We start from the raw sequence: 57,438 nt of genomic DNA, 5'->3' as shown, positions 1-57,438 counted from the left end.
TCACATGGCGTCCCACTAAGCTCAGGGAAATTTCGCCACATCATGACGCGATTGTTGCCGGCATCCGAGATCGCGAGCATCCTATCGTGGCAGGCAATGCCGTGCGGCCATCGCATGCCGATTGCGCAAACATCGCTGCCGGCATTGTCGTCACGGGTCACGAAGTCGCTCTGGCCGAGGACCAGGTCGGCCGGCGCTCCACTGGCCTTTGGAATATCGTTCCAAATCAGAACGCGGCGATTTCCGGTGTCGCAGACGATCAGCCTTCCATCGCAGATGGCGATCCCGTAACACCAGTTCAGCGTATCGCGCCCCGGCACGGCGCTTCCGCGATTGGCGAGACCGGAGGTGAAGTCGGCCTGGCCGAGAACCACGTTGGCGGGCTGGTTTGAGTGCGACGGATAGCCGTTCCAGATCAGGACGCGGTGATTCCATGCATCGGCTACAGCCAGGATACCGTCGGCTGCGGCGACGCCCGTCGGGAAATTGAGGGTGTCCGGGCCGATCTCGCGTTTCGCGTTCCGCCCTTCGCGCGAGAAGTCGGCTTGACCGATCAAAAGGTCGGCCGGCGCCTGATCGTCGGACGGACAGTGGCTCCAGATGAGGAGCCGATGATGGCCGCTGTCGCAGACGAACAGACGCCCGTTGTCGTCGAGGCACACCCCGCGCGGGCCAAACAGCGTATGCGCAGACGGAACGATCGATTGCGCAAGCCCTTCCGCCGTCGCTTCTCCACCGAGGATCACGCGAGCCCCGTTCGCCGACAGAAAACGACGTGGCACATGATTGTCGCGCATCTTCGCGCGCGGCCTATGCAAGCGGATCGTAGCGGCTGAGGTGATCATGGCTATGCCGTTATCCTCACCTCGACCTTTGCTCCGACGATCCTGACCGCGTGCGGCTGCAACTGAACCTCCGGCGCCGTCAAGCACTCCCCGCTCGCAAGGTCGTATCGGAATCCGTGATGAGGACAGATGATGATCCCGCTCTCCACCTCACCGTCATGGATCGGAAATCCCAGATGCGCGCAGGCGTTTTCAAAACAGGTGATTGACGCACCGTCGCGATAGAGGATGACCTTGCGGTTTTCCAATGACATCGAACGGACGATGCGGTCCGGAAACTCCGACAACATGCCTGCCGGTATCCAGTTTCCTTCGGCGTTCAGCGCAAACGGGCTGATGAACCGGACCGCGCTCTCGGCGTCTGCGCTCAACCCCTTGATCTGAACGACTTCGGTGATCTCTGGGCAGACGTCCTGGAGGGCCTTCTTCACGCCTGCATGGAACGTCAGTGTCGAGGCGGGACAGCCGTCGCATGCCCCCTTGAAGCGAACCTCTACTTTGGGCGGGCGTACGCCGACGAGCTCCACGTCACCTCCGTGCGACTTCAGCATCGGACGGACGCCGTCGAGCGCCTGTTCGACACGCTCGTTGAGGCTCGCCTTGAGCAGATTGTAGCGGCGGAGCACCGCATAGACCAACTCGTCTGACGCAGCGCTCTTCATGGCCGCAAGTGCGGCAGGATCGGCCTTCAGGGCCCGTATCAGACGCCGGAACGCTTCCGCGTTGAGCGCCTCAATTGCCAGCTTGTGGGCGGCAACCACGGACCGCGGCTCCTCCTCCCAGGTCGCAACGATTGACTCAAGCCGTTCGATATCGCCGATGAAGCCGGCGAGATCGTCCCTCAGCGTTGGTGTCAATTCATGCGCGTTCATGGAATCTCGCGAGCGAGCGCCTCGTTAGCGGTAGCGAAGGTTTCGGAACAGATAGGGCTGCAAGCCTCCGCCGACTGCAGCAGCCAGAGCCGCGGCAGCCCACACCGGTGCACCGGCGACGGCAAGAAGGACGAGCAGCACCGCCGTCACCACCACCCCGATCGCGATTTGCCCATAGGCCTTGCCCGGTTCAGCAAACAGCTTTCCCCGAAAGAACAGGGAAATGGAGTTCTGTGTCATTGCCCACATGGTTCGCTTCCTCAGCCGATCATGGAAAGAACAAGGAGCCCGGCGAATACGCCGGCGACTCCGGCCAGCGGGCCGTAGAAGCCGCCGAGCAGCGCTGCCAGCTCTTTGCCAAGCACTTTGCCACCGACGATCACGCCACCGACCATTCCTCCGGCGACGGAGGCGATTACGCCGAGGCAGAGACTTAAGGCGAAGATCGCCGGAGATAGAGACACGCTCATTTGCAAAGGATCCTTCGGTTGAATGGTTACGAAAGCAGGGTGGAAGGGCGATCGAGGACAGCTGACAGCTCCATCAGCTCGCGCTCGACTTGCATCAACGCCTCGCCGACGATCTGGGCTCGTCCCAGGTCTCCATGGACAGTAAATATCTCGCGCGCTTCCCGGTAATACATCAGCGCCATCGAGAGGTTCATGCCATTGCCGACTTGCGAGTCCTCCGCATCACCAGGCAGATTCCAAAGGCAGTTCGCCTTGTTGGAGATCGTGTTCGCGTATTCGATCGGCATGGTCTCGCGCGTACGGACCTTGAGTGCTTCGTCATAAGCCTCGATCGCCCGAAGATTGTTCTCGATCACGTGACTGGACGAGACGTATTGCAACGCGTTGCCGAGGTTGTTCTGCAGCATGGCGTACTCGACGGGATCGTCGACCAGCGTGACCACTTTGAGCGCTTCTTCGAACGCCTGCACGGCCAGCGCCTCCCGCATCTTCCCGCGCTCGTCCGTCATCGGCATCGAGAGAAAGGCGGTCGCCAGATTATTCTGAAGGATCGCGTACTCCTTCGGGTGAGTGCCGCGCGCGAAAGTGCGAAGCGCACGCTGATAGGCGGCGATCGCATCCGTGATCTTCGCCCGGCCGGCGCCTGCAAGGCTCTGCAGGCAAAGGCCGAGATTCATCTCGGCTTCCGCGACCTCCTCGGGCATGCCTATTTCGCCGAGTAAGGGAATGACGTCCTCGAAAATGAAGCGCGCGCTCTCGAGTGATTTCGTTCCCTGCTCCGGGATTGCCTGCAACGCAGTCGCCTTGCGGGCGAGAATGCGGCCGCGCAGCAGGCGTGCCTCCTGCGGCGGACAGATCGTCAAGGCTTTGTCGTAGAGCTCGATGGCCGAATTGATTTCATCCGCAGACTGGGGGCGCGCCTGCAGCCCCATTGCGATCTCCATGAGCATCTCGGCCCGCTCGGTTGGCGTAGCCGTTTCAGCTTCAGCCGCCTGCAAGGCTGCACGGAATTGATCGCTTGCGAGAGCTGCCCCCACCGTCTTCTCCCGGGTCCAGCGCGCTGGTTGAAGTCACGCGCGTCATTGATCCGGGTCAATCATGCGACCAAATTTGCAATCTGTCTACTCAATAAGCGAATTGTAAACTTAGTTTGCAAACCGAAGCGCGCCCGCGACGATCAGCGCTCCCTCCGCGCTCGACCATGCTGCAGAGAATTCGCTCTCGCGCGCAGGACAGTTGTTATCTCGAAAGAAGTCCGGCGCGTGCACGACACGATCACCCGCGATGTTGCGAACCTTGAGCAAGTATCCTCCGGCGGCCGCGTGGCGGACCGGAAGGATGCAGAGATCCTCGTCGCGCCGCAGCAGAACGATGGCATGAAGACCGTCGAAGAAACGGGCGCAGACGTCGCTGGAAAGATAGAGCGAGCCATCCTTGATGAGGATCGTGCAGTCAGACATCAGCGCCTCAACATATACGACAGGCGCATCTGAACGAGGTCCTCGATCCGGTCGGCAACTTTCGAGACTGCCCAGGACACGGGCTTAGAGAGCGACAGGCCAAGGTCGAGCTGTTGGGCTTCGATCAGGAAAACAACGACGTCGTCGGGAAATGCCTCGCGAAAGATCGCCTTTCCGGCAAATAGTGCATGATCCCAGCGGAAGTCGTGAAGATTGAGCCCGGGCTCATAACGCTCCGTCAACTCGCTGCCGGGCACTTGGAAGATTGCGCCGGGCGATGACCCGGACCGGCACGCATCGACGATGATCAGCGTTCGACAGCCGCGAGCCGCAAACATGGTCGCCATTCCATCCGTCCCCGCGTCCAGCAGGCGAACGCCGGGCTCTTGAACGAAGGATCGTGTCTTGAGCAATTTCAGAACGGCAAGCCCCGCCCCATCGTCCGAGCGATTGGGATTTCCACACGCGACGACCGCAATCATAATCCGGCCTTTTGAACAGATGCTGGCCCTACGCCGCCAAAGAATGATCCCCGGCGTATTAGCATGACAGCTTTTCCGGGCGCGCGCGATGCGGTCAGGGCCCTCAAATCCGCCAAAGGCTGCAGGACCAGTCCGGCTCGACCGGCACGTTCAGTTCTGGCAATTCGCAGAACCGCCGATGCACTTTGTAATACATGCAAGTCTCGCAAAGTTGGCTGATGCCTCCATGCTCGACCGGTCGGAGCGTAAATCCCGCGATCCTGAGCTTTGACTTCAGATCGTTCCCGGCTCCCCGCAGGTCCGACACAAGCTGCTGAACCTGTTCATGGCTATCCGCCCGGGGAAAGACGTTCGTCGCGAACCCGGAAGCCAGCACGCCGGCGATTTCGCTCCGTAACTCTTCGTCGTTGTCGGCGGTCGTCATCACGCGCGCCTCGCGTTCGCTCAGATGCGCCACAATCGGCACCACCAGTCCGGGTCGACCGGCACCGAGAGTTCGGGCAAGTCACACCATTTCCGATGGACGAGGTAATACATGCACTCCAGGCAACGTTGCCTGTCGGGCCCATAGGGGTGATCGAGGAAGCCGGAGATCACCAGTTTGGCCTCGAGATCCTTCGGGTCGAGCTGACGCAGTTGCAGCAAAATTGCCGCAAACTCCTTATCCGTCTCAGGGAACGGCTCGACTTGAGTCTCGAGCCCACCTGCGAGCATATCCGCGATAGTTTTCAGGATAGCCCCGTTTTCGGACGCCATTGCGTGCCCCGTCATTCGACGTAGTGATTCAATCTGCTTCGTTCGGTCCATGATAGTGACCGAACGAAGTCCATTGATGCAATCCGGTGACTTACGCGATTGGGATCAAGCCGTTCTGAAGCGCGCGAGCTCCTCTCCCGTCTTTGCATCATGGGCGTGAACGGTACAGACGAGGCAAGAATCGTAGGAGCGGCAGACATGGCCGACCTCGACAGGATCGGTCGGATCCTTGATGGGCGATCCGATCAGGGCCTGCTCCATCGGTCCTCGCGTGCCGTCAGCTGCCCGTGGCCCAACGTTCCAGGTCGTCGGAGCAATGATCTGGTAATTCTTGATCTTGCCGTCCTTGACCTCGATCCAGTGGCAGAGAGCCCCGCGGATCGCCTCGGTCGCGCCCCATCCTCGTCCATCCCGCTCGCTCGGCTTGATATACCAGGGATCGTTCAGGCGGAATTCACGAAGCGCGTGTTCGGCCTGCCGGTAGAGCTTCACGCCTTCATGCATGCGGGCAAAATGCCTCAACATCACGCTGGCGCCGCCGAGCTTCTTGTACATGTCGAGCACCAGCGGATCGTAATGTTGCCAGGACTCGCCATGTTTGCCCCCGGCGATCAGCTGCCGCGATAGCGGTCCTGCCTCGAGGCGTCCGTTTTCGTCATGCCGGACCGCGGTTGACCAGGAATATTTGCCCCCCATATCGACGGCATTTTTCTGGGTCGGCACGGTCTTGCGGTCGAATGGATGCAGGCCGCCGGGCTCGTCGTACCATGCGTGCGCAGTGTCTTCCCGCGTGAACTTCTGGTCCATCAGCTTGAAGGCATCGGTATGACCGTCATAGACGCCGCTCTTCATGATCAGGGCGGCATTGCGGCCATCGATCGTTGGCTTCTGGTACTTGTCTTCGTGCGGCAGATATCCCCATGACACGAAGCGCCCGTGACCATGGCCATATTTGTCCATGCCGCAGTCCAGGCTCATTCGCCAGAACATGCCAAGGTCTGAGTTGGCATGCTGCGGCTTCTCGTCGAGCCAGGCCATGAAGTCGTCGTAGCTTTTGATCTCCTCGTAACGCTCGAGCGAGCAGCCGAGCCAGACCTTCTCCATCCATTCGCGACGGAAGTACTCGAGGATCGACCAGGCTCGCGTCACGTCGGTGAGCGTCGGCGCACACATCACGCCGCCCGGGACCATGTAGCTCGAGTGCGGCCACTGGCCGCCCAGCAGAGCATAGATCTCGACCGGCTTGCCAGAGATGGTCACTCCAATTTCGTAATTCGTCCCGGTGAACGGCGCGTAGCGCTTGACCGCCTCCTCGTAATATTTCGAGCCCGAATAGTTCTTGTGGGTGTAGTCGATCATGAAGAGCCCGTAATGATGGCGCGGAAGGCTCTGCAGGCTCTCGACCAACTGGCCGAGATTCCGCGCCAGGATCGCATTGCGCGGCACTTCAGTCTGCCACGCCGTGTCGAGCGCCCAGGCGGCACACGTCAGGTGCGAGGCGCCGCAGATTCCGCAAGCTCGTGGCGTCACCACGAGACCGGCCTGAGGATCCTTGTCACGCAAGATGATTTCGAACCCGCGGAACAATTCGGCTTGTGTCCAGGCATCGACCACGATGCCGTCCTGGATATTGACACGGACGTCGAGGTCGCCTTCGACCCGACCAACCGGCGAGATGTCGAGTGTTTGTACTGCTGATGGCATGAGGTTTAGTCCCTAATAACTGGTAGCGAGAGCAATGGGTGCGCGAGTAAGCTGGAGGCATCCTCGTTAGACGACGAAGATGTCCTCTTCAGCCCACGCAGGAGAGGCCGCCTTCGCGGCGGCGGTCAGCTTGATGTAGCCGGACTTGTCGACGCCCGATGGAAGGTCCTTCGGCACGCCCATCAGGGTCTGGGTCTTGAACACCGTTCCCGGCGCCAGCTCAAAGAAGGGAAACTCCGGCTCGGTGCAGCCCATGCAGGGCATGCCGGCTCGGGTCTTTGACGACTGACGATTCCACAGGATGCGGTTACAGGGCGAATGCGTCATCGGCCCGCGGCAACCGAGATCGTAGAACAGGCACCCCTTGCGTTGCCCGTATTCCGTGGCCGACACCTTGTAGGCAAAGTGCATGTTACGGGTACAGCCGGTCTGGGTGAAGCTCGTGAAGAATGTCTTCGGGCGCTGAAACTCATCGAGCGAGAGGTCCGCGCCGCGGCCGGTTGCCACCGCAACGACAATTTGCGTGATCCAGTCCGGATGTGCCGGGCATCCCGGCACGTTGATCACGGGCAGCCCAGCCTTCGATTTGTAGTTTGCGCCAAGAAATCCGCCGTGCTGACGCTTGAGGAATTGCAATCCCTGGCTCTCGGACGGATTTGGCGCAGTCGCGGGAATGCCGCCCCACGTCGCGCAATCGCCGATCGCGACCGTATAGCCGGCGACTTTCGCAAGATCGGTCACCCAGTCCTTCATGGGCCGGCCTGCGAAACGATTCCACTCGCCCGTGCCATTCGGTGCATTGACCACCGTGCCCTCGAAGACGAAAATATCGAGCGGCATTTGCCCCGACGTCAGGGCCTTCAGAAGCTTCTGCAGATTTTCGCCGAGCTCAAGGCCCAGCGAAGGATGCCATAAGACGTTAATGCCGAAATCGGTTACGAGATCACAGGCGCTTGGCTCCTCGGCGTTGAGAAACGACATCGTATTGCCGGAGCATGCTCCCCCCTGGAGCCAAAGAAGATTAGCCATCATTTCCTCCAAAAAAGACGCACTGGCGCGGCATCTTGGTGAAGGAGGAGCAATTCCCGTGCCGAAGGCCTGTTGGGCTGAAATACGCTGGGATTCAGCGATTTTTGAATAAGACCACTTGCAGCGAGCAGTTTTCAGGTTGGCGGACCATGCATACTAGCTTTGCTATGCATAGATGCTTTTCAAATCTAACATCGACGGGTGGACGTCGGCGCCTCGATCAAGTCGCGCCGATACTGGGGCACGACAAATGCAACCGGCAGACTCTCGCATCGCAACATGCGCGAGAAATCGAACGGCGATCAGCCGTGGCGATTTCCGCAGACAGGACAGTCGACCTCCAAGAGATAGCCGTACCAGATGCCCTCGCAACGGCTGCACCAATGTCCGGTCATCTGGCGCTCCGGCAAGCCGAGACTGGTCGATAACTGACTCGCTCCGAGATCCCTAAAGGGCGTCCTGCTGCCGGGCGGTGAAACCCGCGATTGGGGGAATCGCACGAGGTTCACCGAGGAGCCCAAATCTGTCGAATCCCGGCTATCGGCCATCATCGCCTCTCAATCCGCCTCATCGAGACTGTATCTCTTGATCTTGTTCGCAAGTCCAACGCGCGACAGGCCCAGTTCGTTCGCAGCTTTGCTTTGGTTCCAGCGATGCCGCGAAAGGACCTCACCAACGACTTGCTTTTCCAAGCATTCAACCTTGTCCTTCAGGGTGCTTCCCTGCAAGACGTAACCACCCGCAGAATTGAAGCGAACGCGTGGCGAGGCAGCCAGGATCGCAGGCGACATATGCTTGGTCGTCAGGTACTCGCCCTCATCCGTGAGCGAGACCATACGGCGGATCTCGTTCTCTAGCTCCCGGACATTCCCTGGAAACTCGTAGGCGACCAGTTTCTCCAGCACGGCAGCGGAAATGCCGAGGATCTTTCGTCCCATCGCGTCGCTGTGTTTGGCAGCAAAAAACTCGGCGAGCACTGGAATATCGTCAGGTCGATCGCAGAGGGACGGTACCTCCAGTTCAAATCCGCGCAGGCGGAAATAGAGATCTTGCCGAAACTCGCCAGAGGCGACGAGTGCCCGGAGCGGGCGGTTGGAGGCGGCGATGACGCGAACGTTGCTGGTCACGACCTTGTCCGAACCAAGCGGCTTCACTTCTCCTTCCTGCAGGAAGCGAAGCAGACTCACCTGGAAGGACGGCGAGACTTCGGATATTTCGTCAAGAAAGACGGTCCCTCTGTCGGCGGCGCGGAACAGGCCGAGCCGATCAGAGACCGCTCCTGTAAAGGCGCCGCGCTTGTGGCCAAACAGTTCGGACTGCAAGAGCTCATCGGACATGCCGCCGCAGTTTTGAACCAACAAGGGACTGTCGCGGCGCATCGAGTTGTAATGAATGGCGCGTGCGAGCAGTTCCTTGCCTGTGCCCGTCGTCCCCTGGATCAGGATCGGCAGCTCCGTCTTTGCCGCTTTTCGCGCGACCTCGCATAGATCGTGCAGCTTCTCGCTGACATAAACCAGCTTCTCGAACCGACGGCTCTCAGGATGCAGTGGCAAGGTCTGGCGCGGTTGGACACCGGCAGCGTCGGCTGGAAACTTGAACTCGCGCGTCAACAGGCGGTGTCGCCGAGCGAGTTCGCGCGCTTCCAGACCGCGCTCGACCATGAGACCGATCTGCTTGGCATCGAGCGGCTTTCGGATGAGCTGGTAGATGCCGGCTGGCGCCATCTCGCGGTGACCGACATCCGTTCTCGCCTCAAGCGCGAGAATCCGAATGACGTCGGGATGCGAAATCCGTAGATCTACGAGGAATTTGAGGCCCTTCCCCTCGGCACCATACTCGACGAGAGCAATATCCACGTGAGCGTCGGCAAGAGCGGCCGAGGCGCTCTCGACTGAGTCGGCTGTCAGGACCCGGTAGTCGTATTCGTCAGACAACGTTTCTGCGATGGCGGCCCACTCGGAGCCGCTTCGCACGACGATCAATACGGTTCCCAGTTCGCCCATGCAACATACTTTTCAAATTGAAAAGTAGGTTAGCTATGACTGCAAAATAAATCAACGCGGTTTCCTGCTCCCGCATCCGACGAAATCCGACGGATCAACCGCTGATTAACCTCGGCAACAATTCGGGCTAGACCCGCAACCTGTTTAAAGGTTTGCGACCTTAGCCTTGCATCCTCACTGTTGGGGGCAGTGCTTATGGGTTCTCGGCTCAATCTCATCGCAACGGCCATCGCCCGCCGCCTCGACAGCGCGCAGACGTGGTGGGCCGGACCTCGAAATGGTCCCGGCGCGAATGTTTGCCCGAATGATCCGACCCATCTCGAACGACTCCAACATGATAACGATCGGCTGCGGCGCGAACTCAAGCGCTTGAGCGATTTTCTCGACACCTCTTCTGAAATCGTCTGGGAAACGGACGAGCAACTGATGATCACGAGCGGCAAGTCGGAGCTCGCTCTGCCGGCTGACCACATCGGTATCAAGCTCGCCGAAGCGCTACGCGTTAATCCACTCGCGAGCGAATCCTGGCTCGAATATCTGCAGAACCTTGCAAGCCGGCGTCCGTTCCGAGGTTTCGAGATTTGTGTACGAAAACCCGATGAAGGTGAGATTTGGCTCGAAATCAACGGCAATCCGACATTTGCGAGAGGACTATTTACGGGCTATCGCGGGACGTGCCGTAACGTGACCCAGCGCAAACGTCATGAGGCCCAAATCGCTTTCCTGGCCAGCCATGATCCGCTGACGAAACTCGCCAATCGGCGCCGCTTTCACGAACTGACCGAACGCGCAATCGCAACGCTTGGCCGCCACGGGCGTATCGCCGTCCTGTGCCTCGACCTCGACGGCTTCAAGAACGTCAACGATACCCTCGGTCACGGCGTCGGAGACGCGCTGCTGCTCGCGGTCGCCGATCGGTTGAGAGCCTGTGCGAACGAAACAGATCTCGTTGCTCGCCTTGGCGGCGATGAGTTTGCAGTGTTGCGCGTCGACCCGGCAGATTCTGACGACGCGCGCCGATTGGCCGAAAGCATCCTCGCCTCGATCGGCGAGCCCTACCTTTTAGACGACCACCGCGTGATCATCGGCACCAGCATAGGCATCACCATCGCATCCCCTTCGGATGCAAAAACGCACGAGGTGATCAAGAATGCCGACGTCGCCCTCTATCAGTCAAAAGCTGATGGGCGCGGCACCTATCGTGTCTTCCACAGCCAGATGAACGCGCGCCTGCAGGAGCGCCAGGCCCTCGAAGGGGACCTGCGATCGGCCCTCGCACTCGGCCAATTCGAACTCTATTACCAGCCCATCGTGAATATCGCGTCGAAGCGTGTCGTGGCCTTTGAGGCTCTGCTCCGTTGGCATCATCCCCTGAAGGGTATGATATCGCCCGCGACATTCATTCCGCTCGCCGAAGAGACCGGGCTCATCGTGCCCATTGGCGACTGGGTCTTGCGGCAAGCCTGCTCCGATGCATCCTCCTGGTCGAACGATGTGCGGGTCGCGGTAAACCTCTCGCCGGTCCAGTTCAGGCGAGGCTCCTTGGAATTGTCGGTCACGCGCGCTCTTGCTGCGGCCAGCTTGCACGGATCCCGCCTGGAGCTGGAAATTACCGAAAGCATCCTGTTGCAGGACGAGGAGATGACGCGCGACATCCTCAACAGATTGCGTGTATTGGGAGTTCAGATTGCCATCGACGACTTCGGAACCGGCTTTTCCGCGCTGAACTATTTGCGGACCTTCCCGCTGGACAAGATCAAGATCGATCAATCATTCGTTCGCGACCTCAGCGACAAGAAAAATGCCGCTGCCATCGTCAGGGCGATCTCGGAACTCGGTCACGCTTTGGACATGACGGTGGTCGCGGAAGGGGTCGAAACGTCCGAGCAGCTCAGGATACTGGGCGACCAGCAGTGCACCGAGGCGCAAGGCTATTTCATTGCCCGGCCTCAGCCGGCAGCAGGGTTGACGCGCCTGCTCGAGGCCACCACCGTGGCCGCGTGACCGACGCGTATCCCGTCCTGGTCGTCAGAACTGGCCCGCGATCGTCACCCGAAAGGCCAGCGGTTCGACCGGGTGCAGAACGTAGTCCATCACCCCGTTCCTGCAGACGGCGCTTGGAGCGACCTGCACGGGATAACAGAGATTGTAGAGCGTGTCGGTCTTGACCAGCGAGCCATAAGTGTAAGTGATCTGGTTTGCCCGCGTATTGAAGAGATTGAGCACGTCAAGCTGGATACGCCAGCCGTTGTCAGCGCGATAGCCGACCCGGCCACTGAAGATGCTGGTCGCCAACGAACGGAACGCATTGTCCTCGGTCAGGGGGCTCGACGCCAGATAACGCCAGCGCAAGCCGCCGAACCAGCCAGTCTTCTCGCCGAGCGTGATGCCGGCAGACGCCACCATCGGCGGCGCGTTGGGAATGTAATTGCCGGGCGCGTTGCCGATCTGCGCCTGGGGGTAACCGGCAAGCGAGGCGTAGACGTCCGCCTGCTCGAAATCATAGCCGCGGAAGCGCGCATGCGTCATGGCGAGATCCGCATCGATGTCAATCCAGGAGCGCGGCCGGTAATGGTTGGTCCACTCAAAGCCGTAACGGCGGCTGGCGCGCGTCGCCTCGGTATCGCCAGCATCGCCCGAGAACAGGATCTCGGAATCCTGGTCGAGGATGAAGACGGAGACCGACGAGTCGAGGCCGGGAATGATCCTGCTGCGAACACCAACATCCCCGCCGCGCGTACGCACCAAGAGCGGCGACGGCGAGAGTTTTGTCGTGGGATCGCTCGTATCTTCCGTCGTGGTCGCTCCGCGCGCATCGTTCGAATGCATGCCGTAGCCGGCGCCGAGAAAGAATTCGGTCTGGTTGAACGGGCCCAGCACCATCCTGAACTTCGGACTGCCGAGCGACGCATCGACATAGCCTGAATTGTTGGAATTGAACAGCGAGGTGACGCCGGCGTTGTAGTAATCGCCGCGCCAGCCGACCGTGGTCCGCAGCCGGTCGGTCCAGCGGACGGTGTTCTCGGCATAGAGGCCGACGCTGCCCTCGCCGACCTTGTCGCTGCGGATATTGGACAGGAAGCTGCGCTGGAACGTGTTGCTCAGCGCCAGATCGATCGCGTCATAGCGCGATTGCAGGCCGAAGGTCGTCTGCATCGGCAGGCCTGCGAACGAGCCATCCAGCGTGCGCGAGATGTTGGCGCCGGCCATCAGGCGGTCATCGTGCTGGTGAAACTGGCCACCGAGTACGGGATCGCTGAGGTAGTAGGTGAAGTTGTTGAAAAGATCGAGCTGGCTTTTCACGACATAGGCGTTGGCTTTCCAGGAGCCCGCGTAGTCGCTCTGCGCGACGCGGCCCGACAGCGCGAAGCGATTGGTGTTGCCGCCGTCGCTTGGGTCCTCCGAGCCGAGGCGATTGAGGAAGCCCGACGTGATCGCGCGCTGCGGCACCTGGTCGGTCGAATTCCATCTGTTCGCATAGGCCATGCCGGTGACGGAGACACCATCGGTCGCGGTGCCCTGGCTGTAGCGGACGAGGCCGTTGAGCTTCTTCACCTCGTCCGGATTGACCCAGGGGCCGTTATAGGTGCCGAGTTCGCCGGCGACGAGCAGCGAGCCGTCACCGACTTTCGCGGAATCCTTGCCGAGCAGGCGGCGATAGCCGAAGCTGCCGACGGTGACTTGCGCCAACCCCTTGGCGGTGCTGTCGATCAGGCCGATATGGATGCTGCCGACGGAGGCGAAATCGCCCTCGTCGGCGAAATACGGCCCCTTGCGCACATCCATCGCGCCGATGGTCTCGGGGATCAGCCAATTCAGGTCGGCATAGCCCTGGCCGTGCGCGTGGGTCCGCATGTTGACGGGGACATCGTCGACGTAAATGGCGAGATCGGTGCCGTGATCGAGATTGTAGCCGCGCAGGAAATACTGGTTGGCTTTGCCCTCACCGGAATGCTGGGTGACGATCAGCCCTGGCACGGCCTCGAGCGCCTCTCCCGGCCGCGTGAAGGTGCGCGCGTTGAGCGCCTCGCCCGAGAAGGTCATCTCGCTCGCCATGCTCGGTGGCGATGCAGGTCCGGAGGCAGCTCCATGGGCAGCCGGCTCGGAAGCAGGCGCGGGATGCGCGGCTACGCGGGTGTTGCCAATAGGTCGCTTCCTTGCGCGATGAGACAATGGATACTTCCGCTGCCGAACTGCCTCGTCGCGCGTCACCTCGATGGGTGGCAATTCGTGGACAGCCTGATCCCGCTCGGCGACCGCCGCTCTATCCACATTTGCTAGCGTGATGAACGTACCCAAAAACATCGGAGTACAGTACCCACATGCACAGGCGATCCGACGGAATCGAAAGCGCGGCTGCACCACACGCCGCGTCATCTCTCGATGAGAGAAATCTGGACTCTGATACATGAATTTACTCAGCACACTTGGATAGAGAAGTCGGGCCGATAAGCAGCGCAACATGGCGTGCAGAAGCTACTCGCCCGCCCAAACCCACACACATATCTCGCAGGCTGAACGAAGCGATAAGAGGATGTCAATGATTTCTCATACTCCGTGTACTCATCTAGCAAAGATGCAAACTCAGTTTGCAACCTCGGGCTCGCGGACTGTGCAAACTTGCTTTGCTGATCTCTGACTTTCCAAGAAAGCTTGCTCGCACAGGATCGAAGTCGCCTGCTCTCAATGAGCATCAAGCGACTGCAACGGAAAAGTCTTGCGGTGTGCTGTGGGGCACCAAATGGAAAATCCCGGTTTTCATACTGGCCTTCCATTGATTGAAAGCCCGCGCGGCACTCCTCGCGGATGGTGATGCCCCGCCCGGACCAACCGGGCGGGGCATTGTAGGCGTGTCAGTCGCTGCGCCGACCGTTGGGGCGAGACCAGATCAGGCTGTGGCCATCGCCCTCCTCGTCGTCGAAGAGGTTGGCGAAGATCGGAGCAGTGAAGCTCGGATCGTCGAGCTTAAGACCGAGGTAATCGCGGCCCTCGTTGGAGCGCTTGGACCACCCGGCCCCAATCTCAACTCGGCCGACAAAAACCTTGTGACTCGGAGCGTTGTCGCCGGAGCGACTGCTTTCGGGGACGATCCGCACGTTCCTGGCCTGGAGCGAGAGGGTCACGATCTCGCCATTGAATTCGTTGTTGCCGGTCTTCTTGAAGGTGCCGATCGTCGCCATTGTCGTTCTCCTTGATCTCTGTTTTCCGAGCCCGCACCTTGCGGCCTCGATGGTGATCGAAGGGCCGGAGGCGATCGACGGCGCACCCCAAAGGGGCTCGACAGCAAAGGAGGAACTTTCTTGTCTCGCGCGAGGAATGACGGCGCAGCCGGCAGGGGAAGAAAGTTGTGACGCCGCTGTTGCGCCTTAGGCGATCGAGGCTTCAGCCGGCCTTCGGCCAGATCAATCCAACAAAGAGGCCGTTCGGTGCGCCTCGGCCGGACAGAGCCGGCATCAGGAGAACCTGGCGACTTCGACAGCACCGAGAGTCCGGCGAGTGAGTTCGATGGTGGCAGTCGCCCTCTCCTGTCAGCAACGGACGGATTTGGCGTTCGTGATCGCGCCTCGGCGGGACGGCCCGTTCACGTTTGTTGTCGGCCGATCCTTGAGACCTGACTGCTTGGTCCATACCTCCATGATGATGTAATCGAACCAGGCCCTTGCGACGATCGCTCGAGCTTCGTCAGCCAGATCGGCCTCATTCGACTCGGCGATGAGGACCGCGTGCATTCCGGATATTTGATCCAGTCCGCCCTCAATGTGAAGCTACAGTGACCGCTAGCGTTACCCGGCAGGTCCGAGCGCGGTCATTCCAGTGATGCGGATAAACGCCGTGATGCTGACAGCGATGGCACCCACGACAGCAAATATCGTCTGCCAGATCGGTGCAGGCATCGCGATTAGCGCGATTCCATGCGTGGCGTTGTAACCGGCGACAGTGGCGGGCGCGACGTAGAGAACGACGATCAGCATTCGAAGCCAGGTCCACGGCACATAGGTGAGCGCAAGCTGGCCGATGCCGAAGGTCGCTCCGCCTGCGACGAGACCCACGGCAATGCAGCCGAGCGCACCGGCACCGGTATGAAAGGCCCAGACGCCGGTCGTGAGGCCGACAAAAAACGGGAGCGCAAAGACAGCTAGGGTGAACAGCAGCCAGCAAAAGAAGCCAATGCCGGTGATGACGAGCAGTGGTCCGAAGATGATCATGGCGGTGGGCTCCGTGAGATAGAGGTCTGACGGTCGCGCCTTCCACCACCACCACGGCGCACGCACGAGTATAGCGGAGACGACTGTGAGCGCGAGCGGAAATCCCGCGGGACTTTCGCCACTCGGCCTCAGCGATGCTCGGTTGCTTCATCGTTGGAACGGGTCGAATTCGCGCTTATGCGCAGGTGGGGATAACCACGACCACAGGAGACGGCAGAAATTGGCCAATTCGATCAGGTCGCACGCCAGAATAATTTATCTGCAAGAGCGATGGTTGAGAGAACAAATTGTTATTGGGTCGCCGACAGCCGCTCCCACGTTTGCAGCTTTTGGATGATCCGATGTGTCGGCGCAGGCCCTGATGCTGCCATGTACCAATGCAACTGGTGCTTGCCCCCTGGAGAGATTGTTATGGCAGAATCCCCTCACATCGTCCTCACGCCGTTCTTCCGTCCTCGCGATGAGGATGCTGATGAGCAACAGATGTATGTGGCGGGATTCGTCGATGAGGAGGACGAGGCATGGGGTACGCTGATCCCACTGGAGGCGGAGATGGTTGAGCAAGTCGTTATGAGGCACCAGACATTCGGCGTTTGGTGCAACTCCGACGGCCGCATCCAGCCGCAGCCCGATAGCGACGGGCTGTTTGAACACCTCCTCGATAAAGGTCAATTGAAGGAGACGCCGCTCGACGAACTGGTTGCCGAGGCTATCGAAGAAGGCAGGAATGAACCCAATGATGAGATTCTCGACATGTTCGAGACTCTGCATGAACGGCTGGCGCGCGCCACGAGCGCAGTCGCTGACGAGATTGCGCGGCGCAGGCGATGAATCCAGGCCCGTGGGCGCTAAGTGAAAGAGAATCTGAGCCGCGTTTGATACCTGCCCGAGCGAGGGTATTCCCACCATCGAGGACCAGGCAGGACGGCTTCCTCATCAGATTAATCACGCGTCGTGGCGGCTCGCGCCGGCCTCATTTGGATCGAGCGTCAGCCCCAACTGATGGGGGTATACGGAAGTCGACGGCGCTTCAGTTCTTCCTCAAGGCGCAGCGCTTCTCGTTTCGCAGTTTCGCCCAACAGACGATGTTTGCTGCCTAGGCGCAGATCGGCCGCAACTTGCTGCCGAATATTTTCGTAGAGTTTAAGGACGCTCGCGTCACTTAGATCCTGGATGGCCATCGACATCTTCTCAAAGACATTCACGAAATGAAATGGAGCCGCAGATGAAATCCGCGGCTCCCCGGGAAATAGCTCAATAAGAAGCAATGTAGTCCAGCCCCGGTGCCGACCTCAGAGTGCCTCGTTCATTGAGATTTGTGGAGCGTCAATGGCGCTTGCGTTTGCGAGAACAATATTAAGGTTGTTTCTTCACCACACCGGGCTCAACCCGACCACTTGGGCTGCCCTGACGTCCTTAGACTGTCTCGGACGACAAAGTTGCCGGCTTTCAGTCCCGCGTCACTGTTTAGTCGTTCGTGCATTTCCTTGCTGGCCTTGAAGTGCGGAAGGCGCTTCTCGTCGACCCGCACGAGCGCGCCTGTGCGCGGATTCCTGCTGATGCGAGCCTGCCGTTGTTTGGCAGAGAACACTCCGAATCCACGAAGCTCCACTCGATCACCGCGCGCGAGCGCGGCGACGATCTCGCCCAGGATTGCATTGACAATGTTCTCGACGTCACGCTGATAAAGGCGCGGATTTCGGCCGGAGATACGCTCGACGAGTTCGGACCTGATCATTGGCACTGGCGTCCACAGAATTTGTGGGTGATCATTTCTCGAAAGCGCTAGCGCCTGTCAAGCCGCAGCAGGCGTCACGATAACCAGAGCCCGCCGAACGCAGCCGGCTAGGATGCCGAGCATTTGAGGTTTGTCATCGTCCGGTAGCGCTAGCATTCGTGCCAATCGCTTCAACTCGAAGAGGTGATCGAGAGAGACATCGACCTGGCCTTCATGCACGTCCTGCACGCATCGCCGTTACCGGCGTGCCGGATTGGATGGGGGCCAATTGCCGATTTGGGCAATCCACCTCGCCGCGTTAGCGATTGAAGGCGAAGGGCGGAAACACGACGGCGTCGTGGTTCCGGCGCAGCCGAAAGCGCGGCCCGCAGGGAAACGCACGGCTATTGACGCTCGACGGCCGTAGACGTGAGCCCCTGCGACTTATGTGGCCTGTCCTGATATGTTCTCTTGAGGAATTGCGAATCTTGCAGAGCTGACTTCCGACCCACATCCGTGGCGCCGAGGTCAGCGTCTGCACTCACGTTCTTACGAGTGTCCGGCTTGAGAGGATCTCACAGGATCAAAACCTTCCGATCATTTCGGAGCGACGGCATTCGCCTCGACGGGCTTGCGTTCCAGCCAAAATCCGGCTCCTTGAAACCAGACCTTTTCTGCATCATCGGATTTCGGATCACCGACGTGGAGCGCGCGAATCGGAACTTTGCCGGTCGGCAGGCCTTCGAGCGCGGCATGCAGGCGCTTTCCTGCCTCCTCGTCGCGCCCCCCGGTGCAAGGATAGACAGAGACGGCGCCAATCGAAGAGGCCTCGAACCGGTTTCGACGTCGGATGACGCGGAGAAGAAAGCCTCTCCAGGAGTCATCGGTCAGCGGCATCAGAAGCCGGCCGCCTTCGACCAGGCGATCGAGCCAGAGGCGGGATGGGTGGGTGGATCCGGCGAATACGATGACGACGTCAAGTTCACCAACGTCCACGGTCCGGCCGTCGCCTGAGACGACATCGACCTGCGGCCAGTTCGCGAGATTCGCCTTGGCCTGCGGGGCTAGCGTTTGATCGGTTTCGACCGCCGTCACGCGACCAGCAGATCCGACCATCTCCGCCAGCACCGCGGAATAGTACCCGGTCCCGGCACCGACCTGGAGCACACGTTCTCCGCGCGCGACGTCGAGATGCTCTAAGTTGCGCGCCCAGAAGCTGGGCATTCCATTGTTGAGGTTGCGGTTCGCATCGATCGTCACGAGAACGTCATGATATAGCCAGCGTGGGTCGGTATCGGAGGTCAGGAATGCGTCGCTGTACGGATCCGAGATGATGCGCCAGGGTCCGGGGCCGACGAATTGCTCGCGCGGAACAGACGCAAATGCCTCGATCAACTGCGGGTTACGCAGGACCGGGACTTTGTATCGCAGGTCCTCTGCATACCAGCGGCGCGCCGCTGCCAACGTGTCGTCCATGAGGGCTCTCCCAATACGATACAATCGGTGCGCCTGAGGTCCGCGAGCGCGGACACGTCGAAAATTATTCTCATCTGATGTCCGCACTGGGCTCGGTGAAGCGCATATATCGTGTGACCATGGAACGATTGACGATAGCTCCCAAGGCTGATGAGCGGGTTACTCACGCGGCTGATGTCGCGTCCGCCATCGATGCCCTCTCCGATATCGAGCTCGTGCGACTAAAAGCTCTGGCGCGGCTGTGGAGCCGCGACTTGCCGGGAGGACTGGGCTGGAGCGACATCCTCCACGAAGCGATTGCACGCGTCCTCGACGGCTCGCGCCCCTGGCCGCCCGACGTCTCCATCCTGGCATTCCTGTCGGGTGTCATGCGTAGCATCTGCAACGACCATTGGCGGCGAGCGCGGCTCGAGCGAAGGCTGCTTGTGAGCCGCGATGATCCGGACCAGCGAAGTTGGCCACCCTGTGAGGAAGCCGATGAGGTGCCCGATCCTGAGCGGGTCCTGGCCGCCGCACAGACGCTGGCCAACATCTATCGGCTGTTCGAAGCCGATCACTGGCGCTAAAGATCATCGCGGGCATGGCCGACGGCCTGGCGGCTAGAGAGATCTGCAAGGTCCACGATATGTCAGAGCTCGACTACGACACGACACGACGGCGGATGCGACGTGCCTTGCTGCGCGACCCACGGAACTGGAGCAAGTGATGACCCGCTGGCACCCAAGTCTAGATTTGGCCCGCCTGCTCGAGGCACTGAGCGGCGAAATCCTTGCCACGACCGATGAAGAGGTGCGGCAGACGTCCAGCCTTCAAGGATGGAACGTTGCAGGCGCCGCGCTCGAGGTCAGAGATCTGATCAGCGCTGCGCGTGCGGACGCGGATGAAAATCCTCATCGGAACTTTGATCAGGACCGGAACGAAGTCTCCGGCGAATCCGCAGCTGGGCTGCGGTTGGCGCGCCGGCGGCGATCGTCGGCACATCATCACCGGCATTAAGCGAGCGCAGAGGACACAGCAAGGAGGATGATAGGCCGGCGATATCGTCCAGAGATGACTCCCGCTTCGCCGCCGGAATCCGCGGCGACATTGCAAAGAGTTAAACGATCATCGAGTTCCGTCTCAACGCAGTCCACATCAGGAGACGAATGCGCGAAGTTCGCTCCGGGCAGCCCTGCCAATCGTTGTCTCCGCCCGGTTCAGAACGACATCCCATAGCGCAGCGTCGAGTTCGCAATAGTCGAACAAGAATCGCAAAATGCGCAGCTGGTGCTCGGCAACCAGCCAACGCGCAAACAGGACGAAGGGCTCACTTTCAATCAAGCCGTATCCACCCAGGAAAGCCCTCCACAGAGCGCCAGCATCGCCGTCGTTCATGTTTTCCAACCAGAGGGCCATGGCCGCTACGTCGAGCCATTGAGGGCCGCGGCCACAATCGTCGAAATCGAAAAACGCGACGCGCTCGTCCTGAATCCGCATGTTCATCGGCCTGACATCGCCATGACAAAGACCTGTCGGGCCGATTGGCTTGTTTGCCCCCAGGTCCACTAGCAGATCCATTGATCTGCCGATTTCGGCGGCGACCCGCGGAGATTTCTCGGCGATCATCGCGAGCGTCTCATTGTCCCTAGTATCGCTCAAAAGCTCCCTGTTCGGCGCGAGGGGCGTGAGCCCAGTCTGTCGATGCAGATGGGACAGTGCAACACCGGCGCGATACCAATCGGCCGTGATTGCGGCCAGCTCACGTCCGACCGCCGGAGCGAACACGCCAAGAAGGCGCTTGGTGCCGTCAGGCAATTCAAATGTGGAGAAGGATCGCCCCTCACGATCGATGAGAGGGCGAGATACGTCAAGCGCGGGGGTATCTTCAACGGCTAGGAGCACAGCCATTTCGCTCGCCACGTCGGCGGCTGAACGGCCACAGGTTCGATACACGCGAATGAAGGCACGGTCTTGCACCCCGTCACGAGCAACAAAGGTCCAGTTTGCCCCCTTTATGACGGTAGAGACGCTGCCGGCGAGGCCGTAGGTATCTGCAACGTACGCGGAAATCGCCCGCTCGACCGTCGCTCTAAATTCCTGTTCCATGTCCCCTTGCCTGCTGCTGAGGCGCGCTCGGATATCACAAACACAGCGCCTCGTCTCGCGACGGCCGGCATGCCGCGACAAAGCAGCCATGCACCGCCATGGAAACGTGATCGGAAAGGGCAACATCGCAGCGCTCGTTTGGCGCGGTCAACTTGGACCTGACACCGCTCGCCCGAAGTTCCAGACCGGGATGCCAAGTTTCTTCGCCTTGTCGGCGAGATTGTCCTGAATGCCGGTGCCTGGGAAATGCATCACGCCAATCGGCAGCACGTCGAGCATCGCATCGTTACGCTTGAACGGCGCGGCCTTGGCGTGCTTCGTCCAGTCGGGTTTGAAGGCGATCTGCGGCACCTTGCGATTATCGGCCCATTTGGCGGCGATCAATTCGGCGCCCTTGGGCGATCCGCCGTGGAGCAGCACCATGTCCGGATGCTTCGCGTGGACCTGGTCGAGCTTGGCCCAGATCAGCCGGTGGTCGTTGAAGTCGAGCCCACCGGTGAGTGCCACCTTCGGCCCTGTGGGCAGAAGCACCTGGTTGTCGGCGCGCTTCTTCGCTGCGAGAAAATCACGGCTGTCGATCATGGCTGCTGTGAGATGACGGTGATTGACCTTCGATCCGTTCCGCGGACGCCAAGCTGAATGGGTATGGCGCTCGAAGTGTTCGGCGGCCTGGTCGCGCATCAGCTCGAAGGCGTTGCGTCGCTCGATCAGCGTTTGGCCCTCTGCTGTCAGGCGCTCCAGCTCGACGGATTTGACCTCGCTGCCGTCCTGCTCCCGCTGCGACCGCTGCTGCGCCAGCTCGTTGTCGTCGAGCTCACGCTCGATCCGGTCGATGGCGCGGTGGAAGACGTTCACCGTCGACCAGAGCAGGTCTTCGAGGTCAGGTTCGAGACGGGTGTCGGACAGCGCCACCACTAGAGCATCGAAGACATCGGAGATGCTGCCGGCAAGGACTCGCGCTTCCGGGAGCGGCCGGGGATCGGGCTCGTCGAGGAAAGGCCTGTAGCCATGAAGTTGGAGCTCCTGGAGGACGTGGTCGGTCGGGGATGAGCTGTGGTGCGGCTCGAAATCGTGGTCATGGTCGGTGGTCATTGCGGGTTTTCCCTCGTCGGATCGACCGCGCCCATCGCGGCCTTCATGGCGACGAAAGCGGCGGGCGGAACGGACTTGCACCCGCAGCGCAGCGAAGGGCCGAAGCGGAGCGGAGGACCGAAGGGGGCCGACTATTTTGCCTCGCGATGTAAAGGCGGCTCTGCCGCCGACGGAAAATAGTCGGCCCACGAGGTTGCCGGTCCGGGCCGCTTGCCGCCCGATCGCCCTCTTAAGAAGGCCGTGGGAGCGGTCCTCTCCGCCGCCGAGGGAAGCAGGACCGCCCGCCTGGGGATAATGAAGCATCAGCGCGGCCCTTCCCCGTTCCGGCTAGGCCGCAAGCTCCATGAACCGGGCGGCATCCTGCGCCGCGATCTGCACCCGGCTGGTGGCGCGAAGCGCGTCAATCCCGAGCAGGCGGAGATCTTCGTCGAAGTCGCCAAGCCGTGGCGAGATCACGATCGCCTCGATCCCGGCCGCCTGCGCCCGATCGATCAACGTCGCCATGGCGCCATCGCCGGCAGGATCATCGTCGCGTGCGATGTAGAGCCGGCGAAGCGTGTCCGGGAACAGGATGGAGGAGAGATGCGCTGCCGAAAGCGCCGCCGCCATTGGCATGCTGGGCAGAACGCACCGAAGCGACAACATCGTTTCGATGCCTTCGCCGGCCGCCATCACCTCGCCCGCCACACCGAAGCGAACCGCATGTCCGAGCAGGTCGCCCATGGCCCGTCGCGGCGTGTCGACGGGCGCCTTGCCGAGATTGGCTTCGTTGAAGCCGCCCGGATCAAGCCAGGTGCGATGCGCGCCGGTCAGGTGGCCGCAGAGATCTGTGACGGCAGCGATCATCGCCGGCCAAGTCTCGGTCGGAGAGTGCTCGTCCGGCCGATAATAGCAGCGGGGATGGAAGCGGAGACTTCCGGTTCCGTGCAAAGCCGTAATGCCGCGGCTACGGAGATACGCTTCTACGAGCGTACCCTCGATGTGTTGCGAGATCGCGAAGAGTCTTCGCGCCGCTTCCGGCGATCCGGCAGGCGCGCTCGATTTCCGCGAACCCGCGCGCCTTACCCTGGGCTCCGGTTCGGGACGCGGCATGTTGAGGAAAGAGCGGGCTTCGTTGACGACGTCTTTGAAGTCGACGAAGCCGCAGCTTTCTCGGATCACGTCGAGCAAATCACCATGCTCGGAGGTGGCGGCGTCAGTCCATTTGCCTGCCGGTCCCTTTGAGGATTCCTTGAGCCGCACAAACATCGAACGGCCGGGGGTATTGCGCACATCGCCGACAAGCCAATAGCCGCCTTGTCGACGTCCTGCGGAGAGATAATGTCGACAGACCGCCTCGGCGTCACGCGCGAGATGGCGGGCCAGGTCAGAGGCGTCGTGGCGGGCCATCAGGCGGCCTCCCGCTCGCCGATGCGCTCGACCGGAAAGTGGCCCAGCACCTTCGCCAACACGCCGACACCTGTTGCATCTGATGGCACGAACATGCGCAGCTTCCACGAGATGATCTCGCTGAAGAGGCCGTAAGCGCGTAGTCGGTCCCGCATCGTGTCGGCGAAGCCGGAAAGCTCGATGCGGTGGGTGCCCATCACGCGAACGCGGCGGAGCTGCAGCTCCTCGGCGAGGTCGAGGACCGTCCTCCCCTCCATCAGCGCCGCGAAAGCCGCCTCAGGTGAAAGGGCGGTAGTCCCGATCATCGAGGCGTTTGCTGCCCAGGCTGGCGACACCCTGCGGCCGATGATGCGCTCGCCATCGTCGGTCTGAAGCCGATAGACCCGCGTGGAGTCGGTCGGCAGCCGCTTCCAGATCGGCAACAATATGCCGGCGACGATGTGGAGCGTGCTATCGGCGAACTCCGGCACCTCAGCGACTTCGGCGGTCCATGCTGCGGCGAACGCCTCGTGCTCGGCCGCCTGCCAGTGGCTCTGCTCCATCATCTTCAGCGAAGCATGATGGCGCTCCATCGGCCGGATTAGCCGGACACGACGTTCGATCTCGCCGTCATCGAGCATGAAGCTCGGCGCGGGAATCTGCACCGCGGCGCGGCCGGAGCGCTCGTTGACGAGTAGCACAGCCCCAGCGCCGGCGAGATAATCGAACGCTTGCTCCAGCGTTGAGGGGCGATTGCGCCGGCGTTCGGTGATCGTGAGCAGCCGGGTTTCCGCGCCGGTCGCAGGGTGCGTGTAGATCGTGCGCCGGTCGGTGACGACGAAACTCTCGGCCTGGAGCGTCTCCAGCCCGACGTCGTAGACCCCGCTGGCGATCGCGCCCTCGACCTTGGCGTTCAGCAACTGCTCAAACGCCGTAAACAGCACACCTTGCAGGTTGATGGTGAGCGCGAGCAGCCGGTTCAAGAACGTCGTGATCGGCGGCAATTCGTCCTTGATGCCGCTCTCGTCCATCAGCTTGAGGCCGGTGGCGTCCTCGAACATCTGCAGCGAGCAGCCTTCGACCTTGCCGCGCACGAGCAGCAGATAGAGCTGGCGCAGCGCATCGCGGGCGTAATGGCTCTCAAGATTGTCCTCGGGCCGGAACAGGCCCTGGCCGCCGGTCTGGCGCTGGCCGCGCGTGATGGCGCCGAGCGTGTCGAGGCGGCGGGCAATGGTCGAGAGGAAGCGCTTCTCCGCCTTCACGTCGGTCGCGATCGGGCGGAAGAGCGGTGGCTGCGCCTGGTTGGTGCGGTTGGTCCGCCCGAGTCCCTGGATCGCCGCGTCGGCCTTCCAGCCGGGTTCGAGCAAATAGTGGACGCGAAGTCGGCGATTCCGCGCCGACAGCTCGGCGTGATAGCTGCGCCCGGTGCCGCCGGCGTCCGAGAAGACAAGCACACGCTTCAGGTCATCCATGAAGGCGGCGGTCTCTGCGAGATTGGCGGAGGCGGCACGGTTCTCGACGGCAAGACAATCACCCTTGCGCACCACGCGGCGCGAACGTCCGGTTACTTCCGCCACGAGATCCGTGCCGAAACGCTGCACGATCCGATCGAGCGCGCCGGGAACCGGCGGAAGCGAAGCGAGCCGCTCGATCAGCTCGTTGCGGCGGGAAACGGCCTCCCGGCTCTCGACCGGTTGACCGTCGTGGAAGACGGGCCGAGACGAGAGATTGCCCTCGCCGTCGGTGAAGGGCTCGTAGAGCTGCACCGGGAAGGAATTGGCGAGGTAATCCAGCACATACTCGCGCGGCGTGATGTCCACGCGCACGTCGTTCCATTCCTCAGTTGGAATCTCGGCGAGCCGGCGCTCCATCAGCGCCTCGCCGGTCGAGACGATCTGGATGACGGCGGCGTGGCCGTCGGCCAGGTCCCGCTCGATGGAGCGGACCAGGGTCGGCGTCTTCATGCTCGTGAGCAGATGGCCGAAGAAGCGCTGTTTCGCGCTTTCGAAGGCCGAGCGCGCGGCCGACTTGGCCTGGCGGTTCAGCGTGCCGGTCTCGCCGGTAATGTTGGCGGCCTGCATCGCCGCCTCGAGGTGATTATGGATGACGCTGAACGCACCGGCATATGCGTCATAGATACGACGCTGCTCGTCGGTGAGCTGGTGCTCGACCAGTTCATATTCGACACCGTCGTAGGAGAGCGAGCGGGCGGTGTAGAGGCCGAGCGCACGCAGATCGCGGGCCAGGACCTCCATTGCCGCGACGCCGCCATCCTCGATCGCCTCCACGAACTCCGCTCGTGTGGCGAACGGAAAATCCTCCCCGCCCCAGAGGCCGAGCCGCTGGGCATAGGCGAGATTGTGGACGGTGGTCGCGCCGGCCGCCGAGACATAGACGACTCGGGCGTTGGGGAGCGCATACTGCAGGCGCAAGCCAGCACGGCCCTGCTGCGAGGGGGCGACATCGCCCCGCTCGCCTTGACCGCCACCGGCGTTCTGCATGGCATGGCTCTCGTCGAAAATCATGACGCCGTCGAAGTCGGAGCCCAACCATTGAACGATCTGCCGGACGCGCGAAAGCTTCTCGCCACGGTCGTCGGACCGCAGCGTAGCGTAGGTTAAAAATAGGATGCCTTCGGTGAGGAGGATCGGCCGCCCTTGCGCGAAGCGCGACAGCGGTGTGACGAGCAAACGCTCCATACCGAGCGCCGACCAGTCGCGTTGGGCGTCCTCGAGCAGCTTGTCGGACTTGGAGATCCAGACCGCCTTGCGCCGGCCCTTCAGCCAGTTGTCGAGGATGATGCCGGCCGACTGGCGGCCTTTGCCGGCTCCGGTGCCATCGCCGAGCATGAAGCCGCGACGGAAACGGACCGCATTCGCTGCGTCGTCGCGAGCGGCGGTGACGAGGTCGAACGTCTCGTCAACCGTCCAGGCGCCCGCAAGATAGTCGCCATGCGCCTCGCCGGCGTAGATCACCGTCTCGAGCTGGGCGTCGGATAAGATGCCGTTACTGACGAGATTTGCCGGCAGCCGAGGCCGATAGCTCGGCTTCGGTGGCGCGACCGAGGCCATCGCGGCCGACTGCACCAGCTTGGTCGGGTGCGCCTGCGCACCGGCAATCCGGATCGACTGAAGCCGGTATTCCTCGTAGATGGCCTCAGTGAGATGCGCGCCCTCGGGCGGCGCCCAGTCGATTGTCTCATAGGTGAGGTCGACGGCTTCGGGATCGCTGACCGACGCCTTGGCGGGCTGTATCGCAGCCCGTGCGAGATAGCCGCGCACGGTGCGCGGCGCCGGTGAGGCTGACGTGGGAAGCGCGCCGGTCGATGCGACGGTCAGGCGGGCCGGAACGCGCTTGCCGATCCAGCGAAGCAGAGTCGCGACATCGGGCGCCATTCCCGGCGACTGCGGGACCACATGTGGGTCATCGGCCGGCGCCTTGTCGATGATCGTAAGGCGGGTCTCGATCCTGGTGCCGTGCTTGGCATAGACCGCGCCATCGATCGCGGCGGTGAACACCACGCGACCGCGTTCCTGCAACCGGGCGAAGGCATCCCGCCAAGCCGAGACTTCGGGCGAGAAGTTTGCGCCGGTGATCGTGACCAGCCGGCCGCCATCGCCGAGACGCGCCAGGGCCGAGGCGATGTGACGGTACGCCGCGTCGGCCATGCGGCCGGAAACGTTCGCCATCGCCGAGAACGGCGGGTTCATCAGCACGACACTCGGAACGATCGCGGTATCGAGGTGATCGTCAATTTGGGCCGCGTCGAAACGCGTGACGGAGATGGCCGGAAAGAGGGAAGCGAGCAGCGCGGCGCGGGTCTCGGCGAGTTCGTTCACGACGAGCGTGCCGCCGGCGATCTCGGTGAGAATGGCGAGCAGGCCGGTGCCTGCGGACGGCTCCAGCACGCGGTCCGCCGGCGTAATGGCGGCAGCAGTAAGCGCCGCCAGCCCGAGCGGGATCGGCGTCGAGAATTGCTGAAAGGTCTCGCTTTCAGCTGAGCGGCGCGTGTGGGTTGGGAGAAGGCCGGCGACTTTCGTCAACGCGGAAAGCCGTGAAGCCGGAGAGTCGGCTTTACGGAACAGCGCCTTTCCGTATTTGCGCAGGAACAGGACGGTGGCGACTTCGCAAGCGTCATAGGCCGTCTTCCAGACCCAAGCGCCGGACGCATCTGAGGCGCCAAAGGCGGTTTCCATGGCGTTGCGCAGGATCGCGGCGTCAACGCGTTGGCCGCGCTCGAGATGTGGCAGGAGCTGTTCGGCCGCAGCGATGATGACGCTGGCGCCGTCAGGAGCGCAGACAGATGCAATCGGCGCGGCCTGCTCGGCCGCGATCGCGGAAACGTCGTTCATGAGGGAAGCCTTAAGGAGAGCGGGAAGAGGCGAGCCGATCGGCGCTCTCTCTCGACCGCTCGGCTCAAACCCGTCCCGGCCCACCTCTCACTCTCTGCCCGAAGCCTTGAAACGCAGCCGCGGGTGGCTCGCGGCTCATAAAAATAGGCTGGGACGACATTCGTCGTCCCAGCCAATGTTTCTACTCGGCAGCAATCATATGCGGCTTGTCCGGTTCGTCGGTGGGAGCTTCCTCGTCGTCACCGGCGAGGAATTCCGGCAGCGCCGCGCCATCACTCTCGGGCTCCGCGTCGATCGACGCTGCCACGTCGGCGCTCGCCATCCGCAGCGGCTCGGGCAGCCAGCCGGTCTCGGCCAGGAGGCGTTCGGCCTCCTTGGCCATATCGCCCTTCTTCAGATGGTCGATGAGCTGGGCCGCCCGCTCGCCGGCGCCCTCCCGCACCGCCTCCAGGATGCGGCGCTTCGGCACCCGGCCGAGATAGTTCTCGACGGTCGGGCGCCAACCGGCTTCCACCATGTCGAGCTCGACGGACCTGGCGATGCGATCGGCCTCAGTGATGCGCTGCTCGACGGTGTGCGGCGTGACCCCGCCGCCGTAGCGGTCGCCCTTCTCGTACAGCGCGTTGACGCCGAACGAGGCGCAGTGCGCAAAGAGCGCCGCCTGCTCGTCGCCCGTCAGACCAGTGAGCCAATCCCAGAGATCGGCTTTGTCCTTGGGCAGACGCTCCTCCCAGGTCTTGTGGCGCGCATCGATCGCCTTGGCGGCCAGCGTGTCCTTCAGCCCCTGCGCCTGCAGCGGGAAGCTGGCGGTGCGCACGGAAACCTCTATCGCCGCTCCGCGGGAGAAATAGCGGGAGAAGACATCGAGGCAGAATTTGTGCAGAACCGTCTGGAAGGCGACCGAAGGCGTAGCCGCCAGCTTGTCGCGGAGCGCCAGCGTTCGCTCCGCCGTGAGCTCAGTCAGCAGGCGGTCCGGAAGCGGTTTGATCGCATCATCATCCTCGTCCTCTGGCTCCGCGACATGGCCGCCGACGGTGATGACGGCGCGCCGGCTGACCCGCACCGCCGGCTCCGCACCGTCCGGAGCCGTGGCAGCGGATTCGCCATCGCTGCCCTGTCCGGGCTCAGTCACGGGTACCTCGTCCTCGGGCCGCACGTAGCCGCGATCCACCGACAGCCTGCCTTCGGCATCGATGCCGACAAACACGCCCGCGCGGACGATGTCGTCCGGCTGATAGGTAACGGGCCGATCGTCGAAGGCGGCGAGAGCCGTCTCGATCTCACCCAGTCGCTGGTCAACCTCGTCGGACAGCTCGTCCACACCATCATGCTCGGCCTCGAGCCTCGCAGATTCGGCGTTGAGCGCCTCGATGGTTGCCTGCTCTTCGGCCGTGAGACCAGCGGACACGCCGTCCAGCTCGCGCAGGCCACGGGTATGGCCGTAGGTGAAATCGGTCGCGGCGACCTCGATCCATTTCCAGCCTTCGGCGGCGATCGTTTCCGCCTCTGCCTTCAGCTTCTCGGCGACCAGGCTGTCGAGCAGAACGACGTCCTCCAACCAGCCGCCGTCGTCGGACTGGAAGAGGTCGCGCAGCACCGCGCCGCCGGCCGCTTCGTAGACGTCGATGCCAACAAACACGACCCGCCGGTCGGATGCTCGCACCGTTTTCTCCGTCAGCATCCGGCGGATCTGATAGGGCTCCTTCGACCAAGACCCGGAGATCGCCTGCCAGACCTGCTCCTGGCGTGCATGATCGGGAGTAACGGTGAACGCCGTCAACTGCTCGAGCGATATGCCGTCGTCGGCATAGATGTCGAGCAGCGCGGGCGAAACCGAGGCGAGACGCAGGCGCTGCTTCACGACGTTGACCGACGTGAAGAAAGCAGCGGCGATGTCCTCCTCGGTCCTGCCCTTCTCGCGCATAGCCTGAAAGGCGCGGAACTGGTCAAGGGGGTGCAACGGCGCGCGCTGGATGTTCTCGGCAAGTGAGTCGTCCTCGGCGAGAATGTCGGTCGCCGGATTGCGCACGACGCAAGGTACCGGCGCGGTCTTGGCTAGGCGTTTCTGCTTCACCAGCAGCTCCAGTGCCCGATAGCGGCGGCCGCCGGCTGGGATCTCGAACATTCCGGTCTCGGCGCCTTCGGCGTCGAGGACCGGCCGGACGTTGAGGCTCTGAAGCAGGGTGCGCCGAGCGATATCCTCGGCCAGCTCCTCGATGGAGACGCCGGCCTTCACACGCCGGACGTTCGACTGGCTGAGCACCAGCTTGTTGAAGGGGATGTCGCGCGAGGATGAGAGGGTGATCTTCTGAACGGCAGGCGCCATGAGTGATACTCCGCGACGGGCGGCCCAAAGACTCTCTCTGAGCCTCCAACCCGTCACGAAGCGCGGCGCCGCCCTCTTCCTCTGAGGGCCGCGCCGCAAACCGACGATCAGGAAAGAAGGAAAGCCACGAAGCCGGAGACACGTCGTTCCGCATCTCCGGCTTTCCGGGTATCAGGCTGCGCGGTCGAGCAGCTTCTTCGCACGCGCCTCCAGGTCCAGTCGTGCGTCCTGATGGGTCTTGCCCCGCGCAACCGCTGTGATGCCTTGCACGAAATCGAACACGCTTTCGGGCTTGCGTCCTTCCTCGGCCAACACCGTCTCGATGATCCTCGCTGTCTCTGTCTTCGAGAAGCCACGCTTGCGCAGGAACGCGCTGCGGTCATCGTCGGTGCGGGCGACAATCATCTCTCGTGCGGCCCTGATGCCGTTGACGAAGGGCATCGCTGAGGAATTGGCAAAGTTGGTCAGCGCCGGCACCGCCTCGTGCGCGAAGCGTGAAGCGGCGTATTTGGAGTGACGAATGGTGATCTCCTCGAAATCCTCGACACCCCAGAGATTGCGGTTCTGGCAAACGGCGCGGAGATAGAAGCTCGCCATGCCGAGCGTCTTCGCGCCGACCTCGGAATTCCAGCAGTAGAAGCCGCGGAAGTAGAGGTCCGGCGAACCGTCGGCCAATCGACCGGCCTCGATCGGATTGAGGTCGTCGACCAGGAACAGGAAGACGTCGCGGTCCGATGCGTAAAGCGTCGTCGTATCCTGGCTGATGTCGACATGCGGATTATAGATGCCGGTCGACCAGTCGAGCACCCCCGGCACTTTCCAGCGCGTGTCGCCCGCGCCGTTGCCCGCGATGCGCTGAACCGCCGCCACGAGTTCGTGGTCAAAAATGCGGCCATATTCGGGGCCCGTAATCGCACGAAGCTCAAGACGACCATCTTGGATCTCGAGCGTCTTGACCTGCTCGCCGCGATGAGAACTGAGGCCAAATTGGAGGTTGATGCCAGCGAGCGGCGCCGGGAGCTGCCGCAGATAGGCCGCCGGCGCTCCGACAAGGCCAGCGAGCTGGCTGAAGCTCCAGTGGGTCGGTGCGATCGGAGCATCAGAACCGGGCAACATCAGCGCCAAGTGCTCGGCATCGCCACGGCTGGCCTCCACTCGGATCGCCGCGCTTTCGACCGTTCGGGTCCGGCTGCGCTCGGTCCGTCCGTGCACGGCGGCATAGAGATCCGACAGGGACAAATAGCGCTCGTCCGCCGGCCGCGAAAACCACTCTGAGGATACGCGGCCGACGCGCTCGCCGCGGGTCACATCCACCTTGTAGCCGCCTGCGTGGTCGCGGCCAGCGCTCAGAACTTCGACTTGGGTCATGGGTCATCTCCACGACAGGTGCCGGAGGTCTCTCCTCCGTTCTTCAACCCGTCACGGCGAAGCCCATCCGTCCTCTCACTCTAATGGGGCGTTGCGGGGTCCTCCCCGCAGAAGGGGTCGGCCGAGACTACAGGCTCGGCCGCAGGGGAAGGCTTTCCCCTCACGGCGTAACGTCGGAGTTAAGGAAGTCGGATCGACGTCTACGCGACGCCGGTTGAGCTCTAGTGGATCAAGTCGCTTTACGGTTTTGCAGACGCCAATGCGTCTCGAGCTTATCACAAAGCTGCTTTTGGCGAGCGGCAACGATGGACGGAGTCCAATCGTTGTGCTCCAAAACTTGCGTCGTCAACACGAACGGCGACACGCCGTCTTTTGCGAAGTACGCCTTTTTCTTGCGATCGAACTCCCAATTGCTGGCCGAGGCATTTTTCTTCCTCGTCAGAAGGGCCAAATTTCCGAGCGAGTGAACGATGTCGAGGCGCTTCTGCGCGTCCGGAAACCACTCGATCCACTTGCTGTCTGCCTTCGGATTCTGCGGCATCACGTGCTCAACGGTGATGGTCTCGTAGTCGTAACTTGCGCCACCGCCGGACATCAGTGCGTCCAGACGAAGCAAAACAGCGGACCGGGCGCGAGCGGCCAGGGTATCGTACAAAGGTCCGCACAAAACCTTGAACGTCCCTGCCTGTTCGGCCTGCGAAAGCTGTAGCGCGGATTTATCGCCTGCCAAATCATCACCGCTCTCGACTTCCTTGGTGAGCCGTGAGAATTTCTCTATGCGGTCATTGATACTGCTCTTACGGATCAACATGGAGTACGCAAGGCGCTCCAAATCCCGGAAGAACGACTCCATTTTCTTAGGCTGGCTGCGGTGGCGCACGGCAAAGGCCAAGGCAGGCGGTAGCCAATCGTTAAATTCGAGGCGGTTTAGCCACTTTAAGTGTTCATTGACAATTTCCGCCTTTTCAGAGCTGACGTAAGCGGAATCGGTCAATTCAGCAAAGACCTCGCCGGTGGGAACGATGACATCATCGATCAGTTGCTTGGGTTTGTAAGCTTGAGCAACGTGTTCGCGGAACTCTTTGAGCACCGTACCTTTCGGCTTCGCTTTGCGATAGATCATGCGAATGAGGCTGAGGAGCTCACTGAACTGGTCGCGCCCCAAAGACTCCTCCAGATCCTCCCATTTTTTGGTGTAGGCGTCCCGCTGGCTGTCTTCAATTGCACCGACAATCTCGGCCTTTAAAATGTCGCCCGGCGCGAGTGGTAGACCGCGGCTATTTAGAATCGAGAAAATGCGATACGCGGAGTCGAGGTCCGGGGTCGACACTACGACGAGGAAGCAGCGCGTGACCATAAACTGTGCAAGGGTCAAGCGCTCCGCGACCGTCATCTCCTTCAGCCGCTCGTCAAAATAAAGGGCGTTCCGGCGGAGGTTTTGGCGACTATCAGAGTTTTGCTCACCGAGGGCGATGAGCTTGGCGAAGCCCCCTTCGCGTTGGACATAGGTTTGAAAAAATTCGAGGTCTCGTGATCGCAGGGCCAGACGAAATCGATCCTGTGTCCCCAAGATCTGACTGCCTTTTTCATAGATGAGCTGCGTGATGTCGCGGCCTTCGTCCACTGATAAGTTTGCGCGAATGGCTGAAAGAAGAAGAGTGATCGTTGTCAGCCTCTGTTGACCGTCCACAACTTGGCAGTCGGGGACGGTTTCGGGCTTGATCAAAACGATGCTCCCCAGGAAATAGGGAGAATACTCTTCTCCGGGGTCTTTCGCCTTGGCAGCATCCCATAGGTCATCCAGAAGATCGCGCGCCTGCTCAACCGTCCATGCGTAGGGACGCTGGAATCCGGGAATTTCGAAAACGTAGTCTCCGCCGAAGATTTTTGAGATCGGTTGTTCGTGCGCTGAAAGTGGTGAAGCCATTATTTCCTCTCTCTAAATGGAGGAAACATGACATCCAGTACCCATGGTTGTCGAGGCTCAATTCCACAAGTCCTCAGATTTGGGCCTGCCCCTTGCCGCGGGTCGCTGATCCGAGAGCCATCACTCTGGATGAAGTCACCCAGTTGGAATTGTACCGCGGCTCCAGGCCGACGAAATCGGCAGCGGGTATCTGCTCCAAGCGCTAGTCGACCAGCCGACCAAGGTGGTCGCGATCGCCCGGTGTCGGTTGCGAACATCGCTGCGGGACTGACCAACACCGTCACGCGTCCCACTAAGATTGACCGCCACAACGTCACCCAGTAACGGATACTTGAGCTACCGCTGTCAGTTCTGGCCAGCGGGTCGTCGAACGACCTGCAGCATCCTCTACTTTGTGAACTTGGGACCGCGAGGCGCAAGTATTTTTACTACGCTCCGTCACTCCATCCCGCGATGTTCAACGCCGGTCGGCGCGACAAGTCGTCCGAGTTTGATGCGAGCTACAACAGCTTATCGAGAATGCCGTTTTCTTCCGTCACTCCGGGTGTCAACTTCTCGGCCATTTCGACCGTGCTGTGTCGTGCGGCAGAGTGATGGAGAACGCGAATGTCAGACGCCAAATTCCTTACGCCCGAAGAAGTATCTACACGATACCGTGGCGAGGTGACTGTAGGCACGCTGCGCAACTGGCGCGCGATGCGACTCGGGCCGGCATACGTTAAGATCGGCAAAGCCGTCTTATACCCGCTGGACGAACTTGACGCATGGGATCGAAAAAACCTTGTGATTTGTAGTGCGTCGAAAGGACCTAGCGTGGGAGCTTAACGCGGCAGTCATCCTCGCCAACCACAAGGAGGAACATCTCCCTTGTGCGAGTATCCGCCAGTTCTCGTTGGCCGCTAGACCTGCCAAAAGACGTTTGATTGGCATGCCCCGCAGAAGGCGTAACCCCACATCCCGGCTTCGTATTCTACTTCTTCGCCTTCGCTCATTTCGTCTTGGTCGGCCTCGATAGGCGTCAGCTTCCCGACAGCGCCGCACTCGGGACATCGGCTCGGCATGTGATGTCCGGGACGGACATTGAAGTATTCGCCGTTATCGGGATTGCGCTCGGCCCATAGATCCCGCGCCTCTTTAGCCTGCTCGACGAGAGGCTCAAACTCTCCCCAATCAATCGTCCATTCCTTCTTAGATCTACGGTTCCATATTCGCGCGCTTTTCAGAAGGTGATCGTCGAATACCTTCTGACGACAATCATTGATCACTCGGAAATGCCTCCTGAGATACTTGTATCGTTCGGCTGTGATCTTTCTTTCCTCGAGCAATATCGTCGTCCGCACCCAATGATGGATGTCGTGGCAATCGACGCAAACGATCTCGATACGCAGAAGCGTTGCGGTCCCGGCGCTTCCATTTTCTCGATAGCCCCAGACTTCGTGAGCTTGAAGTCGCGGCCCTGTCGACCCGCAAATTTCGCAGCAGGCGCCCCGTAGCTTGATGAGCCTGCGGCGGAGTTTATCCCATCGCGCCTTTCCGATGCCTTCGCTCGATCGTAGATTCCGTTTCGCGAGCGGTTTCGGGATCAACTCGACGCGGAGTTTGAGCTGACGACGCACACACGCCTTTGAGGGCTGCTTGTTTGCCAAGATCATCGAGCGTGTCCGCGAGCAAGTACGAAGACCAGGAAGGCACCGACCATGATTCGACTCATGATCGCTATAGCTCCAAATCTGCGTTACATTCTCGAGCGTGTGCAACCGTGATCATCACGCCGGCTCACGACGTACCGTCCCCACTCTGCGTCCCCTGCCACCGGTGTCATGCATAAAAAGCTAACATATCCATATACATACTTGAACCAGCACGGTCATGCACAACCACCCCTCCGGCGATCCCTCGCCCTCGCAGGCCGACATCCAGATGACAAAGGCGATCATCGACATCGCAAAACCGCTAGGGATTGCCGTGCACGACCACATCATCGTCGGCAGGAGCGGGCACGCGAGTTTGCGGGGGATGAGATTGATCTAGCCGCTTGGCAGCGCGTTGGCGCTCGCACGCCACACTGGAGGGAGAAACGGGAGTGAGGGGCAAAAGTTTCATATGTGCGATCACCGGCGCCGCAATGCTCGCGGCACCAGCGTTGGCCGCGAGCGAGCGAGATTGGTCCGACTGCCAGGGTGCCGATCCGACACGCATGATCACCGGGTGTAGCCGGGTGATCGAAGACAAGGGCGAGGCGGCCAAGCAACGCGCCGCGGCGCTCTATATGCGGGGAATTGCCTATATCGCCCGGGGCGATGTCGATCGCGCGCTGGTAGACTACGATGAGGCGATCCGGCTCGATCCCGGCAACGGATTGACCTTCAACGAGCGCGGCCTCGCGTTTGAAGCGAAAGGGGATCTCGATCGGGCCATTGCCGAATTCGACCGGGCCGTCGAGCTTCGTCCCGGCAATGCTGACATTCACTACAATCGCGGCAAGGCGCTGCTGAGAGTCGACGAGATCGATCGGGCCATCGCCGATTTTGACCAGGCGATCAAGCTCGGAACCGCCAGCATCGTTGCAACGGCGGCCAGTGACGCAATCACAAAGCTGACCGCCGCACGCATCAAGTCCGATTATTTTCACATCCGGGCTCATGCCAGGTTCGTTCAGGGAAAATACGCGGATGCCGCGTCCGACTATGCAGAGGTCGTCGCACTGCGGCGCGATGATCCCTATCCTGCCCTGCAGCTTCATCTCGCGCGGGCGCGATCCGGACAATCCGGCGGCATCGCCGAGTTGCAGGCGGCCAAATCAGCCATCAAACCGGGAGAATGGCCTTATCCGGTGGTCGAACTGCTCTTGAATCGCAAGACCGCCATGGAGACGCTCGCGGCGGCCCTGACACCGGACCAGCGCTGCGAGGCCCAGTATTACGTCGGCGAATATAATCTGCTGCGCGGTGACATCATGGCTGCAGAGACCGCGCTCGAAACCGCCGCGCACAGCTGTACGACAGAGTTTACTGAGTACCAGCTCGCGCGATCCGAGCTGAAACGACTGCGGCGGTAGGTCTCGTGCTTGGATGGTTGCGAAGACCAGTCTCTGTCGCGACGGTCCCTTGGTGTATTCCCTCGCTGGAGGTTTAGGGCGCTCGCTCCCGCACGAGACGAAGCTCCTGACTGGCGGCAGCGCCATTGCTGCCATTAGGGCTGCTTGAGCAGATCCGCGTGTCTCACGGCTCGACCCAGCGCTGCACGGCCTCGGCGGTGTCGGCGGGCGTGGTGTTGAAGCAGATCGCGGCCTCCGGCGCCAAACGGTGAACGAGGTTGAGCACCTTCTCGAACAGCACCAGGCGCTCCTTCGGCTCGCGCAGGCCGGCGCCGATCACGATGCAGTCGAAGCGCTCCTCGCGCAGCGCCGCCGTAACCCCGGCTTCCGCAGTGGTGTCGAGGTCGATCAGGCAGCTCGTGACCTCGAAGCCGAGATCGCGCAGGCGCAGCAGCTGCGCCTCGATGTAGCCGCGCACGAGCTCCGGCGTGAGCTGCGGGAATGCGCTATAATCGGCATTGCCGGGCTCGATGCCGATCGCCAGGACGCGCTTGGCCATGCAGGACTCCTTGCCGGACCGTCTCGCCTCGCTCGAGCATGATCCGGAGAAGTGCGAAGCGGCTTTCCGGAAAGATCATGCGCAACCAACAACCTAAAGCGCGATGACGATTCGTCCAAATCCCATCGCGCGTTAACGGACGGACGACCCTGCCGGTTCCCTCGCGAACGATGGCTCAAGGGGCCTCCGGCCCCGCCGCCGATTTCTCATCAAAGCTGTAAGCCATTTCACATGCGACCGGCCGGCGAGCTGCCAGATTTGCAGGAGATCGCGCTGGCATTGCGCGCTGATCACGGCACCCGGCCCACCTTGGTTTGCACGGAGAATCGATAATTCATTCATTTGCGGGAGCGGACAATGATCTCATTCGAGAGTTTGAAAGCCGAATATGAGCGGAATTGGGCCGGCCTGGAGATCCGGCCCGGGCGCCTTGCGGAGGCCAATGCGGTGGCCCGCAAGGCCCTCAACGGCAAGGCGACCTATCAGCAGATCGAGCGGTTGACGGGCGTTCCCTGGCATTTTGCCGCGCTGTGCCACTACCGCGAGTCCAACTTCGACTTCGACACCTATCTCGGCAACGGCGAATCGCTGCATCGCGTGACCACGATCGTTCCGAAGGGCCGCGGCCCGTTTGCCACTTTCGTCGACGGCGCCGTGGACGCGTTCAGAATCGAGAACTTCGTCGGCGCCCAGGATTGGGGAATCGCGCGGATGCTGTTCCGGCTCGAGGCGTTCAACGGCTTCGGCTATCACGCCAAGGGGGTCAATTCGCCCTATCTCTATGGCGGCTCGACGCTGTACGGACCGCCAGAGGCACGCGCCGGAAAATTCGTCCGCGACCACGTGTTCGACCCCAATCACGTCGATTCCCAGCTCGGCACCGCCGTGATCCTGCATGCGATGATGGCGCTGGATTCCTCGATCACGCTCGACGACGGTCCGCAATTCGTCGGCCGCGCCGAGCCCGAGGACGATGCGGCCGCGACGATCGTCCTGATGCAGCAGGCGCTCAACACGCTCGGTGCCAATCCGCCGCTCGCCGAGGACGGCATCAGCGGGCCGAAGACCAGGGCCGCCGTCTCGCAGTTTCAGCAACAGAACGGTCTGAGGGATACCGGGCTGCTCGACGCGGCCACGATGGCCGCCATCACCCGCGCGACGCAGCAGCCGGGCATTGCCGGGCAGACCGCCGATCTATCTCACGTCCTGACGCGGCTGGAGGACCTTGCGCAAGTGCTGCGGCCGTCGTCCGGCGGCACGACGCTGCCGGCGACGATACCGGGCAACACGCTGCCTGCCATCAATGATCCGATCAACCTGTTCGAACGGCTCTTCTCCCTCGTCAACAAGGCAGCGCCCATGCCAGCACCAGCCACCCCGACAGCTCCCGCGCCGGTCGATCAGCTCAAGCAGGTGGTCGACCTGCTCGGCGCGCTGCTCAACAAGGACGGCAAGCCCATGCTGGGCCAGGTCAACGGCGCGCTTGGCGAAACCATTGGCAAGCTGCTCGACGGCAAGAAGACCGCGCTCGGCATCGGCGGCTCGCTGATCACCGCGCTGCTGTCGTCGGTGACGGCGAGCCCCAATGCGGGAGGCATCGCCGGACTGCTCGGAACGATCGTGTCGGCGGTGCCGGGCCTTGGCCAGTTCGCGATGCCGATATCGCTGGCGCTGGCGGCCTGGGGCGTGCTCGGCAAGCTGGAGAAATGGGCGCAGGGCACCGCGCCGCCGCCGAAGCTGACGACGTAGAAGATGGATGGGACGTGAGGCGTTGACAGTCTCCACGGCGTCATGGCCGGGCCTGTCCCGGCCATCCACGCCTGGCTACGCGGCACAAAGAACGTGGATGCCCGGGACAAGCCCGGGCATGACGATCTCTTGTAAATCTTCGTATCCGATTGCCCTAGCTTGCCGGGGAAAGCCCGCGGCTTGCCCCCTACTGGCGCAGCATGATCAGGGGATCGGCAGTGTCGGGGACGCGGCGCCATTGCGCGTTATCGTCGGCCTCGAACTGCCAGACCGCGCCCGATTTCGACATCAGGATGATCTGGCCGCGCTCGAGCCGCCATTGCGTCGGATTGAATTGCGCGATGGCCGCGTCGCATTTCGGCTTGAGGAAGACCTGGAAATTGTCCGGCGCCGCCTCGGTGTTGGTCAGCGTCAGCCCGCAGACCGGCTGGCCGTTGCCGCGCACCATCGCCCAGTCGCCGATCATCTGGTCCATCGACTTGGCCATCGAGCGGGCGGCGGCGAGGTCCTGCAGGATGTAGACGCCCTCGCCCTGGCGCAGGCCCTCGAAGATGCCGGCCTCGACTTCGGTGAAGTCGATCACGGCTTCACCGCTGGCGTCCTGCAGGCGAACGATATCGAGCCCCCTGACGCTCCAGGCGACGATGTCCTTGGTGAAAGGCAGCGCGGTCTTGCAGGCGGGCTCCAGCTCCAGCTTGTAGCCCTGGCCAGCGGCGTCGCCCTTCATGGTGACGACGCAGGTCTTGCTGCGCTCGGTGGTCGAGAGCTCCCACTGCCCAAGCATCGATTTCTTCAGGCTCGTCGCATCCTGCGCATGCGCGATGCCGATCGCGGCGAGATAGGCCGCGACGACGCCGATCGCGGCCAAAGCGGCCGCGACGGCGGATGCGACGGCCCGAAGAACGGACATCAGCGCCCCTTGAACGGCGTTTCGGCCACCGGCGTCAGCGGCGCCTTGCCGGCGAACCAGGCCTTGAGATTGTCGACGACGAGCTGGTCCATCGCGTTGCGCGTCACCACCGAGGCCGAGCCGATATGCGGCAGCAGCACGACGTTCTGCATCGACTTGAGCTCGTCCGGCACGTTCGGCTCGGCCGCGAACACGTCGAGGCCGGCGGCGAGGATGGTGCCCGATTTCAACGCCTGAACCAGCGCCGGCTCGTCAACCACGGAGCCGCGCGCGACGTTGATCAGCACGCCGCGCGGGCCGAGCGCCTTCAGCACCTCGGCATTGATCATCTTGTTGGTGGAGGCGCCGCCGGGCACGATCACCATCAGCGTATCCACCGCCTTCGCCATCTCGATCAGATCGGGATAATGCTTGTAGGAGACGTCCTTGGACGGGTTGCGCGAGTGGTAGACCACCGGCACCAGTGAGGCATCCAACCGCCGCGCGATGGCCTGGCCGATCCGGCCCATGCCGACGATGCCGACCTTGCGGTCGCGCAGCGAGCCGACGCTGAGCGGATAGTTCTGAGTCTGCCACAGCCCCGAGCGGACGTAGCGGTCGGCCTTTATGAACTCGCGCAAGGTCGAGATCAGCAGGCCCATCGCGACGTCGGCGACCTCCTCGGTCAGCACATCGGGCGTGTTGGTGACGATGATGTTGTGCTCGGCCGCGTATTTGGCATCGATATGGTCGTAGCCGACGCCGAAGCTCGCCACCATTTCCAGCTTGGGCAGCTGCGACAGCGAATCCCTGTCGGCGCGCACGGTGTGATAGGTCACGGCGGCACCGCGGATTTTTTCACGGACCGCGGGCGTCAGCCGTTCGAGGTCGCCGCGCGTCTCGGCCTTGTGCACGACGAAATGATCGGAAAAGCCGTTCTCGAGGATCGGCCGCACCGGCCCATAGATCAGAAGGTCGATCTTTTCGGACGAAATCGAACCGGTAGACATCAGCTTTCCTTTCCAAGCGCGCTCTCGTGCCAGCGCCGTAAAACGAGGTGCGAAACTAGCGCCAGCACCCCATAGATGACAATCCCGGCCAGCGACAGCAGCAGCAGCGCCGCGAACATGCGGGGTATGTTCAATCGGTAGCCTGATTCCGCGATCCTGTAGGCAAGCCCCGAGCCGGCGCCTGCCGTTCCCGCCGCGATCTCCGCGACGACCGCGCCGATCAGCGACAGGCCGCCTGCGATGCGGAGGCCCCCGAGAATGTAGGGTAATGCCGCAGGCAGCTTCAAAAAGCGCAGGGTTTGCGGATTTGATGCGCCGTAGAGCTGGAACAGGCCGGCGAGGTTGCGATCGACCGAATTGAGCCCGAGCGTTGTGTTGGACAGCACCGGGAAGAAGGCGACGATGAAGGCGCAGACCACGACCGCGGTCTGCTGTTCCAGATAGATCAAAAGCAGCGGCGCGATCGCGATCACCGGGGTGACCTGGAGGACGATCGCATAGGGAAACAGCGAGTATTCCACCCATTTCGACTGGTTGAACAGCAACGCCAGCGCGACGCCGCCGATGCTGGCCGCGACAAAGCCTTCGAGCGTGGTCAGAAGCGTGGTCGCGAGCGATTGCGACAGCACCGCCCAGTCATTGATCAAGGTCAGCACGATCACGGACGGCGCCGGCAGCACGTAAGGCGGGATGCCCTTGAAGCGGACCACCAGTTCCCAAGCGATCAGGCCGGCGGCGAACACGACGACGGGCAGCACCAGGCGCACGGCGTGCTGCGCAGCTCGCGGCTTCACGGCGACGGAGAGTTGCGCGTTCATAGCGTCGATTGCTCCGAATAGGACGGCGCCAGCGCCGCCGACACTTTGCGGCAATAATCGGAATAGGCGGCCGAGGTGCGGAACGCCTCGCCCCGCGGCTCGACCGTCTCGATACGGATGTCGGCCTGAATGCGGCCTGGCCGCGCCGTCATCACCACCACGCGCTGCGACAGATAGACGGATTCGAACACCGAATGGGTGACGAAAATGACCGTCTTGCCGAGAGCTCGCCACAGCGCGAGCAGATCGTTGTTGAGGCGGAAGCGCGTGATCTCGTCCAGAGCGGCGAACGGCTCATCCATCAAGAGGATATCTGGATCGGTGACGAGCGCGCGCGCCAGCGACACCCGCATCTTCATGCCGCCGGAGAGCTCGCGCGGAAAGCTATCGGCGAAATCGGCGAGCCCGACGCTGGCGAGCGCTTCGTCGGCCCGCGCGCGTCCCTCCGCCTTCGGCACGCCGCCGAGCTTGAGCGGCAGCCGCACATTCTCGCGCACGCTGGCCCAGGGCATCAGCGTCGGCTCCTGGAACACGAAGCCGATGCCGTGGCCCGGCTGCACCTCGCCCTCATGACGCGCCACCCGCACGATGCCCGAGGACGGCGCGCTGAGCTGCGCGATCAGCCGCAGCACGGTCGACTTGCCGCAACCGGACGGCCCCAGCAGCGAGATGAACTCGCCCTTGCGGACAGCAAGGTCGAATGGGCCGAGCGCCATAACGCCGTTGTCATAGGTCTTCGTCACGCCGCGCAGGCTGACGGCGAGATGCGTCAGGCCCGTCTCGACGGCGGACGAGGTTCTGCGCTCTACCATCGATCGGTGGCTGTGATGTGGTGGGACCGAGCCGCAACCTGCACCTCTCCCCAGCGGGGAGAGGTCGGCGCGCAGCGCCGGGTGAGGGGCAAGAGGTCCCACGAGAGAGCGTAACCCCTCACCCGGATCGCATCTGACGATGCGATCCGACCTCTCCCTTCGGGAGAGGTGAGCGACGCCGCCACACGTTCATCCAGCCGCGGCATCCGTTACGGCTTGCTCGGGCGCAGCTCGACCCCGACGCCCTTGTTGACGAAGCGCAGCGTGTAGGATTTGCGGAAGTCGAGATCCGGCTTGACGACACCGGCCTTGACCATCTTGTTGAAGAAGGAGGTGTAACGCTCGTCGCTCATGGCGCCGATGCCGTTCTTCAGGCTGTCGCCGGAATCGACGATGCCGTGCTCCTTCATCTTGGCGACGGAATAAGCGAGCAGGTCGTCGGTCATCTCCGGATTGAGCTGCTTGATCATGGCGTTGCCGGCGGAATTGTCGCGATAGATGTAATTGTACCAGCCGATCATGGAGGCATCGACGAAGCGCTGGACGAGATCGGGCTTCTTCTCGACCACGTCGCGGCGGGCCTCGATCAGGGTCGAATAGGTGTTGAAGCCGTAGTCGGCCAGCAGCAGCACGTTCGGCTTGAAGCCCGCCGCCTTCTCGACCGCGAACGGCTCGGAGGTGACGTAGCCCTGCATCGCGCTCTTGGGATTGGCGATGAAGGGCTGCGGATTGAAATTATAGGGACGGACGTTCTTCTCGCTGAAGCCGTATTCGGACTTCAGCCACTGGAAGTAGCTGCCCATGCCCTCCTTGGAGACGAACAGCGTCAGCGGCTTGAGGTCCTCGATCTTCGCAACCTTGGCATCGGGCTGCGTCAGCATCACCTGCGGGTCCTTCTGGAAGATCGCGGCGATGGTCACGACCGGAACGTTGTTCGCCACCGCGTCGAAGGACATCAGCGTGTTCGCGGCCATGAAGAAATCGATCTTCCCGGCGATCAGCAGCATCCGGTTGTTCTCGTTGGGCCCGCCGGGGACGATGGTGACGTCGAGGCCATATTTCTTGTAGGTGCCGTCGGCCACAGCCTGGAAGAAGCCGCCATGCTCGGCCTCGGCCACCCAGTTGGTGCCGAAGGTGACCTTGTCGAGCGTCTCGGCCCGCGCCGGTGCAAGGGAGGCGAGAGCGGCCAATACGCCCGCCGTTAGCGCGCGCCGCAGATGAGAGGGGGTCATGATGGCACTCCGTCGATCGTGGCTGGCCCAATCGCGTCTGGTCCGAGTGAAGGCAACGCGATAAAACCGCATGACATCAGGGGACGCGAGCCGGCCGGCCCGCGTCCCCTCATACCCCAAATTACGTGACAAATTCGGGCAAAGAAACCGTGAAGACGCCCTCCCGCGACTGGATCGACATCGACTGGGCTCATGCCGACCCTGCGGAGGTGTCGCGCTGGATCGCGGTGCTGCCGCTGGCGGCGACCGAGCAGCACGGCCCGCATCTGCCGGTGACAACCGACGTGCTGATTGCGGACGCCTATCTGGCGCGCACGCGCGAACTGCTCCCGCCATCTGTTCCGGCCAGCTTTTTGCCCGTCGAGCCCATCGGCATCTCCACCGAGCATATCGATTATCCCGGCACGCAGACGCTGCCGACCGAAGTCGCGTTGAAGCGATGGACAGGATTGGGCGAGGACATCGCGCGGCGCGGCGTGAAGAAGCTCGTCATCATCACCAGCCATGGTGGCAACAGCGCGGCCATGATGCTGGTCGCGCAGGATCTGCGCGCGCACCAAAAGCTGCTTGTGGTGACGACCTCGTGGTCGCGGCTGTCAGGCGCCGACAAGCTGTTCCCCGCCGAGGAGGTACGCCACGGCATTCATGGCGGCGCGATCGAGACCTCGATCATGCTGGCGCGCTATTCCGATCAGGTGCGCAAGGATGCGATCGCGGATTTTCCCGCGAGCAGCGTCGTGCTGGAGCAGCAATATCGCTGGCTGTCGACACAGCGGCCGGCGCCGTTCGCCTGGCAGGCGCAGGATCTGAACGCCAGCGGTGCCATCGGCAATGCGACGCTGGCCGAGCCGGCAAAGGGCGAGCAGCTTCTCGACCAGGGCGCGCGCGCCTTTTGCGAGCTGCTGGGGGAGGTCGATAACTTCGACGTGAACAGGCTTGCCAAGGGCCCCCTCGGCTAGCCCGCATCCAACTGAGACCATTCGGGAAATAACCGGATTCGGAGAGCGCCAGATACGCCTTCGAACCGGTTTGGGCATGCCTCCGTCCAATTGGGCACGCGGGCCACAACGGACCGCCTCAACCCCGGATGGAGTTTCACATGTCGATCAAGAGCAAGATTGCCGCCGCAGCCCTCGCTGCCCTCGCCGTCACCGGCAGCATCGCGTCCACCACCACCGCGGCCGAAGCCAAGCAGCCGGGCTGGGTCTGGGGCGTGGGCGCCGGCATCGCCACCGCCGCCGTCGTCGGCTCCGCGATCGCCGCCAGCAACGACCCCTATTACTACGGCTATCACCGCTGCGGCTGGGTCGCCCAGTACAACGCCTTCGGCCAATACATCGGCCGCGTTCGCACCTGCTACTGATCTGAGGACCTGAGGCCGATCTCATACGTGGATCCTGCGTCCGACACGGGCGCCTCATCCACCCCGTGTCGTGCCCCCGACCCCGCCCGGCTGTCCCCCCGGGCGGGGTCATTCGTTTGAGGGCCGGCGTTGTTGCAGCCGCGTCACACAGGAGTGCGAACCCTCCTGTGCGGCAATCCGCGCCAGTTGCTATTGCGAATTAATCGCAATAAGGTTTGCCGCAGGTTCGGGAACTTGGGAAGAAGTCGGGTCGAATCGAGATCATCTCGGCCGATCACGTCGCTGGCCAAGGCCTGGTGACAGAATCGTCGCGAATCGGCAGGGATATCGCGGCGGGTGGAACACATTCGCGTTTGGGGGCGTGCGTTTTGGCGTTGAGAGATCACAGACACCGGTGCTTGCGAACGGCTGCGGCGATTGCCACGGGCGTGCTGGCTTTTCCCACCGCCGGCCGCGCGGCCGATCTGCCGCTGAAGGCCCCGGCCCTGAAAGCGGTCTATGACTGGACCGGGCTCTATATCGGTGCGCATGTCGGCGTCACCCGCGGCACGTCCTCGGCGACGCTGAGCGATCCCACGCTCGCAACCGACAACAACGTCTTCACCGGCGCGACCGGCGGCGTCCAGGCCGGCTACAATTGGCGCCTCAGTTCGGGCCTGCTGCTCGGAGTCGAAGGCGACATCTCTTTTCCGAACTATCTGCCCTCCAATCATGTCGTGTCATCGGCAAGGACGGCGCTGTCGTTCTCGGAGGAACGCTGGGACTATGTCGCAAGCGTGCGCGCGCGGCTCGGCTACACCAATGGCGATTGGTTGTTCTACGCCGCCGGCGGCGCGGCCTTCACCGGCGAGCGCTTTCTCTCGACGCCGAACGGCGGCGTCGAAGAAAAGGTATTGCACACGCGGCTGGGCTGGACCGCAGGCGGCGGCGTCGAATACGCCTTCGCCCCGCACTGGACGACGCGGCTCGAATATCTCTACAGCAAGTTCGAGAATGCCAACGTCTCCTTCTCGAGCGGCGCGCAATATGCCTCGTCGATGGATTTTCATAGCCTGCGGCTCGGCCTCAATCGCAAGATCGACTGGCCGGGCGTGCCGACCTACAACCCGAAGTCGGATGTCACCGACACCGAGTCGAACCGCTGGGAGATTCACGGCCAGTCGACCGCGCTGGGGCAGGGTTACCCCGCGTTCCATGCGCCCTATACCGGAACGAACAGCCTGCTCCCGTCGCCCGATTTTCAGCAGACCTGGAGCAATTCGCTCTATCTCAATGCGCGGCTGTGGGATGGCGGCGAGGTCTATTTCAATCCTGAACTGCTTCAGGGATTCGGCTTCAACAACACGACGGGCGCGGCGGGCTTTCCCAACGGCGAAGCGCAGAAATCCGGTTTCCCCTATCCGCATTTCAATGCCTCGCGGCTGTTCGTGCGCCACACCTTCGGCTTCGGCGGCGAGCAGGAGGAGCTTGCCAGCGGCCAGCTTCAGCTCGCCGGCAAGGCCGACGTCTCGCGCCTGACCTTGCAGGTCGGCAAGTTCTCCGTGGTCGACGTGTTCGATGGCAATTCCTACGCGCATGATCCGCGCAAGGATTTCATGAACTGGTCGATTTGGGCTTCCGGCGCCTTCGACTATGCCGCCGACAAGCTCGGCCTCGGCTATGGCGCCACCGCCGAACTGAACCAGAAGCAATGGGCGCTCCGCGCCGGCTACTTCCTGGTGGATGCCGAGTCCAATTCGAACAATTTCGACATGAATATCGGCCGCCGCGGCGAATATGTGGTGGAGCTCGAGACGCGCTATTCGCTGTTCGGCCTCCCCGGCAAGCTGCGCACGCTCGGCTTCCTCAACAGCACATTCTCCGGCAGCTATCGCGAGACGCTGGACAATCCCGCCTTCGGCGTCGACATCACCCAGACCCGGCGCGGCCGCCTCAAGTACGGCTACGCGTTCAACGTCGAGCAGGCGATCACCGACGACATCGGCGTGTTCGGCCGCTGGAGCTGGAACGACGGCCGCAACGAGATCATGGCCTTCACCGACATCGACCGCAGCCTATCCGGCGGCGTCTCGGTGAAAGGAACGACATGGGGCCGGCCTGACGACGTCGTCGCCATTGCCGGCGCCGTCAACGGGCTCTCGCAGGACCACCGCGACTTCATCGCCGCCGGCGGTCTCGGTCCGCTGATCGGCGACGGCCGGCTCAACTACCGCCGCGAACGCGTGCTGGAGACCTATTACGCCTATGCGCTGAACAAGGCGCTGACCTTCACCGCCGACTACCAGCTCATCGTCAATCCCGCCTACAACGCCGACCGCGGACCGGTGTCGGTATTCTCGGGGCGGCTGCACGGGGAGTTCTAGCTGCGGCTCGCGCCGGGAAGAAACAAGGTTTCGCCGGCGGGCTTACCTCTCCCCAGCGGGGAGAGGTCGGATTGCTTTGGCGCGCAATTGCGCGCCTGAGCAATCCGGGTGAGGGGCCGCAGCATTCGGTGAGCGTGTAAGCCCTCACCCGAATCGCATCTTCGATGCGATCCGACCTCTCCCTACGGGAGAGGTGTTCTTGTCCTCAGCTCGCATCGAGCCAGTCCACTGCGCTCGCTACGCCGCGCGGATCGCGTCCAGGAATTTTCCGACCTCGGTCTTGAGACGGCTGCTCTCGCCGGACAGCGATTTGGCCGACGCCAGCACGTTGGAAGAGGCCGCCCCCGTCTGGCTCGCGCCGCGCTGGACGTCGACGATGCTGGCGGAGACCTGCTGGGTGCCGCGCGCGGCCTGCTGCACGTTGCGGGAAATCTCCCGTGTCGCTGCGCCCTGCTCCTCGACCGCCGAGGCGATGGCGGACGCGATCTCGGACATGCGGGTGATGGTGTCGCCGATCGCCTTGATGGCGCCGACGGAGTCCTCCGTCGCGGTCTGGATGCCCGTGATCTGCTGGCTGATCTCGCCGGTGGCCTTGGCGGTCTGCTCGGCCAGCGCCTTGACCTCGGAGGCGACGACGGCGAAGCCGCGTCCGGCCTCGCCGGCACGCGCCGCCTCGATCGTGGCATTCAGCGCCAGTAGATTGGTCTGGCCCGCGATCTGGCTGATGAGCTCGACGACGTCGCCGATCCGCCCCGCAGCCCGGGCGAGCTCGCCGACATGATCGTTGGTCCGGGCCGCCTGCTGCACCGCCTCGCCGGCAATGCGTGCGGAATCCTGCACCTGCCGGCTGATCTCGTCGACCGACGACGCCATCTCCTCGGCTGCGGCGGCAACGGTCTGCACATTGGTGGAGGCCTGCTCGGACGCCGCCGCGACGGTTGCGGTAACCTTTTCCGATTGATCGGCCGTGCTCGTCAGCGTGCCCGCCGATATTTCCAGCTCGGACGAGGCCGACGACACCGTGTTGATCACATCGCCGATCATGGCCTCGAACTCGCGCGCGACCTGGTCCATGCGCTGACTGCGCTTCAGCTTCGCCTCAGCTTCGACCGCGGCGGCCTCGTCGGCGGCCTTCTTGGCGAGCAGCGAATCCTTGAACAATTGGAGCGAGCCCGAAACCTGGCCGATCTCGTCGTTGCGGCCCGTCGCCGGAATCTCCACCGCGTGCTGTCCGGCGGCGAGCGATCCGATCACGTCGGCAATCCGGCCGAGCGGCGTCACCACGCGCCTGCGCAGCATCATCGTCACGCCACCGAGCGTGCCGAGCAGCGCCAGCACCGCAACGCCCGCGAGCGCGAGCATCGCGAGCGCGCCGTCGCGCGCGGCCGAGGCGCGCTCCGCGGCTTCCGCCAGCGCCGCATCGCGCACGCCGTAGAACATCTGGATCGCCGGCACGATCACCTTCGCCAGGTCGTCGGCGGTCGCGCCGTATTTGCCGTCACTCCGGGCCGCGGGAAGCTCCTTGTCCACGGCAACCGCGGCTTGCCCGAAATAGGAGTCCGTTGCCGCCTTGTGCGCGGCGGCGATGCGGGCGGGATTGCCGAGCTGTTCGAGACCCGCCTCGATGCGCTCGCGATCGGCCTCCACGCGTCCCTGCATGCGGTCCATCAGCGACAGCTCGGCTGCGGTGAGCGGGCGGCGTGCGGACAGCGCCGGTGACAGCGTGGCCGCGCGGCTGCCGGCCGAAACGCGCAGATCCTGCGCCGTTCGTGCCAGGCTCAACAGCGCCGCAAGCGAGGAATCGGCATTGATGATCTTCGCCTCGAGCCGGTTCATGACCGGTTCGATGTGGCCGATGACATCGGCAACACCGGGCAGGAAGCCCTTTATCGCGGCGCTGTCGCGCGCCGCAAGCGGGACGCCCATCGCGCGATCGGCAGCAACAGTGATCTCCTTCAGCCGCCGTGCGGCGCGGTCGAGATTCTCCGCGATCGCGCCGCCATCATCCAGCATCATGACGGCGCGCCGTGCGGCCTCGAAGCCCGCCTCGGCAGTTTTCGAAGCCTTGGTGGCTGCCTCGAGCTGGGCCTGCGTTGCCGCGCCTTCCTGGAAGATCGGTCCGATATAAGGCGCGCGAAGGCTGGCGACGTGCTGGCTGGCCATCAGCGTCGCGCCGAAAGCATCGACGGTCTTGATCGCATCGGAGCGGTTCGTGAAGATGCGCGTCTGGGGGATCAGCACCTCGGCGCCGAGGATGACCGCAAATACCGTCACCGTCAGCATCGACAGCGCGAAAAGTTTCCCGATCCGCATCTGGGGTCCCCCGAATAGATTTCTGCAATGTCGAAAACCTAAGCCGGGGCCACTAAGGGCTCGTTAAGCAACGCTCCGTAGTTCCGCGGAGGATCAGGTCGTCGCAGAGAGCCTCGAAGCGCGGTGACGCGGGGTTCCCGGATCGAGAATGCGCAGATTTGCCAGCACTTCCTCACTGAATACCTATATCAATGGTCTGCGCCCCATCCGGCCACACTGGCTTACCTCCGGAACATCAATGCTCTCCCTGGAACTCGTCATCGTCGTCGTCCTGATCGTGATCAACGGCCTGCTCTCGATGTCCGAGCTGGCCGTGGTCTCGTCGCGTCCGGCGCGGCTGTCGCTGCTCGCGGCCAAGGGCGTGCGCGGTGCCGAGCGGGCGCTGACGCTGGCAGCCGATCCCGGCAAATTCCTCTCGACGGTGCAGATCGGCATCACGCTGGTTGGGGTGCTCTCCGGCGCGTTCTCCGGCGCGACGCTCGGACAGCGGCTGACGCAATGGCTGCTCGAGCTCGGCCTGTCCTCCGGCGTTGCCGACATCGTCGGCGTCGGCATCGTGGTCACGCTCATCACCTACGCCACCCTGATCGTCGGCGAGCTGGTGCCGAAGCAGGTCGCGCTGCGCGACCCCGAAAGCATCGCGGTCAGGGTTGCCCCGGCCATGCACGTGCTCGCGAAAGTCTCGCTACCGCTGGTCTTCCTGCTCGACGTTTCCGGCAAGCTGATCCTCACTTTGCTCGGCCGCGGCGGCAAGTCCGAGGAGAAGGTCTCGGAGGACGAGATCCATCATCTCGTCAGCGAGGCCGAGAGCGCGGGCGTGCTCGAGCCCGGCGAGAAGGAGATGATCGCCGGCGTGATGCGGCTCGGCGACCGGCCGGTCGGCGCGGTCATGACGCCGCGCACCGAAGTCGATGAGATCGACCTGAACGACGATCCGGCCGCCATCCACGAGATCATCGCGAGCAGCCCGCACTCGCGCTTTCCCGTTTCCGATGGCGATCGCGACAAGCCGATCGGCGTGCTCCAGGCCAAGGACCTGCTGGTCGCCTATATGAACGAGCGCAATCCCGATTTGCGCGCGCTGGTGCGCGAGGCGCCTGGCATTCCGGCGTCCGCGGACGCGCGCGACGTGCTGACCATCCTGAAAGCCGCTCCGGTTCACGTCGGACTGGTCTACGACGAATATGGCGGCTTCGAAGGCATGGTGACCGCCGCCGACATCCTCGAATCCATCGTCGGCGCCTTTCATTCGGAGGAAGGACCGCCGGAGCCGGCCTTTATCAGGCGCGCCGACGATTCGCTCCTGATCGCCGGCTGGATGCCGGTCGACGAGTTCGGCGAGCTGCTCGGCGTCGAGCTGCCGCCGCACCGCTACAACACGGTGGCGGGCCTCGTGCTGCAACAATTCAGCGCGCTGCCTAACGTTGGCGACGCCTTCGACTTCGGCGGCTGGCATATCGAGGTGGTCGATCTCGACGGGCGAAGGATCGACAAGATCCTGGCGAGCCGGTTGAGCGAGGTCGAGACGGGCTAACTTGCGCGAAGGCGCGAGTACGCGCGCTGTTGTGGCGCATGCTGGCGCTCCAAATCTCTGCTCGTCGTCCCGGACAAGCGTGCCTCAAGCGCGCGCCGATCCGGGATCCATACTCCCGGAAGGCCGTTTGGCGAAGACTTGCCGCGCGGTCCTGTTACCAACCGCCATCGATAGATCACGCGGTATGGGTACCGGATCGGCGCTCCGCTTCGCTGCGCTTGTCCGGGACGACAGCGGAATTTTTGGGCGCGAACTTGTCTAGACGCACCCCTACCCGAACCTCACGCCGATCCGCTTCTCCTTGCGCCAGACCACGGTGCAGGACCGACGGGTTCCGTCGGCCTGGAGGAACAGGGTGAAATGCTCGGGAATGCCGACCGGGCTGGTGACGTCGAGCGCCGCGCCGGCGTCGGACAGGTTGCGGACGGTGCAATCGATGGCGCCGCCACCGAACTCAATCGTTCCGGCCTTCAGCACGCGATGCCTCGCCTTGTCGCGCCGTTCATTCATGGGCACAACCTACATCCAAAGTTGAACCAAACGTTAAATGCCAGCTTCGCTCACGGCGTACATTCGCCCGGGCCGGCGATGGCGCCGCGCCCTTCGGCAACGCCGTTACGGCGCCGGCTGGAACGTCTCCGCCTGCGCCATCCGCCAGGCGTCGCGGAAGCGCGGATCGTCGGTGCCGTCCAGCAGCTCGCCCGGACGCAGCGCCGGATAGAGCTGCGCGAAGGTTTGGACCTTGGTCGTGGACGTGCGCTGGCTGAAATGGATCGGGCGCAGCTGCTGCGGATGATCCAGGCCTGCCGCAGCGATCAGCTCGGTCAGCGAATGCAGCGTCGCGTGGTGATAATTGTGCACGCGGTCGATCTTGAGCGGCACGTAGAGCGCACGCGCGCGCGTCGGATCCTGCGTCGCCACCCCGGTCGGGCAGCGGTCGGTGTGGCAGCTCAGCGACTGGATGCAGCCGAGCGAGAACATGAAGCCGCGCGCCGAGTTGCAATAATCGGCGCCGATCGCCATCGCCCGCGCCATGTCGAAGGCGGTGGCGATCTTGCCCGACGCGCCGATCTTGATGCGGTCGCGCGCATTGATACCGACCAGCGCGTTGTGGACGAAGTTGACGCCCTCGCGCATCGGCATGCCCAGATGATCCATGAACTCCAGCGGCGCCGCACCTGTGCCGCCTTCATTGCCGTCGACGACGATGAAGTCGGGATAGATGCCGGTCTGAAGCATCGCCTTGCAGATCGCCAGGAATTCCCAGGGATGTCCGATGCAGAGCTTGAAGCCGGCCGGCTTGCCGCCGGACAGGCGCCGCATCTCGGCGATGAACTGCATCATGCCGATGGGGGTCGAGAAGGCGCCGTGCGAGGCCGGCGAGATGCAATCCTCGCCCATCGCGACGCCGCGAATCTTCGAGATCTCCTCCGAGACCTTGGCGGCTGGCAGCACGCCGCCATGGCCGGGCTTGGCACCCTGGCTGATCTTGAGCTCGACCATCTTGATCTGGTCGTCGCCGGCGACGCGTGCGAACGCCTCCGGATCGAAGCTGCCGTCGAGATGGCGGCAGCCGAAATAGCCGGAGCCGATCTCCCAGATGATGTCGCCGCCCATCTCGCGGTGATAGGGGCTGACGCCGCCTTCGCCGGTGTCGTGCGCGAAGCCGCCCTTCTTGGCCCCGGCGTTCAGCGCGCGCACCGCATTCGGGCTGAGCGCGCCGAAGCTCATCGCGGAAATGTTGAACACCGAGGCCGAATAGGGCTTCTTGCAGTCGGGGCCGCCGATGGTGATACGAAACTTCTCCTGGGCATGCGTCTTCGGCGACACCGAGTGGTGCATCCACTCATAGCCCTCCCGGTAGACGTCCTCCTGGGTGCCGAACGGACGTTTGTCGAGCTCCATCTTGGCGCGCTGATAGACCACCGCGCGGGTGTCGCGCGAGAACGGCATGCCGTCCTTCTCGCTCTCGAAGAAGTATTGCCGCATCTCCGGGCGGATCTCTTCGAGCAGGAAGCGGATATGCGCCGAAATCGGATAGTTGCGCAGCACCGCGTGGCTCTTCTGCAAGAGATCGCGGACGCCGAGCAGGGTCAGCGCGCCGAAGATCAGGATCGGAATCAGCAGGATGTCGAAGATCTTGTGGTCGGTGATGCCGATACCGATCAAGAGCGCGGTAACGACCGCGCAGATCGTCAGGACGATGAAGCGCGGCGAGAAGGGCAGCAGAAGGGTTTCAACGATCCCCTCTTCCGCCAGCGGCAGACGTTTCGGGGATGCATGCGTCTTGTTGTCGTCAGCCACGATTCCGATCCTCTCGCCAGCATGAGGCGGTACGATACGCCCTCGCCTGTCATACGGATATGACGCAGCCCTTGTTTCAGGCTAGCGAATTCGGCCGCGGCAGATCAATCCGCCGAGAGGTTGGGTTGCTGCGACGCAGCAGAGGGGGTGGGACTGGGAGGGGCCGCAGTGGCCACGAAACTGAGCTGTCGTCCCGGGCAAGCATAGCGCAGCCCCGGGATTCATATCCGCGGAAGGGATGTTGGGCGAAGCCGGTGATAACCAGCCTTCGCAAAACTGCTCCCTGCGGGTCTTGCGTCCCGGATCGGCGCGCGCTTTCGGCGCGCTTGTCCGGGACGAGGAGTGAGTGAGGTGAAGCCATCCCGCAAAAGCGAGAGGGCGGCAATCAGCGCTCGACGAACGCCTTCTCGATCACGAAATGGCCGGGCCTGTTGCCGGACCCTTCGATGAAGTCGCGGCTCTCGAACATCACCTTCAGCTCTTCCAGCATCGCCGGGCTGCCGCACATCATGATGCGGTCGGTTGCGATGTCGAGGGGCGATTGTCCGATGTCGTTGAAGATCTGCTCGGAGTTGATCAGGTCGGTGATGCGACCGCGGTTCTTGAACGGCTCGCGGGTCACGGTCGGATAGTACACCAGCTTGTCTGCGAGCAATTCGCCGAACAGCTCGTCCTCGCGCAGGGTCGCGACGAGCTTCTCGCCGTAAGCGAGCTCGGAGACCTGACGGCAGCCATGCACCAGCACGATCGACTCGAACTGATCGTAGACCTCGGGGTCCTTAATCAGGCTCGCAAATGGTGCGAGGCCCGTTCCGGTCGAGAGCAGCATCAGCCGCTTGCCGGGAAGCAAATTGTCGGGGATCAGCGTGCCGGTCGCCTTGCGGCCGACCAGGATGGTGTCGCCTTCCTTGATCTTCTGCAGACGCGAGGTCAGCGGGCCGTCCTGAACCTTGATGGAGAAGAATTCGAGCTCTTCTTCGTGGTTGGCGCTCGCCATGCTGTAGGCGCGCAGCAGCGGGCGGCCGTCGACCTCGAGGCCGATCATGGCGAACTGGCCGTTCTGGAACCGGAAGCCGGTATCGCGCGTGGCGCGGAAGCTGAACAGCGTGTCGGTCCAGTGCTGAACGGAAAGAACCTTCTCTCGGTAAAACGCGCTCATGATTTTCGATATTCCGAATAATTGCGGTTTTCGGGCAAAAGCATTGCCCGGCCCCTGAAAGCGGGGCGGACACCATTGCCATGGCGGAGGATTTCGCGTGTGTGATCTACGCCATTGAGACCAATAATCAACCTCGTTCCGGATGCAATTGATGCTGGTCAAACCGGCATTTGCGGCAGAACTGGTCACATCATTAATGAATCTGCTGCCTGGCCTGCAGGGAGGGCAATTTCTTTCCCCTCCCGGGCTCGGATGCAGCACTTAATTTCCGTCGCGCTCGCGAGAATTTCATTAAGAATAGCTCTGATTTCCGCACGGGATTGACGCCGCTGTCCGCATTTTTACGGCTCTCCGCGACGGAACGACGACAGACAGGACAAACCATTTGGCAAGCGACGAGCGAATCTTCGTTCAGGCGATCCGGCACTATTGCGCAGACCGCGGCATCACGGTCGATGTCCACGCCGGCGGCTGGCTGATCGCGATGCGCCGGGGCGAGATGCGCCGTTTCGCTTTCGGCTACGACATCGGCCTCAACAGCGCCATCGCGCACCGCCTCGCCAACGACAAATCGGCCACGGCCGAGGCGCTGACGCTGGAAGGGGTGCCCTGTGTTCCCCATCACCTCTTCCTCAATCCGAAGCTGGGCAGGAACGTGGTCGGCGCGAACTGGCGTGGGGCGATGCTGGACCTGCTGCGTGACAATCCGCAAGGCGTGGTGGTCAAGCCGAACGAGGGAACATCGGGACGCTCGGTGTTCAAGGTCACGACGGAAGCGGAACTGGACCACGCCGCCGGCGAGGTGTTTTCGATGAGCGCCGGGCTCGTGATCTCGCCCTATGTCGCGATCGACGACGAGGTCCGCGTGGTGCTGCTCGGTGACGTTCCGCGCGTCGTCTACAGCAAGCAGCGCGGCTCGGATTGGCGGCACAATCTCGATGCCGGCGCAAGGCCGCTGCTGCTGGAGGACGGCGACATCCGCACAGCCTGCGTGAAGCTCGCGATCGAGGCCGCGCGCGCCATCGGCATCATCTTTGCATCGATCGACGTCGTGCGCGTCGACGGCGCCTGGCGCGTGCTCGAGATCAATTCCGGCGTGATGATGGAGGCGCTGGGCAAGCTGCATCCGGACCTGGTGCAGGCGACCTATGACGCGGCGCTGGACCGGGTGTTCGGGGGAGAAGAGCAATAACCGCGTAAGGAGGTCCCCACCCTCCCCTGGAGGGCAGGGCTATCGCATATGGAGTGAACGATGCGGCGGCATCGGCACTGGGCTCCCTCTCCCGCTTGCGGGGGAGGGCTGGGGTGGGGGTGCCCCCGCGTCGAGATTGCTAGAGATTGAGGAGGATGTCCCTGGGTGGCGAGAGCCCTCACCCGCCGCGCTCTGCGAGCGCGTCGGCCTCTCCCGCAAGCGGGAGAGGCCGAGCAAGTCCGCAGACCGTCCTCGTGAAGTCCATATGTGATGTCGCGTGCGGCCATCCTTCGAGACGCCCGCCGTTGGCGGGCCCTCAGGATGAGGACCGAGTGCGTTTCGCTGGTTTCGACGGGCTCCGATGCCGCTTAGCCTCATCCTGAGGAGACCGCGAAGCGGTCGTCTCGAAGGACGAGGCGCGCGCTCAGCTCGTTCAAAGAGCCACATGCGATTCCCCTTTCCCCTCCAGGGGAGGGTAAGAGAAGCGGCTCAATTATTCGCGCTCGCCGAATCATCCATCGCCTTGAACGCCTCTTCCAGCTGCAGCGAGATCGGCACGTTCAGGCGCTCGCCGGTGGGAAGGCGTGCGGTGAACCATTTGTTGTAGAGCGGCACGAGGTCGCGGTTGGAGCCGAGCTTGCGGAAGGCGCGCTCGACCACGGCGGAGAGCTGCGGCTCGCCCTTGCGGAACATGATGCCGTAGGGATCGTAGGACAGATAGTCCCCGACCACGCGAAAATATTCCTGCGCCTTGTGGCGCGCGATCAGGCCATAGAGCAGGATGTCGTCGGTTGCGAATGCATCGGCCTTGCCATCGTTCACCATCCGGAACGACTGCTCGTGATCCGGCGCGGTCACGATGTTGAGGCCGAGCGAGAGCTTCTTGTCGACGGCGTGCATCGCCTGCTCGTTCGTCGTGCCCTTGGTCACCACCACGGTCCGGCCCTTCAGGTCCGCGACACCGGAAATTGCCGCTCCCTTCGGCACCATCAGCTTGGTGCCGGCGACGAACATCAGCGGCGAGAAGGCGACGCGCTTGCCGCGCTCGGCATTGGCGGTGGTCGAGCCGCATTCCAGGTCGATCTTGTTCTGGAGCACGGCGTCGATGCGGTCGTCCGAGGTGACCTTGACGTAGTCGATCCTGAGATTGGGATCGTCGACCTCGACGCCGATCTCCTCGACGATGGCCTCGCAGAGCTCGAGGCTGTAGCCGATCGGACGGCCCGATTGATCGAGGAAGGAGAAAGGCGGCGAGCTTTCGCGATAGCCGAGCCGCACGGTGTGCGCCTTCTTGATGGCGGACAGCGTCGGGCTGAGCCCTTCACCGCCGGCCTGCGCGAGCACCGAGGTCGTGAACAACGAGGTCGCGAGCAAGGAGGCCGCGAGCAACGAGGCCGCGAACCACACGCGGCCCGAGGTCAGCGACCTCGCTGGGATCTGGCCCATGGCTCGCTCCTACCCATGGCCGGCCATCGCTGGCACCTCGCCCGGCACCATGTCGTCGGGCACGACGTCGGCAGGTCCGAGCGCATGCTCGGGCCCGAGCTCGCCCTCCCATTTGGCCAC

Annotated in this window: 50 protein-coding genes and 1 pseudogene (2 of these 51 cut by a window edge); 13 read left to right on the top strand and 38 right to left on the bottom strand. The window is 62.7% G+C overall.

Translation table 11 applies throughout. The features are described from left to right. From P6U31_RS03445 to P6U31_RS03390, 12 genes are all read right to left on the bottom strand, one after another. Positions 1-845 carry the 5' portion of an NHL repeat-containing protein gene (locus P6U31_RS03445; RefSeq protein ID WP_407186868.1) on the bottom strand. It extends 355 nt beyond the left edge of the window, so 845 of the gene's 1,200 nt are visible here — the first part of the coding sequence; it begins with the start codon at positions 843-845; the stop codon falls past the left edge of the window. Positions 846-847: 2 nt separating this feature from the next. After that, positions 848-1,717, bottom strand: coding sequence for a NifU family protein (locus P6U31_RS03440; RefSeq protein WP_407186867.1), 870 nt, complete (start codon positions 1,715-1,717; stop codon positions 848-850). A 24-nt stretch (positions 1,718-1,741) separates the two neighbouring features. Then, positions 1,742-1,966 carry a hypothetical protein gene (locus P6U31_RS03435; protein WP_025038310.1) on the bottom strand — a complete coding sequence of 75 codons (225 nt, stop codon included), beginning with the start codon at positions 1,964-1,966 and terminating at the stop codon, positions 1,742-1,744. An 11-nt stretch (positions 1,967-1,977) separates the two neighbouring features. Beyond that, positions 1,978-2,187: a hypothetical protein gene (locus tag P6U31_RS03430; protein ID WP_025038311.1), complete on the bottom strand. Its 210-nt coding sequence runs from the start codon at positions 2,185-2,187 to the stop codon at positions 1,978-1,980. A gap of 26 nt (positions 2,188-2,213) precedes the next feature. Continuing rightward, on the bottom strand, positions 2,214-3,185 hold the full coding sequence (locus tag P6U31_RS03425; RefSeq protein ID WP_407186866.1) for a hypothetical protein: 972 nt from the start codon (positions 3,183-3,185) through the stop codon (positions 2,214-2,216). A gap of 147 nt (positions 3,186-3,332) precedes the next feature. After that, the gene (locus tag P6U31_RS03420; RefSeq protein WP_407186865.1) at positions 3,333-3,647 is read right to left on the bottom strand and encodes a hypothetical protein; all 315 of its coding nucleotides are present in this window, start codon (positions 3,645-3,647) and stop codon (positions 3,333-3,335) included. Then, positions 3,647-4,129, bottom strand: coding sequence for a hydrogenase maturation protease (locus P6U31_RS03415; RefSeq protein WP_407186864.1), 483 nt, complete (start codon positions 4,127-4,129; stop codon positions 3,647-3,649). Before P6U31_RS03415 ends, P6U31_RS03420 begins: the two co-directional genes overlap by 1 nt. Positions 4,130-4,232: 103 nt before the next feature. Further along, entirely contained in the window at positions 4,233-4,553 is a 321-nt protein-coding gene (locus tag P6U31_RS03410; protein ID WP_407186863.1) for a hypothetical protein, read from the bottom strand. 20 nt (positions 4,554-4,573) lie between these two features. Beyond that, positions 4,574-4,885 (bottom strand): hypothetical protein, encoded by a 312-nt coding sequence (locus tag P6U31_RS03405; RefSeq protein ID WP_025038316.1) that lies wholly within the window; start codon positions 4,883-4,885, stop codon positions 4,574-4,576. 105 nt (positions 4,886-4,990) lie between these two features. After that, on the bottom strand, positions 4,991-6,589 hold the full coding sequence (locus tag P6U31_RS03400; protein ID WP_407186862.1) for a nickel-dependent hydrogenase large subunit: 1,599 nt from the start codon (positions 6,587-6,589) through the stop codon (positions 4,991-4,993). Positions 6,590-6,655: 66 nt separating this feature from the next. Then, positions 6,656-7,570, bottom strand: a complete 915-nt coding sequence (locus P6U31_RS03395; protein WP_407186861.1) for a hydrogenase — start codon at positions 7,568-7,570, stop codon at positions 6,656-6,658. 605 nt (positions 7,571-8,175) lie between these two features. Next, positions 8,176-9,621 carry a sigma-54 dependent transcriptional regulator gene (locus P6U31_RS03390; protein ID WP_025038319.1) on the bottom strand — a complete coding sequence of 482 codons (1,446 nt, stop codon included), beginning with the start codon at positions 9,619-9,621 and terminating at the stop codon, positions 8,176-8,178. 195 nt (positions 9,622-9,816) lie between these two features. On the opposite strand from P6U31_RS03390, the gene P6U31_RS03385 reads away from it, so the two are divergent. Beyond that, the gene (locus P6U31_RS03385) at positions 9,817-11,625 is read left to right on the top strand and encodes a putative bifunctional diguanylate cyclase/phosphodiesterase (RefSeq protein ID WP_407186860.1); all 1,809 of its coding nucleotides are present in this window, start codon (positions 9,817-9,819) and stop codon (positions 11,623-11,625) included. A 24-nt stretch (positions 11,626-11,649) separates the two neighbouring features. Here P6U31_RS03385 and P6U31_RS03380 read toward each other — a convergent pair whose 3' ends face one another. From P6U31_RS03380 to P6U31_RS03370, 3 genes are all read right to left on the bottom strand, one after another. Next, a complete protein-coding gene (locus P6U31_RS03380) occupies positions 11,650-13,677 on the bottom strand; it encodes a TonB-dependent receptor (protein WP_407186859.1) in 2,028 nt (675 codons plus the stop codon). A gap of 797 nt (positions 13,678-14,474) precedes the next feature. Continuing rightward, positions 14,475-14,801, bottom strand: coding sequence for a DUF736 domain-containing protein (locus P6U31_RS03375; RefSeq protein WP_407186858.1), 327 nt, complete (start codon positions 14,799-14,801; stop codon positions 14,475-14,477). 603 nt (positions 14,802-15,404) lie between these two features. Continuing rightward, complete coding sequence (locus P6U31_RS03370; protein ID WP_407186857.1) at positions 15,405-15,827, bottom strand: hypothetical protein; 423 nt, start codon at positions 15,825-15,827, stop codon at positions 15,405-15,407. Positions 15,828-16,238: 411 nt separating this feature from the next. Between P6U31_RS03370 and P6U31_RS03365 the strand changes: the two genes are divergently transcribed. Then, positions 16,239-16,658: a hypothetical protein gene (locus tag P6U31_RS03365; protein ID WP_407186856.1), complete on the top strand. Its 420-nt coding sequence runs from the start codon at positions 16,239-16,241 to the stop codon at positions 16,656-16,658. Between the two features lie 158 nt (positions 16,659-16,816). On the opposite strand, the gene P6U31_RS03360 is transcribed toward P6U31_RS03365, so the two are convergent. The 3 genes from P6U31_RS03360 to P6U31_RS03350 all read right to left on the bottom strand — a co-directional run bounded on the left by P6U31_RS03360 (position 16,817) and on the right by P6U31_RS03350 (position 19,020). Continuing rightward, positions 16,817-17,008: a hypothetical protein gene (locus P6U31_RS03360; protein ID WP_407186855.1), complete on the bottom strand. Its 192-nt coding sequence runs from the start codon at positions 17,006-17,008 to the stop codon at positions 16,817-16,819. A gap of 203 nt (positions 17,009-17,211) precedes the next feature. Continuing rightward, positions 17,212-17,565, bottom strand: a complete 354-nt coding sequence (gene ihfB, locus P6U31_RS03355; RefSeq protein WP_407186854.1) for an integration host factor subunit beta — start codon at positions 17,563-17,565, stop codon at positions 17,212-17,214. Positions 17,566-18,141: 576 nt separating this feature from the next. Next, complete coding sequence (locus P6U31_RS03350) at positions 18,142-19,020, bottom strand: protein-L-isoaspartate O-methyltransferase family protein (protein ID WP_407186853.1); 879 nt, start codon at positions 19,018-19,020, stop codon at positions 18,142-18,144. A 77-nt stretch (positions 19,021-19,097) separates the two neighbouring features. Here P6U31_RS03350 and P6U31_RS03345 point away from each other — a divergent pair, with 77 nt between their 5' ends. Both P6U31_RS03345 and P6U31_RS03340 read left to right on the top strand, forming a co-directional pair. Further along, the gene (locus P6U31_RS03345; protein ID WP_407186852.1) at positions 19,098-19,586 is read left to right on the top strand and encodes a hypothetical protein; all 489 of its coding nucleotides are present in this window, start codon (positions 19,098-19,100) and stop codon (positions 19,584-19,586) included. A gap of 139 nt (positions 19,587-19,725) precedes the next feature. Continuing rightward, positions 19,726-20,016: a hypothetical protein gene (locus P6U31_RS03340; RefSeq protein ID WP_407186851.1), complete on the top strand. Its 291-nt coding sequence runs from the start codon at positions 19,726-19,728 to the stop codon at positions 20,014-20,016. 138 nt (positions 20,017-20,154) lie between these two features. On the opposite strand, the gene P6U31_RS03335 is transcribed toward P6U31_RS03340, so the two are convergent. The 7 genes from P6U31_RS03335 to P6U31_RS03305 form a co-directional block, all read right to left on the bottom strand. After that, positions 20,155-21,105: a phosphotransferase gene (locus P6U31_RS03335; protein WP_407186850.1), complete on the bottom strand. Its 951-nt coding sequence runs from the start codon at positions 21,103-21,105 to the stop codon at positions 20,155-20,157. A 147-nt stretch (positions 21,106-21,252) separates the two neighbouring features. Beyond that, positions 21,253-22,197 (bottom strand): DUF2493 domain-containing protein, encoded by a 945-nt coding sequence (locus P6U31_RS03330; RefSeq protein ID WP_407190076.1) that lies wholly within the window; start codon positions 22,195-22,197, stop codon positions 21,253-21,255. 327 nt (positions 22,198-22,524) lie between these two features. After that, a complete protein-coding gene (locus P6U31_RS03325; protein WP_407186849.1) occupies positions 22,525-23,586 on the bottom strand; it encodes a toprim domain-containing protein in 1,062 nt (353 codons plus the stop codon). Beyond that, a complete protein-coding gene (locus tag P6U31_RS03320; RefSeq protein WP_407186848.1) occupies positions 23,586-27,917 on the bottom strand; it encodes a strawberry notch-like NTP hydrolase domain-containing protein in 4,332 nt (1,443 codons plus the stop codon). The genes P6U31_RS03325 and P6U31_RS03320 overlap by 1 nt, the downstream gene beginning before the upstream one ends. Before the next feature lie 181 nt (positions 27,918-28,098). Beyond that, a complete protein-coding gene (locus P6U31_RS03315; protein ID WP_407186847.1) occupies positions 28,099-30,243 on the bottom strand; it encodes a ParB/RepB/Spo0J family partition protein in 2,145 nt (714 codons plus the stop codon). Positions 30,244-30,414: 171 nt separating this feature from the next. After that, complete coding sequence (locus P6U31_RS03310; RefSeq protein WP_407186846.1) at positions 30,415-31,611, bottom strand: DUF932 domain-containing protein; 1,197 nt, start codon at positions 31,609-31,611, stop codon at positions 30,415-30,417. A gap of 229 nt (positions 31,612-31,840) precedes the next feature. Next, on the bottom strand, positions 31,841-33,538 hold the full coding sequence (locus P6U31_RS03305; protein ID WP_407186845.1) for a DUF262 domain-containing protein: 1,698 nt from the start codon (positions 33,536-33,538) through the stop codon (positions 31,841-31,843). A gap of 606 nt (positions 33,539-34,144) precedes the next feature. On the opposite strand from P6U31_RS03305, the gene P6U31_RS03300 reads away from it, so the two are divergent. Further along, positions 34,145-34,363 carry a helix-turn-helix domain-containing protein gene (locus P6U31_RS03300; protein WP_161532547.1) on the top strand — a complete coding sequence of 73 codons (219 nt, stop codon included), beginning with the start codon at positions 34,145-34,147 and terminating at the stop codon, positions 34,361-34,363. 74 nt (positions 34,364-34,437) lie between these two features. On the opposite strand, the gene P6U31_RS03295 is transcribed toward P6U31_RS03300, so the two are convergent. Then, positions 34,438-35,190, bottom strand: a complete 753-nt coding sequence (locus tag P6U31_RS03295) for a hypothetical protein (RefSeq protein ID WP_407186844.1) — start codon at positions 35,188-35,190, stop codon at positions 34,438-34,440. A gap of 214 nt (positions 35,191-35,404) precedes the next feature. Between P6U31_RS03295 and P6U31_RS03290 the strand changes: the two are divergent. After that, a pseudogene (locus P6U31_RS03290) lies at positions 35,405-35,569 on the top strand (JAB domain-containing protein); the annotation flags it as partial. A gap of 187 nt (positions 35,570-35,756) precedes the next feature. After that, positions 35,757-36,596 carry a tetratricopeptide repeat protein gene (locus P6U31_RS03285; RefSeq protein ID WP_407186843.1) on the top strand — a complete coding sequence of 280 codons (840 nt, stop codon included), beginning with the start codon at positions 35,757-35,759 and terminating at the stop codon, positions 36,594-36,596. 163 nt (positions 36,597-36,759) lie between these two features. Here P6U31_RS03285 and P6U31_RS03280 read toward each other — a convergent pair whose 3' ends face one another. Then, positions 36,760-37,134 carry a hypothetical protein gene (locus tag P6U31_RS03280; RefSeq protein WP_407186842.1) on the bottom strand — a complete coding sequence of 125 codons (375 nt, stop codon included), beginning with the start codon at positions 37,132-37,134 and terminating at the stop codon, positions 36,760-36,762. Positions 37,135-37,491: 357 nt separating this feature from the next. Between P6U31_RS03280 and P6U31_RS03275 the strand changes: the two genes are divergently transcribed. Next, a complete protein-coding gene (locus P6U31_RS03275; protein ID WP_407186841.1) occupies positions 37,492-38,883 on the top strand; it encodes a peptidoglycan-binding protein in 1,392 nt (463 codons plus the stop codon). 187 nt (positions 38,884-39,070) lie between these two features. On the opposite strand, the gene P6U31_RS03270 is transcribed toward P6U31_RS03275, so the two are convergent. From P6U31_RS03270 to P6U31_RS03250, 5 genes are all read right to left on the bottom strand, one after another. Beyond that, a complete protein-coding gene (locus tag P6U31_RS03270) occupies positions 39,071-39,793 on the bottom strand; it encodes an AprI/Inh family metalloprotease inhibitor (RefSeq protein WP_407186840.1) in 723 nt (240 codons plus the stop codon). Further along, complete coding sequence (locus P6U31_RS03265; RefSeq protein ID WP_407186839.1) at positions 39,793-40,782, bottom strand: 2-hydroxyacid dehydrogenase; 990 nt, start codon at positions 40,780-40,782, stop codon at positions 39,793-39,795. Before P6U31_RS03265 ends, P6U31_RS03270 begins: the two co-directional genes overlap by 1 nt. Then, positions 40,782-41,600, bottom strand: a complete 819-nt coding sequence (locus P6U31_RS03260; RefSeq protein WP_407186838.1) for an ABC transporter permease — start codon at positions 41,598-41,600, stop codon at positions 40,782-40,784. The genes P6U31_RS03265 and P6U31_RS03260 overlap by 1 nt, the downstream gene beginning before the upstream one ends. Further along, positions 41,597-42,412, bottom strand: a complete 816-nt coding sequence (locus P6U31_RS03255) for an ABC transporter ATP-binding protein (protein WP_407186837.1) — start codon at positions 42,410-42,412, stop codon at positions 41,597-41,599. The genes P6U31_RS03260 and P6U31_RS03255 overlap by 4 nt, the downstream gene beginning before the upstream one ends. A 209-nt stretch (positions 42,413-42,621) precedes the next feature. Then, a complete protein-coding gene (locus P6U31_RS03250; protein WP_407186836.1) occupies positions 42,622-43,644 on the bottom strand; it encodes an ABC transporter substrate-binding protein in 1,023 nt (340 codons plus the stop codon). A 149-nt stretch (positions 43,645-43,793) separates the two neighbouring features. Here P6U31_RS03250 and P6U31_RS03245 point away from each other — a divergent pair, with 149 nt between their 5' ends. From P6U31_RS03245 to P6U31_RS03235, 3 genes are all read left to right on the top strand, one after another. Beyond that, complete coding sequence (locus tag P6U31_RS03245) at positions 43,794-44,603, top strand: creatininase family protein (RefSeq protein ID WP_407186835.1); 810 nt, start codon at positions 43,794-43,796, stop codon at positions 44,601-44,603. 140 nt (positions 44,604-44,743) lie between these two features. Next, positions 44,744-45,007, top strand: a complete 264-nt coding sequence (locus tag P6U31_RS03240) for a hypothetical protein (protein ID WP_407186834.1) — start codon at positions 44,744-44,746, stop codon at positions 45,005-45,007. A 398-nt stretch (positions 45,008-45,405) separates the two neighbouring features. Further along, complete coding sequence (locus P6U31_RS03235; protein WP_407186833.1) at positions 45,406-47,370, top strand: carbohydrate porin; 1,965 nt, start codon at positions 45,406-45,408, stop codon at positions 47,368-47,370. Between the two features lie 237 nt (positions 47,371-47,607). On the opposite strand, the gene P6U31_RS03230 is transcribed toward P6U31_RS03235, so the two are convergent. Next, entirely contained in the window at positions 47,608-49,683 is a 2,076-nt protein-coding gene (locus P6U31_RS03230) for a methyl-accepting chemotaxis protein (RefSeq protein ID WP_407186832.1), read from the bottom strand. A gap of 238 nt (positions 49,684-49,921) precedes the next feature. On the opposite strand from P6U31_RS03230, the gene P6U31_RS03225 reads away from it, so the two are divergent. After that, a complete protein-coding gene (locus P6U31_RS03225) occupies positions 49,922-51,217 on the top strand; it encodes a hemolysin family protein (RefSeq protein WP_407186831.1) in 1,296 nt (431 codons plus the stop codon). 270 nt (positions 51,218-51,487) lie between these two features. On the opposite strand, the gene P6U31_RS03220 is transcribed toward P6U31_RS03225, so the two are convergent. From P6U31_RS03220 to P6U31_RS03210, 3 genes are all read right to left on the bottom strand, one after another. After that, on the bottom strand, positions 51,488-51,727 hold the full coding sequence (locus tag P6U31_RS03220; protein WP_407186830.1) for a PilZ domain-containing protein: 240 nt from the start codon (positions 51,725-51,727) through the stop codon (positions 51,488-51,490). 105 nt (positions 51,728-51,832) lie between these two features. Then, positions 51,833-53,521 carry an FMN-binding glutamate synthase family protein gene (locus tag P6U31_RS03215; RefSeq protein WP_407186829.1) on the bottom strand — a complete coding sequence of 563 codons (1,689 nt, stop codon included), beginning with the start codon at positions 53,519-53,521 and terminating at the stop codon, positions 51,833-51,835. 385 nt (positions 53,522-53,906) lie between these two features. Beyond that, positions 53,907-54,680 (bottom strand): ferredoxin--NADP reductase, encoded by a 774-nt coding sequence (locus tag P6U31_RS03210; protein ID WP_407186828.1) that lies wholly within the window; start codon positions 54,678-54,680, stop codon positions 53,907-53,909. A gap of 385 nt (positions 54,681-55,065) precedes the next feature. On the opposite strand from P6U31_RS03210, the gene P6U31_RS03205 reads away from it, so the two are divergent. After that, on the top strand, positions 55,066-55,872 hold the full coding sequence (locus P6U31_RS03205) for a RimK family alpha-L-glutamate ligase (protein ID WP_407186827.1): 807 nt from the start codon (positions 55,066-55,068) through the stop codon (positions 55,870-55,872). A 489-nt stretch (positions 55,873-56,361) separates the two neighbouring features. Here the strand turns inward: P6U31_RS03205 and P6U31_RS03200 are convergent, their stop codons facing one another. Both P6U31_RS03200 and P6U31_RS03195 read right to left on the bottom strand, forming a co-directional pair. Next, the gene (locus P6U31_RS03200) at positions 56,362-57,318 is read right to left on the bottom strand and encodes an amino acid ABC transporter substrate-binding protein (RefSeq protein WP_407186826.1); all 957 of its coding nucleotides are present in this window, start codon (positions 57,316-57,318) and stop codon (positions 56,362-56,364) included. 9 nt (positions 57,319-57,327) lie between these two features. Then, positions 57,328-57,438 carry the 3' portion of a dicarboxylate/amino acid:cation symporter gene (locus P6U31_RS03195; protein ID WP_407186825.1) on the bottom strand. The gene runs 1,188 nt beyond the window's last position, so only the last 111 of its 1,299 coding nucleotides appear in the window; the start codon falls outside the window, past its right edge — the gene reads right to left on this strand; it ends in the stop codon at positions 57,328-57,330.

Source organism: Bradyrhizobium centrosematis (assembly GCF_045571495.1).
In the GTDB taxonomy this organism is placed as follows: domain Bacteria; phylum Pseudomonadota; class Alphaproteobacteria; order Rhizobiales; family Xanthobacteraceae; genus Bradyrhizobium; species Bradyrhizobium centrosematis.
Note: the sequence above shows the minus strand (reverse complement) of the source record. Positions and strands in the feature narration are given on the sequence as shown.

Coding starts and splice junctions, on each gene's coding strand:
- P6U31_RS03440 (WP_407186867.1), bottom strand. CDS start 1,717: ATGAACGCGCATGAATTGACACCAACGCTGAGGGACGATCTCGCCGGC.
- P6U31_RS03435 (WP_025038310.1), bottom strand. CDS start 1,966: ATGTGGGCAATGACACAGAACTCCATTTCCCTGTTCTTTCGGGGAAAG.
- P6U31_RS03430 (WP_025038311.1), bottom strand. CDS start 2,187: ATGAGCGTGTCTCTATCTCCGGCGATCTTCGCCTTAAGTCTCTGCCTC.
- P6U31_RS03420 (WP_407186865.1), bottom strand. CDS start 3,647: ATGTCTGACTGCACGATCCTCATCAAGGATGGCTCGCTCTATCTTTCC.
- P6U31_RS03415 (WP_407186864.1), bottom strand. CDS start 4,129: ATGATTGCGGTCGTCGCGTGTGGAAATCCCAATCGCTCGGACGATGGG.
- P6U31_RS03410 (WP_407186863.1), bottom strand. CDS start 4,553: ATGACGACCGCCGACAACGACGAAGAGTTACGGAGCGAAATCGCCGGC.
- P6U31_RS03405 (WP_025038316.1), bottom strand. CDS start 4,885: ATGGCGTCCGAAAACGGGGCTATCCTGAAAACTATCGCGGATATGCTC.
- P6U31_RS03400 (WP_407186862.1), bottom strand. CDS start 6,589: ATGCCATCAGCAGTACAAACACTCGACATCTCGCCGGTTGGTCGGGTC.
- P6U31_RS03395 (WP_407186861.1), bottom strand. CDS start 7,570: ATGTCGTTTCTCAACGCCGAGGAGCCAAGCGCCTGTGATCTCGTAACC.
- P6U31_RS03390 (WP_025038319.1), bottom strand. CDS start 9,621: ATGGGCGAACTGGGAACCGTATTGATCGTCGTGCGAAGCGGCTCCGAG.
- P6U31_RS03385 (WP_407186860.1), top strand. CDS start 9,817: ATGGGTTCTCGGCTCAATCTCATCGCAACGGCCATCGCCCGCCGCCTC.
- P6U31_RS03380 (WP_407186859.1), bottom strand. CDS start 13,677: ATGGCGAGCGAGATGACCTTCTCGGGCGAGGCGCTCAACGCGCGCACC.
- P6U31_RS03375 (WP_407186858.1), bottom strand. CDS start 14,801: ATGGCGACGATCGGCACCTTCAAGAAGACCGGCAACAACGAATTCAAT.
- P6U31_RS03370 (WP_407186857.1), bottom strand. CDS start 15,827: ATGATCATCTTCGGACCACTGCTCGTCATCACCGGCATTGGCTTCTTT.
- P6U31_RS03365 (WP_407186856.1), top strand. CDS start 16,239: ATGGCAGAATCCCCTCACATCGTCCTCACGCCGTTCTTCCGTCCTCGC.
- P6U31_RS03360 (WP_407186855.1), bottom strand. CDS start 17,008: ATGGCCATCCAGGATCTAAGTGACGCGAGCGTCCTTAAACTCTACGAA.
- ihfB (WP_407186854.1), bottom strand. CDS start 17,565: ATGATCAGGTCCGAACTCGTCGAGCGTATCTCCGGCCGAAATCCGCGC.
- P6U31_RS03350 (WP_407186853.1), bottom strand. CDS start 19,020: ATGGACGACACGTTGGCAGCGGCGCGCCGCTGGTATGCAGAGGACCTG.
- P6U31_RS03345 (WP_407186852.1), top strand. CDS start 19,098: ATGTCCGCACTGGGCTCGGTGAAGCGCATATATCGTGTGACCATGGAA.
- P6U31_RS03340 (WP_407186851.1), top strand. CDS start 19,726: ATGACCCGCTGGCACCCAAGTCTAGATTTGGCCCGCCTGCTCGAGGCA.
- P6U31_RS03335 (WP_407186850.1), bottom strand. CDS start 21,105: ATGGAACAGGAATTTAGAGCGACGGTCGAGCGGGCGATTTCCGCGTAC.
- P6U31_RS03330 (WP_407190076.1), bottom strand. CDS start 22,197: ATGACCACCGACCATGACCACGATTTCGAGCCGCACCACAGCTCATCC.
- P6U31_RS03325 (WP_407186849.1), bottom strand. CDS start 23,586: ATGGCCCGCCACGACGCCTCTGACCTGGCCCGCCATCTCGCGCGTGAC.
- P6U31_RS03320 (WP_407186848.1), bottom strand. CDS start 27,917: ATGAACGACGTTTCCGCGATCGCGGCCGAGCAGGCCGCGCCGATTGCA.
- P6U31_RS03315 (WP_407186847.1), bottom strand. CDS start 30,243: ATGGCGCCTGCCGTTCAGAAGATCACCCTCTCATCCTCGCGCGACATC.
- P6U31_RS03310 (WP_407186846.1), bottom strand. CDS start 31,611: ATGACCCAAGTCGAAGTTCTGAGCGCTGGCCGCGACCACGCAGGCGGC.
- P6U31_RS03305 (WP_407186845.1), bottom strand. CDS start 33,538: ATGGCTTCACCACTTTCAGCGCACGAACAACCGATCTCAAAAATCTTC.
- P6U31_RS03300 (WP_161532547.1), top strand. CDS start 34,145: ATGTCAGACGCCAAATTCCTTACGCCCGAAGAAGTATCTACACGATAC.
- P6U31_RS03295 (WP_407186844.1), bottom strand. CDS start 35,190: ATGATCTTGGCAAACAAGCAGCCCTCAAAGGCGTGTGTGCGTCGTCAG.
- P6U31_RS03280 (WP_407186842.1), bottom strand. CDS start 37,134: ATGGCCAAGCGCGTCCTGGCGATCGGCATCGAGCCCGGCAATGCCGAT.
- P6U31_RS03275 (WP_407186841.1), top strand. CDS start 37,492: ATGATCTCATTCGAGAGTTTGAAAGCCGAATATGAGCGGAATTGGGCC.
- P6U31_RS03270 (WP_407186840.1), bottom strand. CDS start 39,793: ATGTCCGTTCTTCGGGCCGTCGCATCCGCCGTCGCGGCCGCTTTGGCC.
- P6U31_RS03265 (WP_407186839.1), bottom strand. CDS start 40,782: ATGTCTACCGGTTCGATTTCGTCCGAAAAGATCGACCTTCTGATCTAT.
- P6U31_RS03260 (WP_407186838.1), bottom strand. CDS start 41,600: ATGAACGCGCAACTCTCCGTCGCCGTGAAGCCGCGAGCTGCGCAGCAC.
- P6U31_RS03255 (WP_407186837.1), bottom strand. CDS start 42,412: ATGGTAGAGCGCAGAACCTCGTCCGCCGTCGAGACGGGCCTGACGCAT.
- P6U31_RS03250 (WP_407186836.1), bottom strand. CDS start 43,644: ATGACCCCCTCTCATCTGCGGCGCGCGCTAACGGCGGGCGTATTGGCC.
- P6U31_RS03240 (WP_407186834.1), top strand. CDS start 44,744: ATGTCGATCAAGAGCAAGATTGCCGCCGCAGCCCTCGCTGCCCTCGCC.
- P6U31_RS03230 (WP_407186832.1), bottom strand. CDS start 49,683: ATGCGGATCGGGAAACTTTTCGCGCTGTCGATGCTGACGGTGACGGTA.
- P6U31_RS03225 (WP_407186831.1), top strand. CDS start 49,922: ATGCTCTCCCTGGAACTCGTCATCGTCGTCGTCCTGATCGTGATCAAC.
- P6U31_RS03220 (WP_407186830.1), bottom strand. CDS start 51,727: ATGAATGAACGGCGCGACAAGGCGAGGCATCGCGTGCTGAAGGCCGGA.
- P6U31_RS03210 (WP_407186828.1), bottom strand. CDS start 54,680: ATGAGCGCGTTTTACCGAGAGAAGGTTCTTTCCGTTCAGCACTGGACC.
- P6U31_RS03200 (WP_407186826.1), bottom strand. CDS start 57,318: ATGGGCCAGATCCCAGCGAGGTCGCTGACCTCGGGCCGCGTGTGGTTC.